At 41.7% G+C, this 53,744-nt stretch carries 48 protein-coding genes; 23 read left to right on the top strand and 25 right to left on the bottom strand.

Annotated features, from left to right (window positions below):
* Positions 1-313 precede the first annotated feature (313 nt).
* Entirely contained in the window at positions 314-1,546 is a 1,233-nt protein-coding gene (gene tyrS, locus PJ15_RS17375) for a tyrosine--tRNA ligase (protein WP_009506246.1), read from the bottom strand.
* Positions 1,547-1,607: 61 nt separating this feature from the next.
* Between tyrS and PJ15_RS17370 the strand changes: the two genes are divergently transcribed.
* Positions 1,608-2,741 (top strand): anhydro-N-acetylmuramic acid kinase, encoded by a 1,134-nt coding sequence (locus PJ15_RS17370; RefSeq protein WP_004776518.1) that lies wholly within the window; start codon positions 1,608-1,610, stop codon positions 2,739-2,741.
* A 52-nt stretch (positions 2,742-2,793) separates the two neighbouring features.
* Here the strand turns inward: PJ15_RS17370 and erpA are convergent, their stop codons facing one another.
* The 5 genes from erpA to PJ15_RS17345 all read right to left on the bottom strand — a co-directional run bounded on the left by erpA (position 2,794) and on the right by PJ15_RS17345 (position 7,978).
* A complete protein-coding gene (erpA, locus tag PJ15_RS17365; protein WP_004776517.1) occupies positions 2,794-3,129 on the bottom strand; it encodes an iron-sulfur cluster insertion protein ErpA in 336 nt (111 codons plus the stop codon).
* A 112-nt stretch (positions 3,130-3,241) separates the two neighbouring features.
* On the bottom strand, positions 3,242-4,246 hold the full coding sequence (locus PJ15_RS17360) for a putative solute-binding protein (protein WP_004776516.1): 1,005 nt from the start codon (positions 4,244-4,246) through the stop codon (positions 3,242-3,244).
* 287 nt (positions 4,247-4,533) lie between these two features.
* Positions 4,534-5,541: a putative solute-binding protein gene (locus PJ15_RS17355; protein ID WP_004776514.1), complete on the bottom strand. Its 1,008-nt coding sequence runs from the start codon at positions 5,539-5,541 to the stop codon at positions 4,534-4,536.
* 217 nt (positions 5,542-5,758) lie between these two features.
* Positions 5,759-6,760: a putative solute-binding protein gene (locus tag PJ15_RS17350; RefSeq protein ID WP_005260331.1), complete on the bottom strand. Its 1,002-nt coding sequence runs from the start codon at positions 6,758-6,760 to the stop codon at positions 5,759-5,761.
* A 210-nt stretch (positions 6,761-6,970) separates the two neighbouring features.
* Entirely contained in the window at positions 6,971-7,978 is a 1,008-nt protein-coding gene (locus PJ15_RS17345; protein WP_047432969.1) for a putative solute-binding protein, read from the bottom strand.
* A gap of 211 nt (positions 7,979-8,189) precedes the next feature.
* Between PJ15_RS17345 and PJ15_RS17340 the strand changes: the two genes are divergently transcribed.
* The 4 genes from PJ15_RS17340 to PJ15_RS18690 all read left to right on the top strand — a co-directional run bounded on the left by PJ15_RS17340 (position 8,190) and on the right by PJ15_RS18690 (position 12,541).
* Positions 8,190-10,118: an ATP-binding cassette domain-containing protein gene (locus PJ15_RS17340; RefSeq protein ID WP_047432966.1), complete on the top strand. Its 1,929-nt coding sequence runs from the start codon at positions 8,190-8,192 to the stop codon at positions 10,116-10,118.
* A 336-nt stretch (positions 10,119-10,454) separates the two neighbouring features.
* Entirely contained in the window at positions 10,455-11,012 is a 558-nt protein-coding gene (locus PJ15_RS17335) for a VTT domain-containing protein (protein WP_047432965.1), read from the top strand.
* Positions 11,013-11,223: 211 nt separating this feature from the next.
* Positions 11,224-12,381: a PepSY-associated TM helix domain-containing protein gene (locus PJ15_RS17330; protein WP_047432961.1), complete on the top strand. Its 1,158-nt coding sequence runs from the start codon at positions 11,224-11,226 to the stop codon at positions 12,379-12,381.
* Positions 12,365-12,541 (top strand): hypothetical protein, encoded by a 177-nt coding sequence (locus tag PJ15_RS18690; protein WP_171248625.1) that lies wholly within the window; start codon positions 12,365-12,367, stop codon positions 12,539-12,541. The genes PJ15_RS17330 and PJ15_RS18690 overlap by 17 nt, the downstream gene beginning before the upstream one ends.
* A 33-nt stretch (positions 12,542-12,574) precedes the next feature.
* Here PJ15_RS18690 and gyrB read toward each other — a convergent pair whose 3' ends face one another.
* From gyrB to dnaA, 4 genes are all read right to left on the bottom strand, one after another.
* Positions 12,575-15,043, bottom strand: coding sequence for a DNA topoisomerase (ATP-hydrolyzing) subunit B (gyrB, locus tag PJ15_RS17325; protein WP_047432959.1), 2,469 nt, complete (start codon positions 15,041-15,043; stop codon positions 12,575-12,577).
* Positions 15,044-15,092: 49 nt separating this feature from the next.
* On the bottom strand, positions 15,093-16,175 hold the full coding sequence (recF, locus tag PJ15_RS17320) for a DNA replication/repair protein RecF (protein ID WP_005260342.1): 1,083 nt from the start codon (positions 16,173-16,175) through the stop codon (positions 15,093-15,095).
* 28 nt (positions 16,176-16,203) lie between these two features.
* Positions 16,204-17,352, bottom strand: coding sequence for a DNA polymerase III subunit beta (gene dnaN / locus PJ15_RS17315; protein WP_047432957.1), 1,149 nt, complete (start codon positions 17,350-17,352; stop codon positions 16,204-16,206).
* Positions 17,353-17,464: 112 nt separating this feature from the next.
* Positions 17,465-18,868 carry a chromosomal replication initiator protein DnaA gene (gene dnaA, locus PJ15_RS17310; RefSeq protein ID WP_004776496.1) on the bottom strand — a complete coding sequence of 468 codons (1,404 nt, stop codon included), beginning with the start codon at positions 18,866-18,868 and terminating at the stop codon, positions 17,465-17,467.
* Positions 18,869-19,535: 667 nt separating this feature from the next.
* Between dnaA and rpmH the strand changes: the two genes are divergently transcribed.
* From rpmH to mnmE, 5 genes are all read left to right on the top strand, one after another.
* Positions 19,536-19,670, top strand: a complete 135-nt coding sequence (gene rpmH, locus PJ15_RS17305) for a 50S ribosomal protein L34 (RefSeq protein ID WP_000831329.1) — start codon at positions 19,536-19,538, stop codon at positions 19,668-19,670.
* 27 nt (positions 19,671-19,697) lie between these two features.
* Entirely contained in the window at positions 19,698-20,093 is a 396-nt protein-coding gene (rnpA, locus tag PJ15_RS17300; RefSeq protein WP_005260345.1) for a ribonuclease P protein component, read from the top strand.
* A gap of 9 nt (positions 20,094-20,102) precedes the next feature.
* Positions 20,103-20,423: a membrane protein insertion efficiency factor YidD gene (yidD, locus tag PJ15_RS17295; RefSeq protein WP_004660550.1), complete on the top strand. Its 321-nt coding sequence runs from the start codon at positions 20,103-20,105 to the stop codon at positions 20,421-20,423.
* 5 nt (positions 20,424-20,428) lie between these two features.
* The gene (yidC, locus tag PJ15_RS17290) at positions 20,429-22,186 is read left to right on the top strand and encodes a membrane protein insertase YidC (protein WP_004776493.1); all 1,758 of its coding nucleotides are present in this window, start codon (positions 20,429-20,431) and stop codon (positions 22,184-22,186) included.
* A 113-nt stretch (positions 22,187-22,299) separates the two neighbouring features.
* Positions 22,300-23,655, top strand: a complete 1,356-nt coding sequence (mnmE, locus tag PJ15_RS17285) for a tRNA uridine-5-carboxymethylaminomethyl(34) synthesis GTPase MnmE (protein ID WP_047432952.1) — start codon at positions 22,300-22,302, stop codon at positions 23,653-23,655.
* A gap of 53 nt (positions 23,656-23,708) precedes the next feature.
* On the opposite strand, the gene PJ15_RS17280 is transcribed toward mnmE, so the two are convergent.
* Positions 23,709-24,899, bottom strand: coding sequence for a PilT/PilU family type 4a pilus ATPase (locus tag PJ15_RS17280; RefSeq protein WP_047432948.1), 1,191 nt, complete (start codon positions 24,897-24,899; stop codon positions 23,709-23,711).
* Between the two features lie 430 nt (positions 24,900-25,329).
* Here PJ15_RS17280 and PJ15_RS17275 point away from each other — a divergent pair, with 430 nt between their 5' ends.
* On the top strand, positions 25,330-26,028 hold the full coding sequence (locus PJ15_RS17275) for a DsbC family protein (protein WP_047432945.1): 699 nt from the start codon (positions 25,330-25,332) through the stop codon (positions 26,026-26,028).
* Positions 26,029-26,084: 56 nt separating this feature from the next.
* Here the strand turns inward: PJ15_RS17275 and PJ15_RS17270 are convergent, their stop codons facing one another.
* The 5 genes from PJ15_RS17270 to PJ15_RS17250 all read right to left on the bottom strand — a co-directional run bounded on the left by PJ15_RS17270 (position 26,085) and on the right by PJ15_RS17250 (position 31,106).
* Positions 26,085-26,336: a GlsB/YeaQ/YmgE family stress response membrane protein gene (locus tag PJ15_RS17270; protein WP_004776487.1), complete on the bottom strand. Its 252-nt coding sequence runs from the start codon at positions 26,334-26,336 to the stop codon at positions 26,085-26,087.
* A 251-nt stretch (positions 26,337-26,587) separates the two neighbouring features.
* Positions 26,588-27,115: a hypoxanthine phosphoribosyltransferase gene (gene hpt / locus PJ15_RS17265; protein WP_004776485.1), complete on the bottom strand. Its 528-nt coding sequence runs from the start codon at positions 27,113-27,115 to the stop codon at positions 26,588-26,590.
* 225 nt (positions 27,116-27,340) lie between these two features.
* Positions 27,341-28,657 (bottom strand): guanine deaminase, encoded by a 1,317-nt coding sequence (gene guaD, locus PJ15_RS17260; RefSeq protein ID WP_047432942.1) that lies wholly within the window; start codon positions 28,655-28,657, stop codon positions 27,341-27,343.
* Positions 28,658-28,937: 280 nt separating this feature from the next.
* Complete coding sequence (locus PJ15_RS17255) at positions 28,938-29,894, bottom strand: TerC family protein (protein ID WP_004776481.1); 957 nt, start codon at positions 29,892-29,894, stop codon at positions 28,938-28,940.
* Between the two features lie 297 nt (positions 29,895-30,191).
* On the bottom strand, positions 30,192-31,106 hold the full coding sequence (locus PJ15_RS17250) for a LysR family transcriptional regulator (protein ID WP_047432931.1): 915 nt from the start codon (positions 31,104-31,106) through the stop codon (positions 30,192-30,194).
* 105 nt (positions 31,107-31,211) lie between these two features.
* Between PJ15_RS17250 and PJ15_RS17245 the strand changes: the two genes are divergently transcribed.
* The 4 genes from PJ15_RS17245 to PJ15_RS17230 are packed head-to-tail and all read left to right on the top strand — an operon-like array spanning position 31,212 to position 35,036.
* The gene (locus PJ15_RS17245; RefSeq protein WP_047432928.1) at positions 31,212-32,444 is read left to right on the top strand and encodes an acyl-CoA dehydrogenase family protein; all 1,233 of its coding nucleotides are present in this window, start codon (positions 31,212-31,214) and stop codon (positions 32,442-32,444) included.
* 12 nt (positions 32,445-32,456) lie between these two features.
* Positions 32,457-33,578: a phosphotransferase family protein gene (locus tag PJ15_RS17240; protein ID WP_047432926.1), complete on the top strand. Its 1,122-nt coding sequence runs from the start codon at positions 32,457-32,459 to the stop codon at positions 33,576-33,578.
* Positions 33,575-34,273 (top strand): histidine phosphatase family protein, encoded by a 699-nt coding sequence (locus PJ15_RS17235; RefSeq protein ID WP_047432924.1) that lies wholly within the window; start codon positions 33,575-33,577, stop codon positions 34,271-34,273. The genes PJ15_RS17240 and PJ15_RS17235 overlap by 4 nt, the downstream gene beginning before the upstream one ends.
* A 19-nt stretch (positions 34,274-34,292) precedes the next feature.
* Positions 34,293-35,036: an SDR family oxidoreductase gene (locus PJ15_RS17230; RefSeq protein WP_047432921.1), complete on the top strand. Its 744-nt coding sequence runs from the start codon at positions 34,293-34,295 to the stop codon at positions 35,034-35,036.
* Between the two features lie 515 nt (positions 35,037-35,551).
* On the opposite strand, the gene mpl is transcribed toward PJ15_RS17230, so the two are convergent.
* Positions 35,552-36,913 carry a UDP-N-acetylmuramate:L-alanyl-gamma-D-glutamyl-meso-diaminopimelate ligase gene (gene mpl, locus PJ15_RS17225; protein WP_047432917.1) on the bottom strand — a complete coding sequence of 454 codons (1,362 nt, stop codon included), beginning with the start codon at positions 36,911-36,913 and terminating at the stop codon, positions 35,552-35,554.
* 222 nt (positions 36,914-37,135) lie between these two features.
* On the opposite strand from mpl, the gene PJ15_RS17220 reads away from it, so the two are divergent.
* The 4 genes from PJ15_RS17220 to PJ15_RS17205 all read left to right on the top strand — a co-directional run bounded on the left by PJ15_RS17220 (position 37,136) and on the right by PJ15_RS17205 (position 41,268).
* On the top strand, positions 37,136-37,489 hold the full coding sequence (locus PJ15_RS17220) for a DMT family protein (RefSeq protein WP_047432915.1): 354 nt from the start codon (positions 37,136-37,138) through the stop codon (positions 37,487-37,489).
* Positions 37,490-37,624: 135 nt separating this feature from the next.
* A complete protein-coding gene (gene purE, locus PJ15_RS17215) occupies positions 37,625-38,137 on the top strand; it encodes a 5-(carboxyamino)imidazole ribonucleotide mutase (RefSeq protein WP_005260369.1) in 513 nt (170 codons plus the stop codon).
* A gap of 109 nt (positions 38,138-38,246) precedes the next feature.
* The gene (locus PJ15_RS17210; RefSeq protein WP_264673643.1) at positions 38,247-39,374 is read left to right on the top strand and encodes a 5-(carboxyamino)imidazole ribonucleotide synthase; all 1,128 of its coding nucleotides are present in this window, start codon (positions 38,247-38,249) and stop codon (positions 39,372-39,374) included.
* A 598-nt stretch (positions 39,375-39,972) separates the two neighbouring features.
* Entirely contained in the window at positions 39,973-41,268 is a 1,296-nt protein-coding gene (locus PJ15_RS17205; protein WP_047432910.1) for a lytic murein transglycosylase, read from the top strand.
* Between the two features lie 43 nt (positions 41,269-41,311).
* Here PJ15_RS17205 and PJ15_RS17200 read toward each other — a convergent pair whose 3' ends face one another.
* The 8 genes from PJ15_RS17200 to PJ15_RS17165 form a co-directional block, all read right to left on the bottom strand.
* Positions 41,312-41,695, bottom strand: coding sequence for a hypothetical protein (locus PJ15_RS17200; protein ID WP_171248626.1), 384 nt, complete (start codon positions 41,693-41,695; stop codon positions 41,312-41,314).
* 111 nt (positions 41,696-41,806) lie between these two features.
* Complete coding sequence (locus PJ15_RS17195) at positions 41,807-42,718, bottom strand: matrixin family metalloprotease (RefSeq protein ID WP_047432907.1); 912 nt, start codon at positions 42,716-42,718, stop codon at positions 41,807-41,809.
* A 381-nt stretch (positions 42,719-43,099) separates the two neighbouring features.
* A complete protein-coding gene (locus PJ15_RS17190; RefSeq protein WP_047432904.1) occupies positions 43,100-44,011 on the bottom strand; it encodes a matrixin family metalloprotease in 912 nt (303 codons plus the stop codon).
* Between the two features lie 392 nt (positions 44,012-44,403).
* Positions 44,404-45,312: a matrixin family metalloprotease gene (locus PJ15_RS17185; RefSeq protein ID WP_047432900.1), complete on the bottom strand. Its 909-nt coding sequence runs from the start codon at positions 45,310-45,312 to the stop codon at positions 44,404-44,406.
* Positions 45,309-45,725: a hypothetical protein gene (locus tag PJ15_RS17180; protein WP_047432897.1), complete on the bottom strand. Its 417-nt coding sequence runs from the start codon at positions 45,723-45,725 to the stop codon at positions 45,309-45,311. The genes PJ15_RS17185 and PJ15_RS17180 overlap by 4 nt, the downstream gene beginning before the upstream one ends.
* 214 nt (positions 45,726-45,939) lie before the next feature.
* Positions 45,940-47,886, bottom strand: coding sequence for a molecular chaperone DnaK (gene dnaK, locus PJ15_RS17175; protein WP_004656796.1), 1,947 nt, complete (start codon positions 47,884-47,886; stop codon positions 45,940-45,942).
* 152 nt (positions 47,887-48,038) lie between these two features.
* Positions 48,039-48,584 carry a nucleotide exchange factor GrpE gene (gene grpE, locus PJ15_RS17170; RefSeq protein ID WP_005228204.1) on the bottom strand — a complete coding sequence of 182 codons (546 nt, stop codon included), beginning with the start codon at positions 48,582-48,584 and terminating at the stop codon, positions 48,039-48,041.
* A gap of 159 nt (positions 48,585-48,743) precedes the next feature.
* A complete protein-coding gene (locus PJ15_RS17165; RefSeq protein ID WP_004776447.1) occupies positions 48,744-49,637 on the bottom strand; it encodes a LysR family transcriptional regulator in 894 nt (297 codons plus the stop codon).
* Positions 49,638-49,744: 107 nt separating this feature from the next.
* On the opposite strand from PJ15_RS17165, the gene PJ15_RS17160 reads away from it, so the two are divergent.
* From PJ15_RS17160 to PJ15_RS17145, 4 genes are all read left to right on the top strand, one after another.
* Positions 49,745-50,599: an MBL fold metallo-hydrolase gene (locus PJ15_RS17160; RefSeq protein ID WP_047432894.1), complete on the top strand. Its 855-nt coding sequence runs from the start codon at positions 49,745-49,747 to the stop codon at positions 50,597-50,599.
* 387 nt (positions 50,600-50,986) lie between these two features.
* The gene (locus PJ15_RS17155; RefSeq protein WP_005260387.1) at positions 50,987-51,223 is read left to right on the top strand and encodes a hypothetical protein; all 237 of its coding nucleotides are present in this window, start codon (positions 50,987-50,989) and stop codon (positions 51,221-51,223) included.
* A 358-nt stretch (positions 51,224-51,581) separates the two neighbouring features.
* Positions 51,582-52,652 carry an alpha/beta hydrolase gene (locus PJ15_RS17150; RefSeq protein ID WP_005281510.1) on the top strand — a complete coding sequence of 357 codons (1,071 nt, stop codon included), beginning with the start codon at positions 51,582-51,584 and terminating at the stop codon, positions 52,650-52,652.
* Between the two features lie 130 nt (positions 52,653-52,782).
* The gene (locus PJ15_RS17145) at positions 52,783-53,340 is read left to right on the top strand and encodes a peptidylprolyl isomerase (RefSeq protein WP_004776438.1); all 558 of its coding nucleotides are present in this window, start codon (positions 52,783-52,785) and stop codon (positions 53,338-53,340) included.
* The last annotated feature ends 404 nt before the right edge of the window (positions 53,341-53,744 follow it).

The following is a 53,744-nucleotide window of genomic DNA, read 5'->3' as shown; positions in this document are numbered from 1 at the left end:
ATCAAGCTAGGTCGGCTATATTACTCTAAATTTCTTCAAAGTCAACAGGTAATTTCGATATTTTTAAAACTTATCAATCAACCCAAGAATCCAACCTATTTAGCCAAATCCTTGTTTCTCAACAAGTTTTTATCTGCATCACCGCCGATGGATGTGCATTCTACAGCATTTCAGATCCGATGCAACCCTGTTTTTTATTATTTTCTTTTGCATGTTTCTTTTTTCTACAAAACTGATGTTTTCGTTGTTTTTATCATCTATTTACGTATAAAAAGCAGGCTCTGGGCCTGCTTTTTATTATTTTTATTTCGATTTAGTCGGTGAAAGTCACACGTGCAATCGCTTTTTTGCCTGACTGAATGATTAAAGTGACATTTTCTTTTACAGAGTAGCTCATATCAACCACATTCCAGTCGACTTTAACCGCACCGCGGCCCACGGCGTCTTTTGCAGCAGCGGCATTCGGATTTAAACCTGCAACGCGAAGAATGGTTGCAATAAACAGCTCGCCACCAAACTCACCACGAGAAATCGTTACTTCAGGTGTATCTTCTGGCACTTCACCTTCAGTTACGCGGTTACCTGCACTCTTATGTGCATTTTCTGCTGCTTCTGCATCATGGAAACGCTCAACCAGCTCAAGCGCCAAAATACGTTTGATCTCTTGTGGATTGCGACCCGCAGCCATCTCATCAAGTAGTACCTTGATTTCATCGAGTGACTTAAAGCTGAGTAGATCGAAGTAGCGCTCAATCAGGCTATCTGGCATCGACAGAATTTTTTGGTACATCGCACCTGGTGTATCAAATACGCCAATATAGTTGCCTAAAGATTTAGACATCTTATTGACGCCATCTAAACCTTCAAGAATTGGCACAGTGATACACACTTGTGATTCTTGACCATAACGACCTTGTAAGGTACGACCCATCAACAAGTTAAAGGTTTGGTCTGTTCCACCTAACTCGACATCTGCTTCAAGCGCAATTGAGTCATAGCCTTGTACCAATGGATAGAGGAACTCATGAATCGCAATCGGCTGATGGTTGTTATAGCGCTTGGTAAAGTCATCACGTTCTAACATACGCGATACAGTTTGCTGGCTTGCCAACTGAATTAAATCAGCAGCAGTTTTTTGGCTAAACCATTCTGAGTTAAAACGAACTTTAGTTTTATTTGGGTCTAGGATTTTAAAAACTTGTTCTTGGTAGGTTTTTGCATTGGCAATGACCTGCTCTTGTGACAACGGCGGACGCGTCGCGCTCTTACCTGTTGGGTCACCAATCATTGCAGTATAGTCACCAATCAGGAAAGTCACTTCATGTCCCAAATCCTGAAAGGTTTTTAATTTATTGATCAGAACAGTATGTCCCAAGTGTAAATCAGGAGCCGTAGGGTCAAAGCCTGCTTTTACACGGAGTGGACGATTTTCTTTGAGTTTTTTAAGTAAATCTTCTTCAGAGATAATCTCGTGCGTGCCTCGTTGAATGAGAGCAAGCTGTTCTTCGGCTGGCAAGAAATTTGACATCACAAAACCTAAACACATCAGTTATTCAATTTGTGCGATATACTAACATTTTTTCAGCATCTTGCAGGATAAGTTGTATATGAGCGCAATCTATATTGGTGTAATGACAGGCACGAGCATGGATGGTGTTGATATTGTTGCAACTTCATTCGACCCTTTAACGCTGCATGCCACGCTAACCGTGCCTTTTGAGCCAGAATTACGTGATGAGTTAATGGCGTTGACGCTGCCTGATGACAATGAAATTGACCGTATGGGTAAAGCCGATGTCGCTTTGGCACAAATGATTGGGCGCGGCATCAACGAATTGATCGAGAAAAATAATTTAGATCGTACGCAAATTAAAGCCATTGGTTCACATGGACAAACTATTCGCCATCGTCCTGAACATGGTTTTACCTTGCAAATTGGTGATCCGAATATCATCACTGAAATCACTCAACTCCCTGTAGTGTCTGATTTCCGTCGCCGCGATATGGCCGCAGGGGGGCAAGGTGCACCTTTAGTTCCTGCTTTCCATCAAGCCTTATTTCAGCATGACAGTATTCATCGTGTAATCCTGAATTTAGGTGGAATTGCCAATATCAGTATGCTGCCTGCTAACAATGCAGACGGCGTTTATGGCTTTGATACAGGCCCTGCCAATATCTTGATGGATGGTTGGTGTCATCGCCATACCGGTCATCCTTATGATGAAAATGGCGACTGGGCGGCCTATGGTAATCCGATTCGCTCATTGCTAGATCGTTTGCAAAGCCATGAGTTTTTTGCCAAAGAACCCCCTAAGAGTACGGGTCGTGAAGACTTTAATCTGGAATGGCTAGATGAACAGCTCAGTGACTGGCGTAATGACCTTGGCTATGACGAGCTGGAAGACACACCAGAAAATGTTCAGGCAACCTTAATGAAGCTAACCACACGCGCCATTAAGAAAGCCATTTATCGCAGTAAAGAGTCGATGCCGACAGGTGAAATCTATGTCTGTGGCGGTGGTGCGTATAATTCGCATTTACTTGAACAATTACGCTGGCGCTTGCGTAAACATAACTGGTCTGTACAAACCACAGATGCGCTGGGTTTAGCACCGACGTGGGTAGAAGCGACCGCGTTTGCATGGCTCGCGATGCGATTCGTAGAACAGCTGAGTGGAAACTTGCCTGCGGTCACGGGTGCATCAGGTGATCGTATTTTAGGGACTATCACCGCGGTATAAGCAATAAAAAAAGCTTCTCAACTGGAGAAGCTTTTTTTATGACAAGAATCTATTAAATCGAGAAAGATGAACCACAGCCACAAGTCGTGGTCGCATTCGGGTTTTGCACCACAAAACGTGAACCTTCCAGTCCTTCAAGATAATCAACTACTGAACCAACCAAATATTGATAGCTCAGTGAGTCCACAAGCATTTTAACATCGCCATTCATGAATTCAGCATCATCTTCATTCACGCTTTCAGCAAAGTTAAAGCCGTAAGAGAAACCTGAACATCCGCCACCCGTTACATACACGCGTAACATAAGGTCGTTATTCCCTTCACTTTCGCGTAGTTGGCGAACTTTGTTGGCAGCATTATCTGACAATTCTAGAGCTTGGGCGTTCATGATGGATATTCCTCAGACTTCAATACGTCTTTAATAAATAAAAGACCCGATATTCAGTATAGCATACTCAATATCGGGTCTGTATTTGAAGTTTTAAAGTGCATTTACAAGATTATTTATAGTTCTCGTCTTGTAAGCCACATTCAAAATTCTTGGCATCTTCACGACAACGGAATTGCCATAATAATTTCATCATACGTTTGTCATAAATCCCTTTTGCAGTCAGGTTGATACGTGCTTCACGCATCAGTTTTTGATAGCCAGGCTTATCCGCAGCAGGCACTTCCATCCAGTATTTTTGAGGAATATCTGCTTTCATTTTCCCTAGAATGCCAAAAGCACGTGGCAATTGCGCCTTCACCCACTCACGAGATTTCTGACCAAACCCTGTTGGGAATTTATCAGGATGAATAATCAGGTTACCTGTCACTTGCAAGATTGGATAATTCACAATCGCACCTTTGGTTCCTAAGCCTTTATAGAGCTCCAACGGTTTAAATGCAGCCGCTGGTGCACCAATGATATCGACCTGTCCATTATTAAATTTGGCGCCGAAGTTGGTAATATCTGAACTGACCGCTTGTGCGCCGACTTGTGAAGCCATGATTTTTTGTGCTTCATCATAATCCAATACGGCGATTTTCTTGCCTGCTGCTTTGGCAACAGTATTGATATTACGGTCATTTACCAATAAATAGGCATCGCCGACAGGAATCACCCCAACCACTTCATATTTACCATTTACCATCGCTTTAGCAAAGGTTGGACTTGCCAAGCCCTGCATCACTTTCACAGCGAGTTTAAGGTCTGTAATCGCTCCGATTGCATCCAATGAACCTGTAAACTGGTTAAACTGACGTCCCCGCATGCCTGTGATACTGACACCATCACACTTACCTGCTTTAAAGTCTTCAGCAATGACCGCCTCATTGGTGCCCACTTTAAGCTCAATATCTGCGCCCCAGTTTTTTGCAGCCAATTGATAGTCTTTCATTAAGGCATAGACATCACCGCTTTTCCCGACGATGTCGAATACACAAATCGTTTGTTTTGCTTGAGTCCCGGCAGATACCGCAGCGATACCTGTTGCAAGTATTAATGTTTTAAACCACTGCATTTTATTCTTCCTTTGCATCTATGCTGATTGTTGTTGCACCACACCCAAAATTTAAAATCACGCTACACCCTGATTCAGGTTTTCAAATGAATCTATGTTTTTATTCAGTCATGCTTAATCGTCCTGATTAAAACATATTTTCAATTTCTCAAGATTCCATTTGGTTTTTTATATCTTTCTATCATTACGATCTTTCAATCTAAACACAATGACTCAAATGACAGTGATAAAAAAACAAAAAGCCTAGAATAATCTAGGCTTTAAGTACACTTTATGGCAATTAAGGATTATTCACCCGGTAATGCACATTCAAAGTTTGCTTTATCTACTGAACAACGTGCTTTCTTCAATACAGACATCATACCTGCATCGTAAATACCACGTTTGGTTAAGTCCATACGACCGTCACGTAACAGTTTTTGGTATTTTAAGTTGTCTTCAGCACTTAAGTTCATTTTGTATTTTGCTGGAATCTCTGACTCGTAACGCTTGATCATGGCAAATGCTTTTGGCAATTGTTTCACGAAGTAGTCACGAGATTTTTGACCAAAACCAGCAGGGAATTTTTCTGGACGAATTACAAGATCCGCAGTCACTTGTAGAACTGGGAAGTTAAACATTGCACCATTCGCGCCCAAACCTTTGCTTAACTCTAATGGTTTGTAAGCATAAGCAGGCGCACCAACCATATCGACCTGACCATTGTTGAATTTCGCAGCAAAGTTAGAAATATCAGAAAGGACCGCTTGCGCACCTACGCGTTGTACCATAATTTTTTGTGCGTCGTCATAACCCAATACCGCGAATTTTTTACCCGCTGCTTTTTCAATTGAGTTAATGCTCTTGTCACGTACGAAAATGTAAGCAGCACCGAGCGGAGAGATACCCGCGACTTCGTATTTGTTACCACCTAAATTGGTTGTCATTTTTGCAGCATTACGTGCATCAAGAACATAGGTAATTGCACGTTGTGCAACTGCATTGCTTGGTGCACCACCGAGCGAGTCAACAGAACCCGCAAATTTGTTATATGGACGAGCACGCATTGCTGTCATTGCTACAGCAGCACATTTACCCGCTTTAAAGTTATTATCCGCAACCTGTTCATCCGTGATCGCGAGAAGGTTTACATCTGCACCCCAGCCTTTCGCTGCGAGCGCCCAATCTTGCATCATTTTGTATGATTCGCCTGACTTTCCTAGTAAGTCAAATACACATACGTCAATTGCTGCTTGAGTAGAAGCAGATACACCTAGGATCGAAGTTGCTGCAAGAGCAAGTGCCATTTTTTTCATAGTTTTCATCCTTTCACAAACTTTATGTTTGTCTCCTTGTTCGAAGCAAATATTAATCATGTTTTTTGAAAAAAAATAGAGCTTCTACTCTATTTTTATACCCGTATTGTTTAGTTTTTGTCCTATTTTATCCATTTTGCTTATTTTCATAGACAAATTTATTATATCTACTGATCATTATTTGTCTATTTATGTTTTTGTGTTGCTGCACTCCTTATTATTCACCACTCAAAGTACACTCAAAGTTAGTCCGCTCAACGGTACAGCGGGCACGTTTGAGTACATTCATCATACTCGCGTCATATACGCCTTGCTTGGTTAAATTCATACGCCCATCCCGCAGCATTTTTTGATAACGGGTTTTATCTTCATTGGTCAACGTAATTTTTTTCGCATTCATGCCGGCCTCTAAACGTTGCACCATGGCAAAGTTACTCGGCAATTTATTGACGAACCATTTTCGGGATTGAGGACCAAAGCCTGCTGGGAATTTTTCTGGGCGAATAATCAGGTCACCAGTAATATTGACCACCGGAAAATTAAATAGCGCGCCATTGACCAGTCCCTTACTGATTTCCAAAGGTTTATAGGCATAGGCAGGTGCAGCAATGACATCGACTTGCCCACTATTAAACTTTTTCACAAAGTCTGAAATATCTGAGGGCACAGCGACCAAGTCGATACTTTCAACAATCGCTTTTTGCGCCTGATCATAATGTAAATAAGCGAATTTCTTGCCTTTGGCTTTTTCAATGGTGTCGATCTTTTTATCACGAACAAAAATGTAGGCCAGACCGACCTGAATAATGCCAGCAACTTCGAATTTTTCCCCATCCATTGTCGCAGTCAAACGATGCTGATTACGTTTATCCAGCACATAACTAATTGCTTTCTGTGCAATGGCATTACTGGTGACTGCCCCAACGGCGTCAACAGAACCTGCAAATTTATTATATTTACGGGCCCGCATGGAGGTCATATAAACGCCATCACATTTGCCCGCATCAAAATCTTTTTCCGCTTTTTCTTCATCTTGATAAGGGATTAATTCAATGTCACCTTGCCACGTTTTGGCAGCAAGCTTCCATTCTTCGACCAGCTTATAAGATTCCCCAGCCTTACCCAATAAATCAAATACGCAAATGTCCTGTTTGGCCTGTGCAGGCGTCGCCATGACAAATAGAGCCGTAGCACCCAATGCCCAAAGTCCTTTTTTCATCTTGTTTTCCCTTTCTACGCGATATTGCACAATTTTCCATCAGTGCCTGATCAATATAGTCAGCTTTCGGCTAAAAGCATAGTGCTTTTATATACATACGTCGGGTTTTCATCACTTTTAACACTATTGATCACAGTTTGACAATTTAAGCCAAATCCTTCTAAAGGGGCTATTAAACCCCTTCGTTCATCACAAGATGATGGATTCTGGTTATTCTCCGCCTAAGGTACATTCAAAATTAGTACGATCGACTGTACAGCGTGCCCGTTTGAGTACGTTCATCATGGTGGCGTCATAAATTCCACGTTTAGTCAGATCGATCCGTGCTTCACGCAAAATTTGCTGATAACGTGTTTTATCTTCCTGACTCAGATTGATTTTGTATTTGGCTGGTAATTCCGCTTCGATTCGCTGGATTAAAGCAAAATTGGTGTTAAGACGATTGAGAAACCACTGTCGTGAGTTTTGCCCAAAATTGGTCGTGAACTTTTCAGGCCGAATAATCAGATCCATGGTCATGTTAACCGCAGGAAAAGTAATGATTGCACCGTCATTACCTAAACCTTTATAGATTTCCAGCGGTTTATACGCATAGGCTGGCGCTGCCATAATATCGGCCTGCCCTTGATTAAATTTCTTGGCAATATCCGAAATATCAGAAAGTACAGCTTGTCCACCAAGACTCCTCACCACAATTTTTTGGGCTTCGTCATAGCCCAAGACTGCAAATTTCTTGCCCCTGATTTGTTCAATGGTGTTCATTCTTTTGTCTTTGACAAAGATATAGGCCAGACCAATTTGCGAGATACCCGCCACTTCATAGCTTTGATTTGCGACCCGACTGATTAAACGGCGCTGATTACGCTTATCCAAAGCAAAACTAATCGCTTTCTGTGCTATGGCATAGCTTGGCACAGCGCCAATCGCATCTACCGAGCCTGCAAACTTGTTATAGGCACGTGCACGCATTGAGGTCATATACACACCCTCGCAGCGACCTTGTTCAAAATCATGTTCAGCCATCGCCTCATTTTGATAACTGACCAGATTGATTTCGCCGTGCCATGCTCTCGCGGCTAAGGCCCATTCTTCCATGGCCTTGTACGCTTCGCCTGATTTCCCCATCAAATCAAAAACACAAATTTTAGTTGCAGCACTGGCCTGTGTATTTACAGCCAGTATCAGCATTGCCCCCAATGCCAGAATTCCCTTCTTCATTGCCCCGTCCTAGTTGATTCTTTTTCATGTGATGTGTTGTTTTTCCTAGATTTTAAATCATAATCTGATTTTCATCATAAAAATAGAGTATTTACTCTACTTTGTGATAAGCGGGTGAAATGATGAAGTCTGGCCTAATCTTCAATATAAAATTTGCATTCATGGGTGATCACCTTAAAATGCAGCTATCTATTCGCTATTTTGCATGCTCATGATCCAATTTGACCAAGTTTCATTACGCCGTGGTGGGCGCGTTCTGTTCCAAAAAGCCTCAATGCAGCTTCATCCTGGCTGGAAAATTGGTCTGACTGGTGTCAATGGAGCAGGTAAATCAACTTTATTTGCAGCATTTTTAGGTGAATTGGGCGCAGATGAAGGCAATTTAAGTCGTCCAGCAGTGTGGACAGTGGCACACATGGCGCAAGAAATTAAAGCGCTGGACATGCCTGCCATTGATTTTGTCCTCTCGGGAGATGAGGAATATTGGGATATTCAAGAAAAGCTCGCCCATCCTGATCAACTCAGCAATGATGAGTTAGCGCGTCTTCATGGCCGTTTTGATGAAATCCACGGCTATGCAGCCCCAGCCAAAGCGGCACAATTGATGGCTGGCTTAGGCTTTCTGGATCATCAAATCCGTTTAAACGTTGCCAGTTTCTCTGGTGGCTGGCGTATGCGCTTAAATCTGGCACGTACTTTGATGAGTCGTTCAGACTTGTTATTACTGGACGAACCGACCAACCACTTGGATTTAGATGCGATATTGTGGTTAGAAGACTGGCTAAAAGCGTATGAAGGTACACTGGTTCTGATTTCGCATGACCGTGATTTCCTTGATGCAATTACCGATCATATTCTGCATATCGAAAATCAGGAACTGACGCTATATACGGGCAACTATTCAACCTTTGAAACCACCCGTAGCGAACGTTTAGCGCAACAACAACAAGCATTTGAGAAACAGCAAGAAACGCGTGCCCATCTACAAAAGTTTATTGATCGCTTTAAGGCCAAAGCGACCAAAGCCCGTCAGGCACAGAGCCGTATCAAGCAACTTGAACGCATGCAACAGCTTGCTCCTGCGCATGTCGATACACCATTTACCTTTAGTTTCCGTGAACCCACCAAAATGAGTTCACCGTTGCTTAGTTTAGATGCTGCGACCATTGGTTACGGCGATAAAATGATTGCCGAAAAGATTCGCCTGCAAATCACCCCAAGCTCTCGTATTGGTTTGCTGGGAATGAACGGCGCTGGTAAATCAACACTGATCAAAACTTTGGTCGGGGATTTGCCTCTACTCGCTGGTGAACGTAAAGCTTCAGAACTACTCAATATTGGTTATTTTGCCCAGCACCAAATGGACGCATTGGATGCCAATGCCAGCCCAATGCTGCAATTGGCCCGTATTGCGGACAAAAAAATCAGTGAAGCTGCGTTACGCGCCTTTCTAGGTGGATTTGGCTTTAGCGGTGAACGTATGGACACCCCATGTGAAAGCTTCTCTGGTGGCGAACGCGCGCGTCTCGCATTGGCCTTAATCGTATGGCAGCGTCCAAACGTGCTGATTCTGGATGAACCGACCAACCATTTAGATCTGGATATGCGTCATGCCTTGACCATGGCACTACAAGATTTTGAAGGTGCTGTGGTACTGGTATCGCATGAACGTCAGTTAATTGCCAGTGTCTGTGATGATCTACTGCTCGTGCATGCAGGTAAATGCACCGAGTTTGAAGGTGATCTGCAAGACTATGCCAAATGGTTACGTGAAGCACGTCAGCAACAGATCAATGCACAAAGTGCTGGGCAACAACAAAACGTGTCCACTCAAGCTCCAGCTGTGAAGATCGACAAAGAAGCTCAACGTAAAGAAGCCGCACGCCGCCGTGAAATGACGCGCCCTATTCGTAAAAATATTGAAAAAGTTGAAGCTCAAATCGAAAAGCTGCAACCTCGTCTGGCAGAAATCGAACAGACGCTGGCAGATAGCGCATTGTATGAAGCAAGCCGCAAAGATGACTTGATGAAGCTCATGAATGAACAAAATGAGCTAAAAGCGAAACTGGAACAATTTGAAGAGCAGCTTTTAGAGCTGATGATGGAGCTGGAAGAACTCGAAAGCTCATTTGCTGAATAACATGAGTGATCCATATCTGTAGAAACAGGTATGGATCTCATCTTTTAAGGCCACTTCTCTCAATATAAAAAACGATTTTTATTAAACGTAAAAATATTGATCAGATACCTAAAAACACTATGAATATCATGAAAAATGTCATGAATCTGTCGATAATTTAAGATAAGGTAAAACTGGAATTTTCGTAGAAAATTGAGCTTTGGGTTCAGGCTCGATATACTCAGCTCCCATTGTTGTAATGTTATAACTGACGAATGAATCCTGAGGGTTAAATTCATTTCACATTTTTTTGTACTTTAATTTGGTGAGTACTCTATTTTGGATCATACAAACTGAATGAATTCTTTAGATTTTATTTTTAATTTTGAACATATTCTGCCCATTTTGGTTCAAGAATATGGTTTATGGATCTATTTTATCCTCTTCTTAATTATTTTTTCAGAAACAGCCTTTGTTTTCATGTTCTTCTTACCCGGTGATAGCTTATTGCTGACGGTAGGTGCATTGTGTTCTGTCGTTGAAATGATGCATCTTGGCTATATGATCAGCCTGCTGTTCTTTGCTGCAGCATTGGGCTATATGGTGAACTATCATATTGGCCGTCATTTTGGTGACCGCATTTTTAATGTGAAATCACGCTTCATCAAGCAGGAATATCTACAAAAAACCAATGTGTTTTTCCTAAAACATGGTGGAAAAACCATTTTATTGGCGCGTTTTATTCCTTTTGCACGATCTTTCGCACCATTGGCAGCAGGTTCGAGCAATATGAATTACACGCATTTTGTTGTGTATAACATTCTAGGGGCTTTACTCTGGATCAGCGTACTGGTGACAGCAGGTTACCTGTTTGGCCATGCCTTAATTCAGGTCAGTGATTTTGTAGAAAGTTAATTCCCTTTCAGTACCATATTGTATGATCTAGCAGGAAAGTTCGTCTTTCCTGCTTTTTTTTAATCCATTTATTCTATGTCAGGTTTCACGTGGAACGTAAAAAACAATAGTAAATAATAATGAAAATAATTATCAATAAAAATAGAATCGGCTTGTAAAAATATAAATTATTCGGGGAAGCCATGATCCATTCAGCATGGAATAATCAGTTATGAGCCAAACAATCACTTCAGCGAAGAAAACCAATTCACGCTGGTTCCGCATCAATTTATGGATTCACCGCTGGATCAGCTTAGTGATTGTCCTTCCCTTTACGATTTTATCAATCACGGGAATCATTCTGATCTTTCATGAAGAAATCGATCATGCGTTTGGTATGGAACCGACGGCGCTTCACTCCTCTTTACAACAACAGCGCCCACTCGCAGATTCATTAGCCACAGCACAAAATGCCTATCCTGATGAACACATTATCAGTACAGGCTACGATCCTGAGCATCATCCGGGTGTACTGCTGATCGGAATGGCAAAACCAGAACAGAGTTTTGAGCAAGTGCGTTGGCTATTTGCAGATATTGGTTCTGCTACGCTGATTCAGCAACCAAGTGAACGGGATACTTTAACGGGTTTCTTACTGGAACTGCATGCCAACTGGTTTTTAGGTTTTATTGGACAATTGATAGGTGCCTTGATTGCCTTTCTAGTGTTCTTATCACTGATTTCAGGGCTGGTGGTTTACACCCCTTATGTGAAAAAATTCTTTTTTGGGATTATTCGAACAGGCAAAGGTCAGCGTTTATTACAACTCGATTTACATAACTTAATCGGTTCAGCGATACTCGGTTGGGCGTTGGTGGTGACCTTAACAGGCTTTTTACTCGGTTTTGGTACGGTTGCCATTGGTCTCTGGCAAATGACTGAACTGAAAGCTCTTCAAGACAAATATCATCATGTCAGCCCAATTAACCCGACACTAAGCATAGATGATATCTATGCTGCTGCACAAAAAGGTGAAGTCGGCTGGCACCCTACCACTGTGTTCTATCCTAAAACTGAATATTCGACTCAAGGGCATTACATGGTATTGCTGCAAGGTGATGAAGGTCTAAACGAAAAAATGCTGAAGGTTGCCTTGGTCAATGCAGCCACAGGACAAGTCGATACTGTTGAAGAACTCCCTACCTATCTGAAAGCCATCTTGCTCTCTCAGCCTCTACATTTTGGTAATTACGGCGGTATGCCATTAAAGATCCTGTGGAGCTTATGTACGCTTTTAAGCTTATTTATTACCCTGAATGGTGCTGGGCTATGGTGGGCAAAACGTCAGCAAAAAAGTTTAAAAGGAGCCAACAATGCAACTATGGAATAAGTCAGGTTTCTTATGGCTAATGGCTTTATGCAGTATTTTAGGGATTATTGGAATGCTGCTGATGGAGGGTATTGCAGATATTATTTTTCTAATGATCACCCTGCTTCCAGTTTTAGTCGCAGGATGGAGAGCTTATCTTTTACAGCAACGCAAAAGATAAGCTCTTTTTACATGCTATTGATGCCTAAATTAATTAAGCATCAATATCTGCATTTAATGCATTTTCTTCAATGAAGGCACGACGTGGTTCTACATCATCGCCCATCAAGCATGAGAACATACGATCTGCTTCGATCGCATCATCAATGGTCACCTGTAACATATTACGGTTTTCAGGGTCCATCGTGGTTTCCCAAAGCTGCTCAGCGTTCATCTCACCCAAACCTTTATAGCGTTGGATCATCATACCGCGGCGCGAGTCTTGTAAAATGTGCTGCCACACTTGGTGGAAGCTGTTAACCTGAATACGGCGATCACCTTTTTGCAGATAAGCCCCATCTTCAAGCAAGCTGAACCAGCTCTTCGAGTTTTTCAGCAAACGTGCATATTCAGCAGAATTTAACAGACCAGCATCGAGTAAATAAGAATGCGGTAAGTTATGCACATAGACCGTTACACGTGGCCAATAATGCGCTGATTTCTCACCTTGCGCATTTTCACGCTCAAACGCTTCCAAGCTAATTTCAGGACGCAAGCTCGGTTGTAACTTTTCAATTGCAACACGTAATTGCTCAGCCCATGATTCAACATAGTCGCGTTCATGGTTGTGATCTGCTTTAAATGCATCCAGCTCAAGTAAGCCATCCAGTAAACTTGCTGGATAACGTTGCGTTAAGCGCTGTAAACTCTTTTGTGATACCTGATAATCAGCAATCACACTTGCCAATGCAGAACCATTAATCGCAGGCGCTTCAGGGCTCACATGTAATGCAAGTTCATCAATCGCGTTTGAGATCAGGTAAGTTTCAAGTGCATCATTATCTTTGATGTACTGCTCTTGCTTGCCTTTCTTCAACTTATACAATGGTGGCTGTGCAATATAAATATATCCACGCTCAACCAATTCTGGCATTTGACGGAAGAAGAAGGTCAATAACAAAGTACGAATATGTGAACCATCCACGTCCGCATCGGTCATGATAATGATTTTGTGATAACGTAATTTGTCTGGGTTGTATTCTTCACGTCCGATACCACAGCCCAAAGCGGTAATTAAAGTTCCCACTTCCTGACTGGAAATCATCTTGTCAAAGCGCGCACGTTCAACGTTCAGGATCTTACCTTTCAACGGTAAAATCGCCTGCATCTTACGGTTACGACCTTGTTTCGCACTACCGCCCGCAGAGTCACCCTCGACCAGATAAAGTTCAGACAATGCTGGATCTTTTTCCTGACAGTCTGCCAATTTACCTGGTAAACCAGCGATGTCTAAAGCGCTCTTACGACGTGTCATTTCACGTGCTTTACGAGCAGCATCACGCGCACGTGCTGCATCAATAATCTTACCAGCGATCGATTTCGCCGCTTGCGGGTTTTCAAGCAAATAAGCCGAGAACTCTTTGTTCATCGCCTGCTCGACCGCAGGTTTCACTTCACTCGACACCAGTTTTTCTTTGGTTTGTGAAGAGAATTTTGGATCAGGCACTTTCACTGAAATGATGGCAGTTAAGCCTTCACGCGCATCATCACCAGTCACAGCAACTTTTTCTTTTTTTAGTAAGCTTTCATTTTCCATGTAGCTGTTTAAGCCACGGGTCAATGCTGCACGGAAACCTGCAAGGTGAGTACCGCCATCTTTTTGCGGAATATTGTTGGTAAAGCAACGAACATTCTCTTGATAGCTGTCATTCCACTGCAATGCCACTTCAACCCCAATACCGTTGTCTGCATCTGTGGTGAAATGGAAAATATCGTTGAGATGGGTTTTACCTTCGTTAATATATTTAACGAACTCGGATAAACCACCTTCATAATCGTAAACGTGCTCAAGATTAACGCGCTCATCACGCAATACGATACGTACACCCGCATTCAGAAATGAAAGTTCTCTTAAACGACGTGCCAAGATATCAACACTGAAAATGGTTTGGCTAAAGGTCAATTCACTTGGCCAGAAACGAACTGTTGTACCTGATTGGTCAGTTTCGCCCACAACTTTCAATGGATATTGAGGATCACCATGTGCATATTCCTGCTCATGGATTTTACCTGCACGTTGAATGGTCAAATGCAATTTCTTAGAAAGCGCATTTACAACCGAAACACCTACACCGTGTAAACCGCCCGATACTTTATAGCTGTTGTCATCGAACTTACCGCCCGCGTGCAGAATGGTCAGAATAACTTCTGCCGCAGACACCCCTTCTTCAGGGTGAATATCGGTTGGAATACCACGACCATTATCAGACACACTGACTGACTCATCTTCATGAATCGTCACTAAGATCTCGTCACAATGACCTGCTAAAGCTTCATCGATGGCATTATCCACCACCTCAAACACCATATGGTGCAAACCTGTACCGTCATCGGTGTCACCGATATACATGCCAGGACGTTTACGAACCGCGTCTAATCCACGTAATACTTTAATACTAGAGGAATCATAAGCCTTTTCATTTGTTTGTTCTGTTTGAGAGACTGATTGAGACTCTGAACTCATGGTTACTCCCTAGTAAATATCTAATCTATCCAAAGATGAGGAAATAAAATTATGGCGCAGCAAGACTGACTTGGCCTTGGACAACGTGAAACAATTGAAAGGAAATCGACAAATCATGTAAGTGTTTTAATACCGACGTATGGTCTAAGGTCGTCATAAAAACCTGACTTCCTAACTGACTCAATCGCTCAATTAAACGTTGTTGTGCAGCTAAATCTAACTCTGCTGTCAGATCATCTAATAATACCACAGTTTCCTTGTTACTCGCATGCAGCATTGCAATTTGTGACAGTTTTAATGCCATGATTAACAACTTTTTTTGCCCACGCGATAATACGTCATCTGCGTTGCCATACGGGGTTTTCAAGCGCAAATCTGCACGATGTGGGCCATACTCGGTATAACGCCGTTCCTGGTCTCTTTGGTGCTGTTGAATCAGGTCTTGCAACAGACCTTGTTCGGTATGAAAACCGGCATGATATTCCAGTTCAATTTCAAGATTTGGCAAAAGCTGCTGCAAATCTTCCTGAAAAAACTGGTTCCATTGCTCCACGATACCGACCCGTTGCGAGTGCAAAATTTCGCCATAATCGCTCAGCATTTTGTTCCACGGCTCTAAATCCGCCAGACTCAGGTTACGCCGTGTCTTTAACAAGCTATTGCGCTGTTTTAAGGCACGAGAATAGTACTGCCAAGCAAAATAGAACTCAGGTTCCACGTGGAACATCAACCAGTCCAGCAATTGCCGTCTTGGTTTGGCGCCATGATCAATAATATCGGTACTTTGCGGATCAATATGCTGCAAGGGCAAAAGTTTTGCCAGTTGTCCTTGAGTGGCAATGGTATCACCATTGACCTTGATCAGTTGCTCACCCGAAGCCAGCTTTTGCATACCAATCCGTTCACTCGCCGACTGTGCGAATACAATCGCATCATCCGCCTCATACTGGATGTAATGTTTTGGAATATGGGTGCGAAATGAGCGACCAGTGGCCAATAAATGAATGGATTCCAGAATCGATGTCTTTCCAGAACCATTAGACCCGTAAAAAATATTAAACGGTTGCAACTCATTGAGTGCAACCGCCTTTAGATTACGTACACGTTCGATATTTAAACGCGTGATTTGCATGCTTAAAAACTCAAATCATCAATGCCAATTACACACGCATCGGCATAACAACGTAAGTCTGGTCTGGATGCGCTGGATCTTGAACAAGTACCGACTGGTTTGCTTCAGTCATGCTCATTCTCACATCATCACCATCCAGCACACTCAATACATCAAGGATATATTGCGCATTGAATGACATTTCTAGTGGGGCATCCTGATATTGAATTGCAATATCTTCAACCGCTTCATCTTGCTCTGGGTTATTAGCACGGAGTTGCAACGAATCCTGATTAAAATTCAGGAACACACCACGTAATTTCTCATTACTTAAAATCGCAACACGTTGTAAAGACTGCTTAAATACATCATGCGCAATAAAGACATGCTTATCACCACCTTTCGGAATAACACGGCGATAATCAGGGAATTTACCGTCAATCAATTTGGTGGTGAAACGAACAGTAATATCACCCTGCTCTTTATCACGGCTTGGCGTATTAATCGTGACATTCAACAATTCACGACCAATTAACAAGGTAAGTTGCTCATCTTCAATGCTCAACAAACGCTGCAATTCACCCACTGCTTTACGAGGCACAATTGCCTGAATCGATGCAGAAGCAGTTGATGACGCCAATACTTCACATAATGCTAAACGGTGACCGTCTGTTGTTACGGTGCGTAATTGATTTTGATCAATTTCCAGCAATGTACCTGTCAAATAGAAACGTACATCCTGTACCGCCATTGCAAAGGCCGTTTTTTCAAATAAACGTTTTAATTCGCGCTGAGTCACCTGAACTTGTGTGCCCTGACTATTTTCAGTGGTGAGTAAAGGATAATCATCAGCTGGAAGCGTACCCAACACAAAGCGGCTGTTACCCGATTTTAAAATACAACGCTGATCTTCTGTAATTTGTAAGTCAATCAAGGCTGCTGTAGGAAGAGATTTACAAATTTCGACTAATTTACGTGCAGGAACAGTGGTCTCCCCTGCTTCCAGACAAGCACCTTCAGCTAACGTTGTGCTTGCAACCAGTTCAACTTCTAAATCAGAACCTGTAATGGTTAAGGCCTGTTGAGTGGTTTGAATTTTAACATTTGAAAGAATATTCAAAGTATGACGACGCTCTACAGCCCCGACTACATGTGATAAAACATTGAGTAAACTTTCTTTAGCGATTTTCAAACGCACGATTTTATTCCTCTTACAACAGAAGCCGATATGAATGTTAGCAGTGTACTATGCTGCACTTAAAAGCAGTTTGCAACCATGAAAATTGAGTCAGCCGAGATTATGCTCAGGCCTAACTTTGTAATAAACGAAGTAAGTTTTTATAATCTTCATTAAAAATCGGATCTTCTTCACGCAAGCTGACCACTTTTTCGCAGGCATGCATCACGGTACTGTGATCTCGCCCACCAAAGGCCATTCCGATTTCGGGAAAACTATCTCCCGTTAATTCACGCGCCAATCCCATCGCCAATTGACGTGGTCTTGCATAAATACGGGTACGTTTTGGCCCAATCAGTTCTTTTAACGGAATTCGGAAGTATTCGCTCACCACACGCTGGATATTTTCCACGCTAATGGTACGGGCACGGATCGCCAGAACGTCTTTTAATGACTCTCTCACCACATCCAGATCGATGGCGGTACCTTTAAATCGTGAAATTGCCACAACTTTGTTCAATGCACCTTCAAGTTCACGAACGTTTGCGACCACTTGTTGCGCAATAAACAAAGCACAGTTGCGAGGTAAATCTACACCACTATTTTCAGCTTTTTTCAGCAAAATTTCGATACGGGTTTCAATATCAGGCGGCTCAACACCAACTGAAAGTCCCCAAGAGAATCGAGAAACCAGACGTGGATCTAGTTCGGTGAGTTCTTTTGGATAACGGTCTGACGTTAAAATAATTTGCTTTGATTCATCTAGTAAAGCATTGAAAGTATAGAAGAATTCAACAAGACTGGCTTCTTTACCAGCAAGTAAATGAATATCATCGACCAAGAGTAAATCTAAAGAACGACAATTTTTCTTAAACTCTTCAACCTTACCTTTCTGTAATGAACTGACAAAGTCTTGCACAAAACTTTCCGAGGTCATGTACATCACACGTGCATTGGGTTTGGCTTGTAACAGCGCATTCCCTACCGCTTGCATCAAGTGTGTTTTACCCAAGCCTGTTGGGCCATACAGAAATAAAGGATTGTGCTGAGATGCACCTAATTGGGTTAACACCTTACGACAAGTCTCAGCAGCCATCTGGTTAGAACGGCCTTCAACAAACAAAGAGAATGTAAATAACGGATTGAGTTGTCTTTTCTTCGGTATTTTAGTGACATTTTGACTGGGTTGAACCAAATCAGATTCTTTTTTGGCTTTAACAGGCACGGCGGTCACTGTCGGCGCACTACTTAAAGCTGCAGTTGTGGTTGCTGGTTGTTCATTAGAAGACAAAATTGTACCTGGACGAGAGTCGACCAAAATCTCAACCTGACGTACGCGACCTTCAGACAGTTGTTCAGCAAGAATTGAAATCAATTCTAAATGGTTATCTTGAATATAACGTGTCCAATAAGGGTTCGGTGCGTATAAACGCATCACACCATCAACCTCTTCGGCAACTAAAGGACGAATCCACATCGCAAAGACGTTATCAGATAGCTCTTGTCGCAAGCGAGTTAAGCAGTCTGTCCAGAGCATGTGCATCCCCTATATATCCATTTTTAAATTCAAAAAATAAAAATCACCAGCCCCATCTTTCGAAGGGGTCGCCATTCTAACTAAGTTATCCACATCTGTCAGGCCAATTTATGGGACTTTTGCTGAAAAAGAAAGCAGTCGTTTATAAATTTAAATTCAAAACCACTTGTGTATAACTTTTCGCACAAGCTGTGGATAATTTTAACCATCAAGTTATCCACAATCTATAAAATTGATAAAAACATGGTTATCCACAAAGTAACTATTTGTTTATTTATAGAAAAACGTCACTTTCCACAGAATAAATCCACCCTAATAAGAATAAATTTAAATTTTAAAATTTGAATTTACTTATAGGGTTCGACCAAATTGTGGATAAACGAGCATATCGAAATTTAAATTCAAAATCCAAGAATTAAATTTAAATTAGAAATAGAATTGTTGATAACTGTGGTATTAAGCTGTGAATATAGCTGAATGTTGATATAATATAAAGAGATAGCTTGTGTATATTTTTTGTTTTCAATAAAAGTACTTCTCTACGCGTAGGCGTATTGCTTCAAAACAGAACAAACAAAATGTAAAGTTTTTGATTTTTCATTGACAGCGTAAACATTGCACAATAAAATCGCGGACCTTTATAGAAAGATCATTTTGGAGTTTCGAAATGAAACGTACTTTCCAACCATCTGAATTAAAGCGTAAACGCGTTCATGGTTTCCGCGCTCGTATGGCTACTAAAGCAGGTCGTCAAGTTTTAGCTCGTCGTCGTGCAAAAGGTCGTCATAGCTTAACTGTTTAATACTGTTAAGCTGACCAGACTTGGGTGATGACACTTTACAGTTTCAGTACTGAATCTCGTATTCGTTGTGCTGCTGATTATAAAAGTGTATTTGATGGTGCGCTTTTTAAAGTGCATCAGCCCCATTTCCTTTTTTTAGCAAAATTAACCGAACAGCCTAACAGCCGTTTGGGTATTGTCGTTGCTAAAAAAAAGGTACGTCGTGCTCATGAACGAAATCGAATAAAACGTCTTGCTCGGGAGAGCTTCCGTTTACATCAAGCGCAATTTAATGCTGATATCGATATTGTGGTGATGCCTAAAATAGGTATAGAAGCAATCTCAAATGAAGAATTACATCAACAATTAGATTTTGCTTGGCAAAAATTACAACGCTTAGCAAAGAAGCATTCCAAAGTCGTTGTGACATCCCTCCAAAATTAGAGATCTCCAATGGTACGTTTACTTCATTGGTTGATAAGATGTTACCAAATTGCAATTAGTCCATTATTGGGTCCTCGTTGTCGCTATATTCCCACTTGCTCGCAATATGCAATTGAAGCTTTACAAACGCATGGGGCGGTCAAAGGTGTATGGCTATCGACTAAGCGAATTTGCCGTTGTCATCCTTGGGGTGGTTCAGGCTATGATCCAGTCCCCCGCAAAGCACTTCGTTTTATTTCGTTTCATCAAATAGATTCTCAAATGCATCACGTTGCTGTACCCTTTCGTGATCGTTTATTCAAGCAAAATCTCTCTAATCATTTGGGATAATAGATATGCAACAATGGGCCAGATTTGCAATTCTTGGAGCCATGTTTGTTACCGCATATTTGCTTATTTTGGCTTGGCAAAAAGACTATGGTCATGCTGCACCAGCACCGCAACAACAAGCGGCGGTTGTCACTGCACATGATGTATCTGCAGATTTGCCAAATGCTCAAAATGCAACAGCGGCTTCAGACTTGCCACAAGCAAATGTGACTGCATCACAAACCACAGAAACACCATCTGTGAGTCAGCAACTGATTTCAGTACAAACTGATCTTTATCATCTTTGGATCAATCCTAAAGGTGGTGATATCGTTCGTATTGAATTGTTAAGCCATGATGAAAGCAAAGACAGCGATAAGCCGTTTGTCATGCTGGAAAGTGATGCGAAACGTACTTACGTCGCTCAATCTGGTTTAATTGGTTTAAATGGACCAGATAGCAGCCGTAGCGGACGCCCGATGTATGATGTTGAAAAAACAGCATATACGTTGGCAGATGCGAAGAGCGTTGCAGCAAAAGATGGTAAGACACATCAAGTGTTGACTGTGCCATTGGTATTTAAAACACCTGAAGGTGTGGAAGTGATCAAGTCGTTCACCTTCACGCAAGGTGATTACCCAATTACAGTGAAACATCAGGTTGTTAACCGCAGCCAGCAAAACTGGCAAGGCCAAATGTTTGGTCAGTTAAAGCGTGACAATTCTGATGATCCAGGTAAATCTTCTCAAGGTATCTTTACCCTTGGAACTTATCTGGGTGGCGCATGGGGTACGCCAGACGCGCATTATAACAAGTTGAAATTCAGCAATTTTAATGATGAAAAATTGAATGTTGAAGCCAAAGGCGGCTGGGTTGCCATGGTTCAGCATTATTTCGTTAGTGCCTGGATTCCTGGGAATTTAAAACTTACCCAAGCTGATGGTCAACCGTATGTAGCTAAACTGGAATCGCGCCAGTCTGCTGATCACATGAATATCATGGGCTTCACCTCTCCAGTGATCAATGTACCTGCTGGTACGTCAATGGAAGTGGATGCACAACTTTATTCTGGCCCAAAAATTCAGTCTGAACTCAAAGACTTAGCTGCTGGTTTAAACCAAACTGTAGATTATGGTTGGTTATGGCCAATTGCGAAATTATTGTTCTTGGGCTTACAGTTCTTCCATAACATCATTGGTAACTGGGGTTGGTCAATTATCTTGTTGACGATCTTGGTGAAATTGATTTTATGGCCACTTTCTTCAAAAAGTTATCGCTCAATGGCGAAAATGCGTGTGATTGCACCAGAAATGCAACGTATGAAAGAAGAATTTGGTGAAGACCGTATGCGTTTCTCTCAAGAAATGATGGCGTTATACAAGCGTGAACAAGTCAATCCATTGTCTGGTTGCTTGCCGTTATTGTTACAAATGCCGATTTTCTTGGCCTTGTACTGGGTATTGATGGAATCGGTTGAACTTCGTCATGCACCATGGTTAGGCTGGATTCAAGACTTATCAGCAATGGATCCATGGTTTATCTTGCCGTTGATCATGGGTGTGACCATGTTCGTTCAACAAATGTTGAATCCACAACCTACTGATCCTATGCAGGCAAAAGTTTTCCGTATCATGCCAATCATGTTTACGGTATTCATGTTGTTCTTCCCTGCTGGTTTGGTTCTTTACTGGATCGTCAACAACAGTATTACCATTTTGCAACAATGGTTTATTAACAAAGGTGTCGAAAAAGACCGTCTCAACAAGGTTGAATCGAGTTCTTAAGTTCGAACTTTTACTGAATAAATCCGCTTAAGATGGTAATCTTAAGCGGATTTTTCTTTGTCTGTATTTAGGGTTCCTGTTTCATAACCCTCGTGTTTTTAGGTGAATTTAAGATGCAACATCAAACCACAATTGCTGCGATTGCTACCCCATTAGGTCGTGGTGGTGTGGGCGTGATTCGACTTTCTGGCCCTAAAGCTTATGCCATTGCTGAACAGTTGACCCAGAAAAGTCTTCCTGCTGCCCGCATGGCAGGCTTCCGTCAGTTCTATGACGCGGATGGTTCCGTGATGGATGAAGGCATTGTGCTGTGTTTTCCAAATCCTCATTCGTTTACAGGTGAGGATGTGGTGGAATTACAGGGGCATGGTGGTCCAGTCATTCAGAATGCGTTATTAGCCCGTTTACTTGATCTGGGTGCGACAGCTGCAAAGGCGGGTGAATTTTCCATGCGTGCCTTTGAAAATGGCAAGATGGATCTGGTGCAAGCCGAAGCGATCGCCGATTTGATTGATGCCACCTCACAGGCCGCAGCGCGTTCAGCGGTTCGTTCATTACAGGGTGCCTTTTCAACCAAAATTAATACCGTTTTAGAAAAGCTGATTCACTTGCGTTTGCATGTTGAAGCTGCAATTGATTTTCCAGAAGAAGAAATTGATTTCCTTGCCGATGGCAAGATTTTAGCTTTGCTGGATGATGTACAGGATTCGGTTAAGGCCGTACAGCAATCTGCACGCCAAGGACAGCTCTTACGTGAAGGTTTGCAGGTGGTGATCGCAGGTAAGCCCAACGCGGGCAAATCCAGCCTGTTAAACGCGCTGGCGGGCCACGAACGTGCCATTGTGACCGATATTGCGGGAACGACCCGCGATGTATTGCATGAAAAGATCAGTTTGAATGGTTTGCCGATTACCTTAACCGATACTGCTGGTTTACGTGAAACAGGCGATATCGTCGAGCAGGAAGGGATTCGTCGTGCGATTAAAGAAATTGAACAGGCCGATTTATTACTGCTGGTCTACGATTTAAACCAAGGCGATGAACCGTTACAGCTGGCGCGTGAATATTTTGCCGATCATCTTGAACCGAAACGTTTACTGTTAATTGGCAATAAATGCGATTTAACTGGACAACAGGCGGAAATGACTGATTATCAGGGCTTCCGTCATATTAGTGTATCTGCCAAACAGGATATGGGCGTTCAGGCGCTCATAGATGCGATTACAGCCCATGCAGGCTTCCAGCCTGAGGAAGACACCTTTATTGCCAGAACACGCCATTTAGACGCAATGAAGCGCACTCAGCGCTATCTTGCAGAGGCACGTGAGCAACTTGTTGTGTTTAACGCAGGTGAACTGGTGGCAGAATCATTGCGTCTGGCACAAAATGCATTGGGTGAAATCACAGGTGATTTTAGTGCCGATGATTTGCTCGGCAAGATTTTTGGTTCGTTTTGTATTGGTAAATAATCAATTAAATCAAATACTAGCGGCTTGAATTGTAGTGCAATTCAAGCCATTTTTTATTCATTCTCTTCAGCGGTTTGCTCTTCCTCAGCTTTTGGTTCTGCTACGACGTTTAATGCAGTCATCATGGCAACCGGTGCGCCTTCCTGACGTGTAGCTTTGAGCTTGATCTGTAAACGTAATTCATTGACTGAATCGGCGTTACGTAAAGCCTCGTCATAGCTGATAGCACCTTCGTTATAGAGATCGAATAAAGCCTGATCGAAGGTTTGCATCCCCAGCTCTCGCGATTTGCTCATAATCTCTTTGAGTGCGTGGAACTGGCCTTTTAAAATATTATCTGAAATCAATGGTGTATTGAGCAGAATTTCAATCGCCGCCCGGCGACCTTTGCCATCCTGTGTTCGTACCAAACGTTGAGAAATAATGCCTTTCATATTGGATGAAAGATCCATGAGTAACTGGTTACGCCGTTCTTCTGGAAAGAAGTTGATAATCCGGTCGAGTGCCTGATTGGCATTGTTGGCATGTAAGGTCCCTAGACAAAGATGTCCTGTTTCCGCAAAAGCAATCGCATGTTCCATGGTCTCCGTATCACGGATCTCCCCAATCAGAATCACATCGGGCGCCTGACGTAAGGTATTTTTCAAGGCATGCTGCCATGAATGACAATCAACACCGACTTCACGATGGGTAATCATGGATTTTTTGTGTTTATGCACGTACTCAACCGGATCTTCAACGGTAATAATATGCCCCGCTGAGTTTTCATTACGGTGATCAATCATGGCCGCCAAAGAGGTTGATTTACCTGAGCCTGTACCACCGACAACCAGAACCAGGCCTCGTTTTTCCATAATCACATGTTTAAGCGATTCAGGCAGCTTTAGCTTCTGAAAGGTTGGAATTTCCGAGGTAATGGTACGAATAACCATGCCAATCTGTAGCTGTTGTTTAAATACATTGACACGAAAACGTGAAACATTGGGAACATTGATGGCAAAATTACATTCCCATTCATTTTCAAAATCTTGGCGCTGTTTTTCATTCATTAAGCTATACGCGAAGAGTTTGGTTTTATCGGCAGTGAGTTCCTGTTGCCCGAGTGGACGCATAAGTCCTTGTAATTTAATGCTGGGTGGAAAATCTGCGGTGATAAATAAATCTGAACCGCCGTATTCCACTACTTTGGTCAGCATATGAAACATAAATGTTTTGGCTTCTTCGAGTAATTCTGCGCTATACATCAATCTACCTGAATCTGAATAATAAGATGGTTTGTTGCGATTTGATTTAAAAAATTCAATTAAAAGAATGGTCTATGTGGTTTTTTAAATATAAGCCAAGACCATTAAGCCTAAAAAACACCCCAAATGTTTGCTCAATAATTTCCACATTTCATCTCTTGCTGAGGAATTATTTCAAACATGACTCGATTGATCTAGCAGGTTTTTAATTTAATGCTGCCATTTCAAGTTGATGTGAAAAAAATTGTCAATTTTTTACTAAAAATGCAGCTGGTGAGCCGTGTAAATCTAGTTTTGCTCATATCAGGTATGTTCCACGTGAAACATCGCGCGTATCGGTTGAATTTTGGTTGTTGCTGAGTAAGCTGAGCTGTTTGCTGCTGCATTAGTCATTACAATAGCCGCTGATTTTTGTATTCGAGTGTTGGACATGTTAAAAAAAATTGGGATTTTCTCATTATTCAGTTGTGTTTCTGCCATGAGCTTTGCCAATGTAGAGACCTTAAAAAGCAATTTGAGTCAACAATATCCCAATATTCAGGTCACCAACATTCAACCGACTGCAATGAATGGTTTATACAGTGCAAGTCTGGATAATCAGATCATATATCTGGATGAAAGTGCCCAACACATGTTTATCGGGTCAATGGTTCGCTTAAAAGATCAGAAAAATTTGACCAAGGATCTCGTGATCCAGCAAAACACGGTAGATTGGAAACAGTTGCCTTTCAAAGATGCCATTAAATCCGTCAAAGGCAATGGTAAGCGTCAATTGGCAGTATTCTCAGATCCAAACTGTTCTTATTGCAAGAAGTTAGAAGCAGAGATGGATAAGCTGAATGATGTAACGATTTATACCTTCATTTATCCGCTAAAAGCGCAATCGGTTGCTGTATCTAAATCAGTCTGGTGTGACGCCAATCAAGCTTATGCATGGAAAAACCTGATCCAGAAGAATGTCCAGCCGCAAGCAAAAACCTGTGCGAATCCGATTGAGCGTAATTTGCAGCTTGGTCGAAAATTAGGTGTAGATGGAACCCCGACCCTGATTTTTGGAAATGGATTTAAAATGGTCGGTGCAAGAAGCGCTGAAGAAATTCAAATGATCTGGAAAGAACTCGGTCTATAAATAAAAACGCCCAATTCATTGTGATGAATGAATTGGGCGCTTTAATTGAATACGTTTTAGCTTTTTTTGGTGACCAGATTGTAGATAAATAAAATAATGATGGCACCAACCACAGAGGCAATGAAACCAGCCGCCGAATTTTCACCATATAAGCCGAGTAAGCGACCACCATAGGTTGCCAATAATGAACCCGCAATACCCAATAAAGTCGTTACGATGAAGCCTGCTTTATCTTCACCAGGATGTAAAGCACGTGCGATTAAACCAGCAAAAAAACCAACGACGATTGCCACAATTAGAGACCACATTGTCTTTCTCCTTGTTTTAAAAGTGATATTTCTTTCTATCCTGCTTGATTCGAGCAGACTTTGTCTGTAGTGGATTACTGAGTTATGTCGTATTTTTGTGCAAGCTTTGGGAGGATTTGATTAAAGTATCAATAAAAAAGCTGCTTTTCACACTCGAGCCAAGATAAAGCAAATGAATACTTTATCCGAGCGCAAGATAAACATGGATCTATGCTATTCACCTGTTTTGAGGTGTGAATAGCAAGATTTGATTAGATACCGATTTCACCAATGAATGGTAAGTGACGATATTTTTGATCAAAGTCGAGGCCATAGCCCACAATAAAGCGGTCTTCGACTTCAAAGCCCAGAAATTTTACATCTAAAGGAATTTCACGGCGTGAAGGCTTGCTCACTAAAGTACATAATTCAATTGAGTTTGGATTACGGGTTTTAAGCATTTCAACCACTTTGCTTAGCGTATTACCTGAGTCGATAATATCTTCGACCACAAGTACATCTTTACCGTGAATTTCGCCATCAAGGTCTTTTAAAATTTTGACATCACGAGAGGAAACGGTTCCACCACCATAACTAGACACGGTCATAAAATCGAGTTCATGTGGTTTGTCGATTGCACGGCATAAATCTGCCATAAAAATGACTGAACCACGTAATAAGCCGATCAGTACCAGTTCTTTATCACTTTGAGCATAGTGTGCATTGATTTTGTCGCCAAGTTCTTTAACTTTGGCTTGAATCTCTTCACTTGAAATCATAATGCGCATTGCAATGGTCATCGGTAGATTCCTAAAAACTTAAAAACGGGAAAATAAAAAAGGTGTTGACCTGCAACACCTCGAAATCTTGAGCTAATCTGGCAATTTTAAAACAAAATCACTTTTCATGCACCTTTTGATGACGAAGAAAGTGTTTCATTTTGAGCAGATGAGCTGTCACGTTTAAGTAGAACAGCACATGCAATCGCGATACATAGCCACCCAAGTCTTTGTTTGTTTAAAAATTTAGTTTTGGCTATAGGCTTTTTGTCCATAGATGTAAGTCGCCTCAATATTTCGGTCATCGCCCATGGTGAATAAAGCAAATAAGCTATCTTCAACCGATTTTGAACGTGACTGACGCAGTTGTTGTAATGCGGTTGGCTGGGTATTCAAGACCACGAAATCCGCTTCTTTACCGATGTTAAAGTTACCGAGTTTCTCATCCAGATCCAGTGCTTTCGCACCACCAAGTGTCGCGTGATACAGTGATTCAAAAGCAGAAAGTTTATCGCCTTGTAACTGTTGGACTTTGTACGCTTCATTCACGGTTTGCAACAGGCTAAATGAAGTCCCTGCCCCAACGTCAGTGCCTAAACCGACTTTTACTTGCTGTTCCCATGTCTTTTTCAACGGGAATAAACCACTGCCCAAGAACAGGTTTGAAGTCGGACAGAAGGCGATCGCAGAGTTGGTTTCATGCATACATTTCCATTCTGCATCTTCTAGATGCACGCAATGCGCAAATACAGAACGTTGACCGGTTAAGCCATAATGATGATAAACATCCAGATAACCGTCCTGCTCAGGGTATAGATCTTTTACCCATGCGATTTCATCTTTGTTTTCACTTAAATGTGTATGCACATAAACATCAGGATATTGAGCTTTGAGTTGTCCTGCTTTTTCCAGTTGTTCTGGTGTAGACGTTGGCGCAAAACGTGGGGTAATTGCGTATAAAGCACGCCCTTGACCATGCCATTTCTCAATCAGGGCTTTAGAATCATCATAGGCACTCTCTGCGGTATCACACAGCGCTTCTGGTGCATGACGATCCATCATCACCTTACCTGCGATTAAACGCATCTGGTGCTGTGCTGCGGCTTCAAATAAAGCATCCACAGATTCAGGATGTACCGTACAGAACACCAATGCAGTGGTGGTACCGTTTTTAAGCAATTCATTGACAAAAAACTTGGCTATGTCTTGGGCATAAGCTTTGTCTTTAAACTGAATTTCAGTCGGGAACGTATAGGTATTGAGCCAGCTTAATAATTGTTCGCCGTAGGCACCGACCATTTCCGTTTGTGGGAAATGGATATGTGTATCGATCATGCCTGGGATGATCAATTGTTCTGGATAATGCTGAATTTCAACGTTTGCAGGAAGATGGGCTTGAGCGTCGTTCCACGTGCCAAACCAGCGAATTTTACCTTGTTCAGTGATCATTACGCCGTCTTCGATATAACGGACTTGATCGGCAATTTCAGTGGCTTGAGAAACGGTCTTTTGAATATCTAAGAAGCGACCACGAATTACCGTGGTTGGAGTAGCCAAAGTCATAACAACCTACAATTTTACTTTTTTCGGTTGATTGTACCTGATTTTGCCAAATTTACTGGATTATTCGGCTAATTAACGTGCTTAAAAGGTATATAAATGTGACTTATACACCGAACGTTCTCATTTTGGCGGGTGGGTCATGGCATAGCTGAAGTGTAAAAAAATAAGAGATTGGAACCGTGATTAAACAGGACAATCAATGACTCTCCTTGCTTGCGCGATTGATTTATTTCCCTAATAAAAAAAGCCTGCAATGCAGGCTCTTTTTATATTAGATGTGTTATTGCGCTTGACGCTTATTATGACGTAACGATAGATAAGCGGTAATGCTTAATACCAGAACAATAAAGCCTAACGAGATCCAGATTGGCATGTGGAACACATCGAGCAATAACATTTTTGCACCAATGAACAATAAGATGATGCCCAAGCCATACGGTAAGTAATGCATTTTCGATGCAGCACCTGCCAATAAGAAGAACATCGCACGTAAACCCAAAATCGCCATCAAGTTTGCGGTTAAAACAATGAACGGGTCACTGGTCACGGCGAAAATTGCAGGAATGGAATCCACAGCGAAGATCACGTCAGATGCTTCAACCAAAATCAAAACTAAAAATAAAGGCGTTGCCCATAACACACCATTCTGGCGAACGAAGAAATTGTTGCCTTCAAGCTGTGGCGTGATACGCATATGTTTGCGTAACCATTTCAGTAACTTGATATCTTCAATATTGGTATCTTCTTCATCCTGACCTTTCAGGAATTTAAAGCCTGTGTAGACTAGGAATGCACCGAAGATATATAGCACCCAAGAGAATTCTTGCACAAACCACGCACCAATAAAGATAAAAATGGTTCTAAGCACGATTGCGCCGAGTACGCCGTAAAGCAGGATTTTACGTTGATATGCAGGTGGAATCGCAAAAGCTGCGAAAATCATCAACCAAACGAAAACGTTATCGATCGCTAATGATTTTTCCAGTAGATAACCTGCGAAGTATTCCATGGTTTTCTGGTTTGCAATGGTTGCACCTACGGTTTGCTGTAGATAAAACCATAATCCACCACCAAAAATCACTGCAACACTGACCCAAGCAATACTCCAGTAGGCTGCCTGTCTGATCGGCACGTCCTGATTTTGTTTTTGTTTAAAGCCTAAAAAGTCGACCAGTAGCATTACGGTGACGAGACCGAAGAATGCGACATAGAGCCATAAATTACCGATAGTTTCCATCACAACTCCCTATCTGGCAAATGGACATAAAAAAACCTCGACCAGTTGCCAGATGAATTAATACATCTGTTTCAACATGATCAAGGTCTTGCCTACACCACGATGGATTGTGATGCTCAGAGTCCGACTTTTTGCAAAGTGTAATGACGAAGCTCTGACACCTAAGGCATTCAGCGCTTAGGTCTGGAGGAGGCTACTCCCCTTGTCAACATATTCTGTATGGATATTCATATCCAAATATGCGCATAGAATTACATACTTTTAAATAATGTGCAAATATTCATCAGCAACGCTGGTCTAAAAAATTTTCAGGATTTCCGTCCGTAAAAATTGATGGCGTGGGTTATGTTTCACATTTTCATGCCAATACATACCCATATTGATTTGAGGCAGCTCGATTGGCAAAGGATGGATGTGTAAAGCTTTGGAATAATGCAAATGCTTGAGGATACTTTGCGGAATGGTCAGAATGGCGTTGGGATAATGATTCAGTATCTGTAATGCCGTTGCATAGTGCTGGCAGCGTAGGAAAATCTGGCGGGATAATTGCTGCCGATTAAGATAAATATCCTCGAGCAGAATCCCAGTACGCCGTGAAGACACCCCAATATGCGGTGAAGACAAATACAGCGATAAATCCATATTGGCCTGCTGGGTGCACACCACAAAATGGTCTTCAATCAGATTTTCAAACTGTAAGCTGGCCTGATACGGTTGTACCAGATCAATGACAAAATCAATCTGTTGGGCAGAAAGATCAGCCAACATGTTTTTACGATCCAGTTTGGAGCTCAGGAACTGGATGTCCAGATTCAGTTGCGCAAAATGATGCACCAACTGCGGAAAAATAATCGGCTCAATTTCGTCATGAATGGCGATTTTCAAGCTGTGCAACATCTCAGGCACAAAGTCCTGTTGCGGCACGGCAATACTTTGAATGGTTAATAATGCGGTTTGAATCGGCTGGTAAATTTGCTCCGCATACGGTGTAGGCAGCATTTTTTGACCGCTGCGCACGAATAACTCATCACCAAGCTGGCTACGCAAGCGTTGCAAGGCATGACTCACGGCAGATTGGCTGATACAGAGCAATTGTGCCGCTTTAGAAATGCTCTTCTGTTCAAAAATCGCAATAAAAAGCGGATATAAATTAATATCAATACGATGAAAATGTCCCACTTCCAGCGGGTTGCTATTATGAATCTGATTCATAGTTTTGAATAAAATAAAATCATTTCATTCATAATAAATTTTCGCTTATGGTGATGTAAAGCAGCGAATCAGCTTTCGCCAAATTTTATATTGAGGGAGAAAAGGATGTTTGCATTATCAGCACGTGCGCAGGATTTTATTGCACGAACGCAAGCGTTTATCCAACAAGAAATTGAACCTATTGAAAAAGCATTCTGGGATGAGGTACATCGCCTCAATGTCGATGGTGACTGGACCAAATGGCAATGGACTGAACAATTACAACAATTGAAAGATAAGGCAAAAGCAGCGGGCTTATGGAACATGTTCTTACCTGATGCCGAGCTCGGCGCGGGTTTATCGGTTCAGGAATATGCACACATTGCTGAACTGACTGGACGTAGCCTGCTTGCTCCAACGGTATTTAACTGTAATGCGCCCGATAGCGGCAATATGGAAGTGTTGTGGCGCTATGGTAGCGATGCGCAAAAACAGCAATGGCTACAACCTCTACTCAACGGTGAGATTCGTTCAGTTTTCTGTATGACCGAGCCTGCGGTAGCATCCAGTGATGCGACCAATATGCAGGCGACTGCGGTGGTAGAGGGTGATGAAATTGTCTTGAATGGACGTAAATGGTGGTCATCAGGTTTAGGTGATCCAAATGCCAAAATCATTATTTTTATGGCTTATACGCCTGACCCAAGCAAAGACCGTCATCACCAGCATTCTATGGTGCTGGTACCGGTCAATACCGCTGGCGTAACCATTGAACGTATGCTGCCAGTGTTTGGCGATTACGATGCACCACATGGGCATGGACAGGTCAGTTTTGACAATGTTCGCGTGCCTGTCAGCAACTTCATTGGTGGTGCAGGACAAGGTTTTGAAATTGCTCAAGGCCGCTTAGGCCCTGGGCGTATTCATCATTGTATGCGCTGTGTTGGCGCGGCAGAGAAAGCGTTGGAACTGATGATTGACCGTGGCATGTCGCGCAAGGCATTTGGCAAAGAACTGCTCAAGCTGGGCGGGAATCTGGAACGCGTTGCCGATGCGCGTGTGCAGATCGATCAGGCGCGTTTATTGACCTTATACGCTGCCTATAAGATGGATACGCAAGGCAATATGGCGGCATTAACTGAAATTTCAGCCATTAAAGTGGTTGCGCCAACCGTCTTGCAAAATGTGGTGGATATGGCGATTCAGATCCACGGCGGCGAAGGGGTTTCCCGTGATACACCGTTAACGGCTTTCTTTACTCAGGCGCGAAGTTTACGTTTGGCCGATGGACCGGATGAGGTTCATAAAGGCATGATTGCTAAATTAGAACTCAAAAAACGTGGCTATGGTCGTGGATAAGGATAAAAGCAAATGGCAGTAATTGATATTGGTGGTCAGGTTCGTCACGGTGAGGAACTGGACATTGCAGCGGTTGAAACATGGTTAAAAAATCAGGGTGTGAATTCGCAAGGACAGGCAAAAGTCACCCAATATTCAGGTGGCGCATCCAACTGGACTTACCGTTTAGCGTATGACAATGCTGACCTGATCCTACGCCGTCCACCGAAAGGCACCAAGGCCAAATCAGCGCACGATATGGCACGTGAATACAATGTGCAGAAGTATCTGGCACCTTTCTATCCTGTCCTGCCTGAAATGATCGCGCTGTGCCAAGATGACAGCGTGATTGGTTGTGATTTCTATGTGATGAAGCGGATTGAGGGCATTATTCCACGTGCGAATCTACCCAAGGAATTACAGCTGGATGAGCAGCAAGTACAGCAACTTTGCCTGAATGTCTTAGATAAATTGATTGAGCTGCATCAAGTGCCTTATCAAGGCACAGAGTTAGAAAAACTAGGCAAAGGTGAAGGGTATTGCCGCCGTCAGGTCGAAGGTTGGGATGCCCGTTATAGCAAGGCTTTGACACCGAATGTACCTGATTTCGCGTTTGTGCGTGAATGGTTGCAACAACATATTCCTGCGGATTCAAAAACCTGTGTGATTCATAATGACTGGCGTTTTGATAATGTCATTTTAGATCCACAGCAACCCACTCAAGTGATTGGGGTACTGGACTGGGAAATGGCAACGCTCGGTGATCCATTAATGGATCTGGGCAGCGCCCTCGCCTACTGGATTCAGGACGATGATAATGCATTGATGAAATCCAGCCGCCGTCAACCGACCAATCTAAAAGGCATGCTGACACGTCAGCAAGTGGTGGATTACTATCTGGAAAAAACAGGTTTAAAGCCTGATAACTGGGCATTTTATGAAGTGTTTGGCCTGTTCCGCCTAGCCGTGATTGCACAGCAAATCTATTACCGTTATTACCATCAGCAAACCGATAATCCAGCCTTTAAAGACTTTTGGATATTGATTCATGCCCTGCATATTCGTGCCTTAAAATTGATTGCACAAGGAGATACACAAGCCCAGCAATTAATTCCTGAATATGGCGCAAAACTGAAGGAAATTTTAAAAGGATGAGCACAATTTATCTGGTGCGGCATGGGCAGGCCTCCTTTGGAGCAGCTAGCTATGACCTGCTCTCTGCAAAAGGCGAGCAACAGGCACAAGCAGCGGGTGAGTTTCTTAATAAAACTTTGAAATCTTCACCCTTGGTGGTGGCGGGTTCAATGCAGCGTCATCAACAAACGGCGCAACTCGCTTTAGCGCAAGGTTTTGCAGATGTATCGATTCAAACTGAATCCAGCTGGAATGAGTTTGATCATCAACATGTGTTTGCTCAATACGAACCACGCTTTAATCAGCCTGACTTACTCAAGCAGGATGTCGCACAAGTTGCAAACCCACGTGCCTATCTGGCAAAAATCTTTGATGGGGCGATTGAGCGCTGGATTGGAGAGCAATATGACCATGAATATCATGAAACATGGTTAGGCTTCCAAAGTCGTGTAGAAAGCGCTTTGCACGGCCTATGTCAGCAGCTTGATGCGACACAACAGCGTCAGGCGGTTGTATTCAGCTCAGGTGGTGTCATTTCGGTGGCAGTTGGCAAGGTCTTGGGTTTAGATGCGAAACAGATCTTTGCGCTGAACTGGTCGATTGCTAATGCCAGTATTAGCACGCTGCGTTGGGTGGATGGACGTTTGCAATTACTGAGTTTTAATGAACATCATTATTTAAAAACACATGATGCAGAACTTCTCACATGGATTTAAACAAGAATAGGTGGCGGAAATGGCAAGAACAATTTTAATTACAGGTGCAAGTTCGGGTTTAGGCGCAGGTATGGCGCGTGAATTCGCAGCCAAAGGCTACAATCTGGCGCTTTGCGCACGACGTTTAGAACGTCTGGAAGCGTTACAACAGGATTTGCAAAGCCAATTTTCAGTTCAGGTCAAAATCAAGACTCTTGATGTGACCCATTACGATGACGTGTTTACCGTATTTAAAGCTTTTCAGCAAGAATTTGGCAGCATTGACCGTATTATTGTCAATGCAGGTGTCGGTGATGGTCGCCGTATTGGTAAAGGGCATTTTGAAGTGAATCGGGCTACGGCGGAAACCAATTTTATTTCGGCATTGGCGCAATGCGAAGCGGCAGTTGAAATTTTTCGAGCGCAAAACAAAGGGCATTTGGTGGTGATTTCCTCTATGAGTGCGATGCGTGGTTTACCGAAGCATTTGTCGACTTATGCAGCCAGTAAAGCGGCGGTGGCGCATCTAGCTGAAGGCATCCGTGCTGAATTGCTGGGTACACCAATTAAAGTCTCGACGATTTTCCCTGGTTATATTCGTACTGAATTGAATGAGGGTGCTAAGAAACTGCCGTTTGAAGTGGATGAGAAAACAGGAAGTCGAGCCTTGGTCAAAGCAATTGAGAAAGAGCCTGTGAAAGCCTATGTGCCGCAGTGGCCGTGGTTGCCAATGGGCATAGCAATGAAGATTTTGCCATTAAAATTGGTGAATAAACTGAGTTGATTGCCATTAAAATGAATCGGAGATATCTCTATTTGGCAAGTTTTCACAGCCTCATATAGGCTGAATAGTCGAGTTGTTTGGGTATAGGCGTTTCCTTACTTTTCAAAGATGAAAAGTAACAAAAATCTTTTGTTGGACTGATGGTATATCCCTATACCACAGTCCAACGGGCGGCATCCATGCCGCCGTCACAATAGTAAATATCAGCAAGAAATTAATTTAATCTGAGTTCGACAAGAAAGACGATACGCGTAAACGTCATCCACAACCTGAGCTAACTAAAGCGTTTAAAGCTTTGAGTTAGCGCAAGACAAACAAAGTGCGTGGTTTGTTGCTCAAGCATAGCTTTCACCTTACGGTACGGCAAAAATTATTAATCTTTGCTATTCGTCCCTCAGGTTTTGCCTACTTTTCCCGAAAGAAAAGTAGGGCGAGCCGCAGGCTGATCCAGAAATTAGATAAGAACTTGCAAGACTCCGTTAAGACAATAGTTTTTCAGAAAGTGTTGACTTTAATTACGACAAAGCTGTAATCAACTTTTGGTGTAAACCACCAAAACCACCATTCGACATGATCACCACAGCATCCCCCTCACCTGCTTCATTCACCACACGGGCAATGATGTCATCCAGCGAACGGCTGACTTCTGCCTTGTTTGATGACGCTGCAATGATGGGTTGTAAATCCCAATCCAGACCTTCAGGTTGATACCAGATCACTTCATCCGCTAAACGGGCTGAATGTGCCAACCCATCTTTATGGCTACCCATACGCATGGTATTTGAACGTGGCTCAATGATCGCCCAAAGCTTACGTTCACCTAAACGTTTGCGTGCGCCATCCAGTGTGGTTTCAATTGCAGTTGGATGATGGGCAAAGTCATCATAAACTTCGATGCCACGAACCGTACCTAACAGCTCCATACGGCGTTTTACCCCACCGAAGTTAGAGAGTGCTTCACACGCCTGTTCAACGCTAACACCCACGTGTTGTGCAGCAGCAATGGTCGCTAAGGCATTGGCAACGCTGTGCTGCCCTGTCATGTTCCATTTCACTTCACCGACCACATTGCCCTGTTCAAGCACTTTAAAGTGGCTACCATCCGCACTGATCAATTCGGCAGATAACGCGGCTTGCGCATTTGGTTCTAGACTGGTCCGAATCACTGGCGTCCAGCAGCCCTGCTCCAAGACTTCATCAATATTGGTTTCAGTAATGGGCGCAATAATACGACCTTCACTTGGAATAGTGCGTACTAAATGGTGGAACTGTTTTTGAATCGCAGCAAGATCATCGAAAATGTCAGCGTGATCAAATTCAAGGTTATTTAAAATTGCGGTTTTAGGATGATAATGAACGAACTTAGAACGCTTATCGAAGAATGCCGAATCATATTCATCTGCTTCGACACAGAAATATTGACCACCACCTAAACGTGCGCTTTCGCTAAAACCAAGTGGTACGCCACCGATCAAGAAACCTGGATTTAAACCTGCCTGATCCAGCACCCAAGCCAACATGGTGGTGGTGGTGGTTTTACCATGTGTACCTGCAACCCCCAATACATGTTTGCCTTGAAGGACATGGTCTGCCAGAAATTGTGGGCCAGAAATATAAGGGAGACCTTCATTCAGCATGTATTCAATCGCATCAATGCCACGTTTCATGGCGTTGCCGACGATTACAAGATCAGGATGCGGCTGTAAATGGCTACGGTCGTAGCCCTGCATAAGCTCAATACCCGCATTTTCGAGTTGAGTTGACATAGGTGGATAAACATTGGCATCTGAACCTGTGACTTTATGTCCTAAATCTCGTGCTAATAGAGCCAAAGACCCCATAAATGTGCCACAAATACCCAAAATATGCAGATGCATAACGCGCCTTCTCCACTGCTTTTCATACAGCACTGATATCGTATGTATGATTGTCGTTATCAATAAAAATCAAACGCAACGATATCAAGGCTTGCATGGAAAAGATAGTCAAAATTCGTTGTTGTTGTTTAGTTCTAATTGCACAGATGAATGCTAAAATTTCAGGGTTTTTGCAAGCATATCTTCTCTGCGATTCACCCTTGATTTGGATATAAGCACATTATGTTGAGCCCTACTCTTTTAGCGTTATGTTTGTTGATTATTTCCAACTGTTTTATGACATTGGCATGGTATGGGCATCTGAAAATCCTGCATGATGCGCCGATCTGGCAGGCGATCCTGTTTAGCTGGTGTATTGCCCTGCTGGAATACAGTTTTATGATTCCTGCTACCAAGTTGCTCAACCAGCATGGCTGGAGTCTGGGTGAAATGAAAATTACTCAGGAAGTTGTGACATTAATGGTGTTTGTGCCCTTTATGATTTTTGTGTTTAAACAACCTTTTAAGCTGGACTATATCTGGGCAATGCTCTGTTTAATGGGTTGTGTCTATTTTGTATTTCGAAATCAGAACTAATTTTTCGTGAATTAGTTCACGCGTTCTTTTGTTGGGGATGCTTGAAAAAACCGCTATAATATTTGCCAATTTATTCCTTCGTGCTTGGCGTAAGTCGAGATACTTCTCTATTTTTATCATGTTTTGGAAAAGCCAATGAATGCGGTCGCAACAGATAGCCAACCTTTAGTCGGAATTATCATGGGTTCTCAATCGGATTGGGCAACACTTGAACATACCGCTAACATGCTCAAACAATTGGGTGTTCCTTTTGAAGCTGAAGTGGTTTCTGCGCATCGTACCCCAGATCGTCTGTTTGAATATGCTGAAACAGCACGTGATCGTGGTATTCAGGTGATTATTGCGGGTGCTGGTGGTGCTGCACATTTACCGGGGATGTGTGCGGCTAAAACTGATTTACCAGTATTGGGTGTACCGGTTAAATCATCGATTTTAAATGGTGTAGATTCATTGCTTTCAATCGTGCAAATGCCAGCAGGTATTGCGGTAGGTACTTTGGCGATTGGTCAGGCTGGCGCAACCAATGCTGCGATTATGGCAGCACAGATTTTAGGTTTAACCCGTCCAGACATCGCTAAAAATGTGGCGGACTTCCGTACTGCACAAACAGAAAAAGTATCGAGCAATAACATTCCTGGTCATGAATGAGGATAAGCAAAGCAACGCTTTGCCCGAATGCAAGACAAGGACTTTGTCCGAGTAAGAGGATAAGCAAACTTAAAGCATTGCTTTAAGGCTTTGCCCGAGCAAAAGAGTTATAGATATGAATAAAACCATTGGCATTTTTGGTGGTGGACAGCTTGGCCGCATGATGGCGCAAGCGGCGTTGCCACTTAATATTCAATGCACCTTCTTTGAAGCGGAAACGGATTGCCCTGCTGCGATTCTGGGCCCTGTTTTTTCGAGTCAGGCTGCACAGGGTTTACAGGATTTTATTGCCAGCGCAGATGTATTTAGTCTTGAATTCGAAAATACGCCTGTTGCGGATGTGGATGTTTTAACTCAAAGCAAAACCCTGTACCCTCCTCGCCTTGCATTAGCAACTGCACAAAACCGCTTGGCTGAGAAAAGTTTGTTTGATGAGTTAAACATTCCTGTTGCGCCGTATCGTGCTGTGGATAGTTTAGAGAGCTTAAAACAGGCTGTTGCTGACCTTGGTTTACCTATTGTCTTAAAAACCATGACAGGTGGCTATGATGGCAAAGGTCAGTTCGTATTACGTACTGAAGATCAAATTGACACGGCTTGGGCTGAACTTGGCCCTGCAAAAAGCCTGATTGCTGAAAGCTTTGTTAAATTTAGCCGTGAAGTCTCGATTATCGCGGTACGTGGACAAAACGGCGATGTGAAAACTTGGGCGCTGGCAGAAAATCATCATCATAACGGCATCTTGTCACATTCAATTGTGCCTGCACCGAATAGCGTTGATTTACAGCCTGTCGCACAAGACTATATTACCCGTTTGTTGAACCACTTAAATTATGTGGGTGTGCTCACGCTTGAACTGTTTGTGACTGAACAAGGCCTCTATGCCAATGAAATGGCATGTCGTGTGCATAATTCAGGTCACTGGTCGATTGAAGGTGCGATTTGCTCGCAATTTGAAAACCATATTCGTGCTGTTGCTGGTTTACCTTTGGGCTCAACTGACGTTATTCGTCCAACGGTGATGATCAATATTATTGGCCAGCATCCAAAATCTGAAGAGGTTCTGGCGCTGAACGGTGCACATTTACATCTCTATAATAAGTCTGAGCGTACAGGTCGTAAGCTGGGACATATTACCTTGATGCCGAATAATTCGGATGATTTAACCTGTTTATGCCGTCAATTGGCTCAAATTTTACCTGTACCACTGGCATTAACCGTAGATATGAAGCTCTAAACTTATCCACAATAGCTAAAAAAAGCGATCTTCGGATCGCTTTTTTCATTCTATGCCACTTTTAAATTTAAAAAATAAACATGAGGGTGCTGTGGATAAATTGTTTTCGGTATTTTGAATTTAAAATTGCGTCGTTTATTTGAATTTAAATAAAAGTGGATAAGTTATTTTACGTTTTAAATTCAAAATCGAGATCTTATTTTAAATTTAAAAACTAAGGCTATACTGGCTTTTTAAATTTAAATAATGGGCTGTGGATATCTATTTTTCCTGTAATAATGATATAAAAAATAAAGGTTTATCACTTTTTTGGTGTTTTATTTGTATCACTCATCGTTTAACTCGAAGAAATGAATTTAAAAGTGGATAAGTTTTTTAAATTTAAATGATCAAGTTATCCAGTATCGTGTTTTTGAATTTAAATTGGGCTTGTTGATAACTTTTAAATTTAAAATAAAGCCTGAATTATGAATTTAAAAGCAGTGTTTTAAATTTAAAAACCGAGAAATGAATTCAAAGTTACGTTTCCAAACTATACATCTTCATATAGCGTGTTATGGTGGAGAGGAAATTTAAATTCAAAAGTTTTGGTTCAGTCATGAAACGTCATTTTTCTTTTTTTCTAGGCACTGCCTTATTTACTATTTTCAATCAGGCGCATGCTGAGCTGGTCATTAATGGTGCAACCGTTTCTACACCAGCCACTACAGCACCTGTTGCCAGTAATTATACGCCAAATTCTAATTTTCAGGGCTGTATTGCCAATTTGCGTTCGCAAGCAATTGCATCGGGTGTTTCTGGCGCGACTTATGATCGCTATACGCAAAATTTAACGCCTGATTATTCTGTGATTGATAAATTAAATTATCAGCCTGAATTTTCGACACCGATCTGGGATTATTTGTCTGGCCTTGTGGATAACGAGCGTGTTCAGGCAGGACAACAAAAATTAAACCAACATCGTGCTGTATTGAACCGTGTTGAGCAGGCGTATGGTGTACCTGCTGAAACGGTTGTGGCCGTGTGGGGCGTCGAAAGTAATTATGGCGATATTTCGGGTAAATATCCTTTATTACAAGCTCTAGGGACTTTAAGTTGTGAAGGTCGCCGTCAAAGTTATTTCCGTGGTGAGTTTTTTGCCACCATGCGTATTTTACAGCGTGGTGATTTAACCCAAGATCAACTTTATGGCTCATGGGCAGGTGCTTTTGGTCATACCCAGTTTATGCCGTCGACTTATGAACGTTTAGCGGTCGATTTTGATGGTGATGGTCGCCGTGATCTGGTCTCTAGTACCACAGATGCCTTGGCTTCAACAGCAAATTTCTTAAAACGGGCAGGGTGGCAAACAGGCATGCCGTGGGGCTTTGAGGTAAAAATTCCGCAAGGTATGTCGATTTCTGGTGAAAGCCGCCGTAATAAAAAGCCATTGAATAGCTGGATTGCACAAGGGGTCACCCGAGCAGATGGTACAGCACTGATTCAAGGTAATTTATCGGGTAGTACGCCAGCAGGACTGATTTCGCCAGCGGGTGCAAATGGTCCAGTGTTCTTGGTCTTTAAAAACTTTGATGCAATTTATAGCTATAACGCGGCTGAAAGCTATGGTTTAGCGATTGCACATTTATCAGATCGTTTACGTGGTGGTACACCATTTTTAACTTCATGGCCAACGGATGATCCTGGTACATCACGTGCGGAACGTCGTGAAATTCAACAGTTTTTAGTGCAACGTGGCTATGATATTGGTGCAGTTGACGGATTGATTGGTGATAAAAGTCGTCAGGCCATTCGTCAGGAGCAAACCCGTTTAGGCTTAAATCCAACAGGACGTGCGGGGCAGCAGATTTTACGTGCTTTCCGTCAGGAACAAGCCAAACAAATGATGCAATAAATGATTCATTAAAAAGGTCTGCCTCGTGCAGACCTTTTTTATTTTAAGGTGCTGGATCTAATTTAACAGCTTCTAAAATATCAAAAATGACCGCAGTCACATCCTGACTTAAATCACGGTCATTAAAAATCTCATAAGCGGTAATGGTGACATCAGTGTCACTTGGAAGTTGCTTTTGTTCTTCTTCAATCAGATGTTCGATGGGTAACAAGGTCTGTTTGACTTCCAGATGTAAAATCTCATCATACGAGACATTTTCATCTTCCAATTCAACTTCTTGCTCGTTGAAATAAGGAATTAAAATAGAATGGAGAAAGGGGCTAATATCTTCAATATTCAAGAATTCGATATCACGAGTCTGCTCAATCGTACTGATGTGGTCGTTCACTTCAATTAAGATATGATAATAACTCATGCCGATCTCCATTAAGATAAATATGATGTTTTCATCCACAATAACATGAATAAATCCAAAGAATCGACCCATTCTTGTTACTAAGAAAGTGATAATCGATAAAACACCTATATTTTATAAGGATTAAGGCTCCCGAGAAAAACCTAATAATTCCAGATCTGTATCCGTCAGCTGAAAATCTTTTGCGTTCTGCTCTTTGATGCGCGGATACATCAAGGATTTTGGATCTTGAGTATGCTTTAGGCCTAAGGCATGTCCAAACTCATGCGCCAGCGTTAAACGTAAATCATCCATTGATGAAAATTCATAAATAAAAATCTGTTGGCCGTGAAACTGGCCTTTATGAAGGACTTGAGGCTTAAATGTCTGGTTAAATGCAGCCACGGATTCAGCCAATTGTTGATGCAACTGTTTAGACTGCTCTGTTTGTCGGTTGAATTGTTGAACCAGTTGATTGTGTTCAGCAATTTTTGCCTCTAAATCTACAGATTGCTGTTGCAGTGTGTGTTGTTGCTGCTCGAGTCGTGCGATTTGCTTTTGATTTTTAGTTGAGGCTTTTAGATTTTGCACGGCCTGCTGATATTTTTGCTGATTATTTTGGTAATCAATCTTTTGTAATTCAAGTTGATTCTCTGAGCGGGCAACGCTTTGTTTTAAATGCTGTAATTGCTGATTTTGGTCTAACCAATGCTGTTGTTCCTGCTCGAGCTGGTTCAGATTTTCTGAGCGCTTCATGCTGCGCACTTGGCGTTGATCAAACATCAAATGAATGACAAAGCTTGCTTCAGGATCATAGACAAAATAATTTTGTCCCGTATCTTTTGCCCAGATTGCAGCAGCTTGTTGACTTAACTCAATCATTTGCTGTTGTGTGATATTGAGACGTGGATCAAGATCGGCAATCCGGTAGCGTAGAGGGTGTTCAGTGCTATAACGGATTTGTGTTTGGGACGTGTTTGAGGAAATTTGAGCAAAAGCTGACGCTGGGGCCAGCATGAAAAAGCATGCAGCCAACAGGAGAGAAAACGAACGCATAAAGGGAGATAAAGCTTGAAAAAGGTCGCATTTTAATCAATTTAAGCATGTAGTCAAATTGATGAGCTGAGTGATGTTTGGTGGTTTAAAGAAATATTTCTAGAAAATGAATAAAAATACAAATGTAGAAAAAATCAAGAAAAATAGGGGTAAATATAGTGAGTTTGCAGCTAAAAACAATAAAATATAAAATCAGAACAACTGTTTATTTTTTATTCTTATCTCCTTTATTTAAATTCAGCTACGTATCCAAAAGCATCTGAACATAAAATAATGCACCAAAATTTATTATATTATTCACATAAAAATAAGAATTTAACTGTTTAAAAAATAGACTTTAAGTCTAGTCGATCTGAAGGATCAATCACATTGGGTTCAAACTTAATACATCGCTTTAACCAGATCCTTGTCTGAATCGGTTAATGCAAACTTTTGTAGGTTCTGTTGTTGAATAATTGGGTACATCAAAGAGCTTGGATCATCGGTATGCGCTAAGCCTAAAGCATGTCCAAACTCATGCGCCAGTGTTAAGCGCAGATCATTGGTGGAGGAAAACTCATAAATCATGATGTGCTTGCCATTAAAATGCCCTTTGTGGAATAGGCGTGGCTGAAAGATCTGATTAAACCGATTGGCCGATGCAACCAGTTGTTGATTGTTCTGATGAAGTGACTGGATATCCTGATTGAGCTGTCGGGTTCGTTGGTTATGTTGCTGTATTTCCTGTTGCAGAGCTAAAGATTGTTGCTGTAAGGCGGCTTGTCGTTGTGCGAATTGATCAGCTAGAGCTTTTGAAGAAGAACGTTGCTGATTAAAACGCTGTACATCCTGATTATATTGCTGAAATTGCGAATTGAGTTGGGCTTGTTTATGGGCAATCAGAGCCGAGGTTTGCTGAATTTCAGCCTTCATGTGCTGTAATTGTTGATTCTGATCTTTCCATTGTTGCTGGTCTTGTTGCAGTTGTTGCAGGCTCTGCACACGATCCGTGCTTCGTTGTTGGCGTTCATCAAAAACCAGATTGATACTAAATTCGGCCTCTGGATCGTAAATAAAATTTTGCTGGCCCGTTTCATGTTCCCAGATTTTGGCTGCTTGCTGGGTCAGTTCGAGCACTTGTTGCTGACTTAAATGAAAGCGTGGATCGATATCGGCAATACGATAATGCAGCGTTTTTTTGAGTGTTTGATGCTGATGTGGATCAAGCTGATTGGTATTGTTCTGGGCATGGGTGAGGTGAGGGGATGCCATACATAAGCATGCAGCAATCATTGCAAAACCAAGATAATGCATCAGCCAAATTCCCCCTAAATAAGGCTTATTTTGAGCAGTATTTGATTCAGGTCAAAACGCTATCTATTTAATAAACAAAACTAAAAAGTGTGATTTTTTTCTAATAAATAAAAAAATGAATCGAATAATTTGCAGAATCATAAATGCAGTCTTTTGCGTGTTTTTTATTCATAATAATAAGTGAATCAAGCGATTAAATTTATTGAGCTAAAAACTTCTCATTAAGCAGCAATAAAAGTCCCTATTGTTAACTTTTGTAAAATGTCGATAAATTGGTAATTTTTTTGAATTTTTTATAAAAAATTGCTGCTTTGTGACACTTAATGTCTGGGGGATTTTTGAGCAAAATGTGAATTATTACTCATTCTATATGCGTATTATTTTTTCTCTGTTTATCGGGTGTTTAACAGATTTCGATCTGCCTCGGTTAAACGGAAATGCGCTCTATCTTGATCTTTCATAATGGGATGCATAAGCGCCTGTGGATCATCAGCATGTTGTAACCCTAAGGCGTGACCAAATTCATGCGCCAGCGTTAAACGCAGATCATCTTCGGATTCAAATTCATAGATCAGAATCTGTTTGCCATTAAATAGACCTTTATGGAATAAATGTGGCTTAAACCGCTGTTTATATTGGTCGACAGAAGCATTAAGTTGTTGGTCTAGTGAATTAAGCTCATCTACTTGCTGATTCAGCTGCTGAATCTTTTGGTTGTATTGGTTAATTTCCTGCTTAAGAGACTGTGCATTTTGCTGCAAAGCTTGTTGTCGCTGCTGAAAATAATCAGGATTGGCGAATGCCGCTGGGTTTTGTCGAGCCTGTTGCTGTTCTTGATTGTAAGCTTGGATTTGCTGATTCAATTGTTGCTGTTTTAAGCCTAGAAATTGCCGGTTCTGAAGAATCTCCTGTTCAATCTGATCTAAGGATTTCTTTTTCTCTTGCCAGCGTTGCTGGTTTGATTCAAGTTGGCTCAAATGTTCCCGACGTTGTTCACTTTCGATTTGACGCTCATCATAGATAAGATGAATCGCCAGTTGGGCGTTTGGATCATAAACAAAGTAATCTTGTCCTGTGCCATCTTTCCAGATCTGCACAGCTTGCTCACTGATCGTTTTCACTTGCTCTAGGCTGAGCTTAAAACGTGGATCAACCTCTGCAATGCGGTAGCGAAGCCGTGTATCAAAGGGCTTGCTGATTCGATCGGTCAGTGAGTTAAATTTAAGTTGTGGGTGTTGGTAGGTTTGATAACCTGACCAGAACAGAAACATTACCAATGCGGTAAGAAGGATATTCTTCATTCGCTATTCGTTGAGAATAAGGGTTGATACAGGCTAGGGAGCAGTAATATCCCCCAGATCAGTGTCGCGAAAATATTTCCCATTTCATAAAAAATAGCGCCTAGGCCAGATATGAATGTCCAGGAAAAACTGGGTAATAGATAAAGCAGTAAAAGCGGGAAATAGCTATAGAGATATAACGTTCTTGCCCAAGCTTTAAAGAAAAATAAACCAGCTAACATGATCACAGCAATGATTGATGCCAGTCCGGTCAGAAGGATTTCCCAGTTTTTTGGTTCGGTTGCCAGTAATTCGCTGACAGCTATAGATCGTTCATCATAGACATCCAAGATTGCACCTACACAAATACAAAGCAATGAAGCAATTAATAACAGTCTAAATTTGGATTTGGTCAGGACGGGATCTTTTTTCATTTTTTAACAATAATGGATTTTCTAATTGTCTGAATTATACATAAAAAGGATTCAGTTTCTTAAATGGTTCTATCCGTTTGAGAAAGGCCCGAGCATCTACGATTCAGTAAATAATAGAATACACGGAATTAGGCACTGGTTATTTTGAGCACCTCAGAGCATTTAAAGTATAAAAAAACCGCGCTTACGCGCGGTCTTTTTTTAAAGAGACAAATTATTTTTTGTCATCTTTTACTTCTGTGAACTCAGCATCTACAACGCCATCGTCCGCTTTTTGTTGTTGACCCGCATCGCCACCTTGGAATGCATTTGGATCAAAACCTTCTGCGCCGCCAGCTGCACCTTGTGCTTGTTCATAAGCACGTTGTGTAATTGGCATCAAGATGTTTTGTAAAGCTTCAGTTTTCGCTTTGATATCTTCAACATCATTTTCTTTAGTTGCTGCTTCAAGCTCAGAAACCGCAGTTGTGATCGCAGTTTTTTCATCTTCAGTCACTTTGTCACCAAGATCTTTTACTGCTTTTGTTGAGCTAGAAACAAGCGCATCTGCTTCGTTACGCGCTTTCGCTAACTCTTCAAACTTACGGTCTTCTTCAGCATTCGCTTCAGCATCTTTGATCATTGCTTCGATTTCAGCATCAGACAAACCTGAGTTTGCTTTAATCTGGATAGATTGCTCTTTACCAGTGCTCTTATCTTTAGCCGATACTTTCAAGATACCGTCAGCGTTGATGTCGAACGATACTTCAATTTGCGGTACGCCACGTGGAGCAGGTGGGATATCGCCTAACTGGAAGTTACCCAACAATTTGTTTTGTTGAGCCATTTTACGTTCACCTTGGTAAACCGAAATGTCTACTGCAGGCTGGTTGTCAGCAGCTGTAGAGAACACTTGTGATTTCTTCGCAGGAATCGTGGTGTTTTTCTCAATGATCGGAGTTAATACGCCGCCCATTGTTTCGATACCTAAAGTTAATGGTGTTACGTCTAATAAAAGTACATCAGTTTTGTCACCAGACAATACTGCACCTTGAATCGCAGCACCAATCGCAACCGCTTCGTCAGGGTTCACGTCTTTACGTGGCTCTTTACCGAAGAATTCTTGTACTTTTTGTTGTACAAGTGGCATACGAGACTGACCACCAACCAAGATCACGTCAGAGATGTCAGAAGTCGAAAGACCAGCATCTTTAAGCGCGATACGGCAAGGCTCAATGGTACGAGCAACTAAATCAGCAACCAAACCTTCAAGTTTTGCACGCGTTACATTGATCACTAAGTGTTTAGGACCAGTTGCATCGGCAGTGATATACGGAAGGTTGATTTCAGTTGCATTCGATGAAGAAAGCTCGATTTTTGCTTTTTCAGCAGCTTCTTTCAAACGTTGTAACGCAAGTGGATCATTTTTCAGATTCACACTTTGTTCTTTCTTGAATTCTTCAACCAAGAATTCAATTAACGCGTTATCAAAGTCTTCACCACCAAGGAAAGTATCACCATTTGTTGATAACACTTCGATTTGCTGGTCGCCATCAAGGTCTGCGATTTCAATGATTGATACGTCAAAAGTACCACCACCTAAGTCGTAAACTGCAACTTTACGGTCGCCTTCTTTTTTGTCCATACCGAACGCAAGTGCCGCAGCAGTTGGTTCGTTAATGATACGTTTAACGTCTAAACCAGCGATTTTACCCGCATCTTTAGTTGCTTGACGTTGCGCATCGTTAAAGTAAGCAGGAACAGTAATCACTGCTTCAGTAACTGTTTCACCTAAATAGTCTTCTGCAGTTTTCTTCATCTTTTTCAAGATTTCAGCAGAGATCTGTTGAGGTGCTAATTTTTTGTCGTTTACTTCAACCCAAGCATCGCCATTGTCAGCTTTGATGATTTTGTAAGGTACAAGACCGATGTCTTTTTGTACCGCTTGATCTTCATAACGACGACCGATTAAACGCTTGATCGCGAATAATGTATTTTTCGGGTTTGTTACCGCTTGACGTTTCGCGCTTTGACCAACAAGGATCTCGCCATCTTTATATGCAATGATCGATGGAGTTGTACGTGCGCCTTCAGCGTTTTCGATTACTTTTACTTTATCGCCTTCAAGTACAGCAACACATGAGTTGGTAGTACCTAAGTCAATACCAATAATTTTTGCCATTGATTGTGTTCCTCTAAAATTTTGTTGCAATGTTTTTGCTTGTTATTCGATATGAGAGTCAATCGGTTTTTTTCAAGCATTTTTATGAAAAAAAATCAAAAAACTCTCAAATTTCTACATTTTTGAGCAAATAAATGCTCTGCTGATCGGGATTATTGACCCACCATCACCATTGCTGGGCGGAGTAGGCGACCATTTAAGGTATAGCCTTTCTGTAAAACAGTACCGATCTGATTCGCTTGCGCATTTGGATCGATGCCTACGGCCTGATGTAGATCGGCATTGAAACCATTTTGAGTATCTGCTTCGACTACGCCAAACTTCTCAAGCGTGGTGAGTAGTGATTTCAAAGTCAGCTTAACGCCTTCAAGGACAGGCGTTTCTTCTTCGCCAGCAGCCTGAATCGCACGTTCGAGATTATCGACAGAATCGAGTAATTCTTTGGCAAACTTTTCAAGCACCGTATCTTTGTGCTTTTCAGATTCGCGTTGGATACGTTCTACACTTTTCTGCGCTTCATAAACCGCATTGGCAGTACGTGCTTTTTCTAATTTCAGGCTTTCTTCAAGCTTGGTGATTTGCGCTTGTAAATCTTCAACGCTAAGCTCGTTTGCTTGCTCTACACCTTCAGCTTGAGTTTGTTCAGTCTGCTGCTCATTTTGAATGTCTTGAGCTTGCTCATTGTGCTCATTAGCCATTGATGATCTCCGTTGAAAAAAGTTCTTAAACATGTACAGTCCTTTTGGCGTGAATGCTCTTAGGGTTAAACCCGAACTGCCACATCTTGGTCATTCATTGATAGGGATGAAGTATGGGCTAGCCGACAAAATTCAAGCGTTCAGGTCAATTTAAATCTTTTAATTTTGCTGATTTAAGTAAAAATTTAGGTTTTCAATCACAAAAGCAATAAATTCTTGGGTAATTTTCGGTAAATGTTGCCTTGAAGCATAGACTAACGACAAGGTCAGATCAGGTGCAGAAAAATCTGTAAATACCTGTTGCAAACGCTGCTCAGCGATGTCTTTACGTACCAGTAAAGTGGGCAGCATCGCAATGCCTTCAGCTTTTAGACACATCTGATAAAGCGCAATCACATCATTGCTTTTAAACGTAACATTTAATGGATAGTTCTGAGGTTGCTGATCTGTATCAAACAAGGTCCAGTACTGGTTGTGGGTGTGGTGTGCAATACATTCATGTTGAATCAACTGACTGGGATGCGACAGGAGAGTGTGATCCTGTAAATAGTGGGGATGCGCGCAAAAGGTCGATTCAATTTGGCAGACAGGCCGTGCAATCAATCCATCCGCAACTTTCTGGGTAATGCGTAATGCAAGATCAACCTGAGCATCGATCAGATCTACGGTATTTTCAGTTAAATACACATCAAAATGAATTTGTGGATAGCGCTTTTTAAATTGCTTGATACATTCATTCACGCCTAGCTGAAATAAAAATAGACCACAAGTAAAACGGATTGTCCCGTTATGTTGTTCGGGTGCGGCCAAACCTTCTAACAGCTGTTGCTGCTGTAAAATATTTTCACAATAAACCAGCGCTTTCTCACCTGCTGGAGTGAGCGATACTTTACGAGTATTGCGTTGAAATAATCGGGTCGAAAATGTCTGCTCAAGATGCTCTAAATAGCGAGACACCATTGCTTTGGAATAATCCAGATGTTCTGCTGCTTTGCTCAGATTGCCTTGATGGGCAATACAAACAAAGACTTGAATGGCTTTTAAGGTATCCATGTTTATTATCATTGTTGCAAGATATGCAACATTTTATCTTAGTTTAGTGTGTTTCTTCAGCAAGAATTGCAATTTAAAGTAGTTGTTATCAAATTGGAGACGATAACATGAATACCAAAGCTTATGTCCTTGCTTTATCTGCCTTCGCAGCAAGTTCTGTTGCATTTGCACAAGACTTAAAAATCCAGAATTTTTTGGCTCAGCCTGACCATTTTGGTGTGACTTCAACTTTAATTGAAGGGGATAAAGAAGTCTTATTGGTCAATGCACAATTTTCTAAATCAGAAGCATTACGTATTGCTGCCGACATCTTGGATAGCGGTAAGACCTTAAAAACTATTTTTGTCAGCTATGGCGATCCAGATTTCTATTTTGGTTTAGATGTATTTAAACACTACTTCCCGAATGTTCAGATCATTGCGACACCAGAAACGGTCAAACATATTCAGGATACACAGGCCTTGAAAGTTGCGTATTGGGGACCAAAAATGGGCGCCAATGCACCAAGTCAAATTATTGTGCCGCAAGCTTATACCGCAAAAACTTTAAAACTCGAAAATGAAAATATCGAAATTAAAGGTAAAAAAGAACTGACTTATTTATGGATTCCAAGTGCTAAAGCAGTTGTCGGCGGTATTCCGGTATCTTCGGGTATTCATTTGTGGACAGCAGATACCCCAACAGTCAAAGATCGTGCTGAAGTTGTACAAACCTTAGAAAGTATTAAAGCACTTAATCCTAAAGTGGTTGTACCTGCACATATGAAAGCCGGGGCGGCTGAAGGTCTGGATGCGGTGAATTTCTCGATTGACTATTTAAAGCAATATGAGAAAGCGGTGAAAAGCACAAAGAACTCAGCTGAACTGGTGAAAATGATGCAAAAGCAATATCCAGCATTGGGTGAGTCGAGTAGTCTTGAACTTGGTGCCAAAGTTGTAAAAGGCGAGATGAAATGGCCTTAATTATGGGCTAATCCATGAAAACCGTGCTGAAAATGCACGGTTTTTTTATGTCTGCTACATTTATTTTTAATCAAAAATACCTAATTGTAATCTTTTAGGACGGTTGTGCTGTGTTTCTATGAATTATAAAAAAATAAGATAATTGCTTTTTTAATTTTCTAAGTCGATAAAACGCGATGAAAATGCTGTGTTGATAAATGCTTAGCGTTTTATTCGGGATTGGGGAATATGTGAATTAAGCAAATAGATGATTTAAGAAAAATTGCAAAACAATGCGGCTTCCATAACAAACTGCAACTAATCCTCATCACGTCCGTGGAAAAAATTGTGAATTATAGGCATCGCAAAGACAACTTTGCTTTTTGTCATAATGAAAGGAAATACCAAATGAAAAAGTTAGCATTGATTTCTGCAGTTGTAGCTGGTGTTGCATTAACGGCAGTAGGTTGCTCGTCTCAAGGTGGTTTAGAAGCTTCTGGTTCGGCTCAAACAAGCGCAAGCCCAGCTGGTGTACAAGGTGGCGTTGGTGTAGACGCAGGTTCATCAGTTGATGTTCAACCAGGTGGTGCTTCAGCTGACGTTTCAGGTTCTGTATCAGGTTCAGCAGGCGCTGGCGCTCAATAATTTTTATTGTTAAGTTGGCTTCGCATAAGATTGATCAACAGATGCCGCATTTAATCTTATCTATGTACTGCTATACATAACGCGAAGTTGACTTATTCATAAAAATGACACTTTTAAAGTGATATAAAACTAGAACTAACCGGTTAGTTCTAGTTTTATAGTTTTGAAGATAAACAGTTAAAACAGCGTTTAATTGACATAAAAAGTAGCTGTGAATAAGCACTATGGTTAATGACTTTTTAGCAATAGCCCTTTAGCGTACGACTTATTTCAAATCTTGAACTTGATCTAAGACTTTATAAAAGCATATAGTCGAAGACAACAAGAATTATGGACAGAGCGAGAGAAGGGGACAAAAGTGACAGCATTACCTCCAAAAATACAAACACTTTTAGACAAAGGACAAGGTCCTGCTGCACGAGCGCTCGATAAGCTGCCCAAAATTGTACAAGAATCTCTGGCCAAGCTTTTAGGCTATCCTCATCAATATCCAGATCTGGATGCATTTACCAAATGTTTGATGGCTGTTCAGATCAAGCAAGGTCGTATAGGTTTTATCGGTGATGATCCCATTGATTCCCGTCGTCAGTTTGATGCACAAATGTTGGCGATTCTGAATAAACCGACTTCGATCGAATCTGTTGAAGATATCCGTTTACCGTTACAAAGTGGAACGGTGTTCGCCAGACATTATCATCCAGCGCCAAATAAAAAATTGCCTATGCTGGTGTTTTACCACGGTGGTGGATTTGTGGTGGGTGGCCTGGATACGCATGATGAAGCATGTCGACTAATTGCCAAGCATGCCAAAGTACAGGTTTTAAGTATTGACTATCCACTGGCACCGGAAGCTTCACCTCAGTTACTGATTAAATCGTGTGAAGATGCATTGGCATGGGTTTATCAAAACCGCCGTCAATTGAAAATCTATAAAAACCGTATAGCGGTTGGTGGAGACAGTGCGGGCGGAAATATCAGTACGGTAGTCGCTCAACACGCCGTTGGGAAATCTTATGCACCACAAGCACAGTTACTGATTTATCCTGTGGTCGACTTTAAAAGCAGACATCCATCATTCTATGCCTATGGCGAGGGATTGGTGTTAACCAGTAAAGATGTGGACTATGTGACAGATTATTATGCGACCCAGCAAAATGTGGCTTTAGACGATCCATTAATTTCACCGACCTATGGCAGTCTCAAAAAGCTGGCACCTGCATATGTGATTACGGCTGGTCATGATCTACTTCATGATGAAGGTGCGATCTATAGTCATAAGCTCAGACAAAATGGCGTCAAAGTGCAATACGTCGATTATCCAGACCAAACGCATGGTTTTATCAATATAACGCCCGTCTCAAGCAAAGCAAAACGCAATACCATTGAAGTGGCGAAGAACTTCAGAAAGTTCTGGGATAAACATAGTTAATGATAAAGAACCGATGTTTCACGTGAAACATCGGTTCTTTGTTTCAGGTAACAAATAGAAATAGCAAAAACAGATTTGCAAAATTAAGATGAAGATCCACAACACGTCTATTTCCAAGCTGAGAAAAGCAATGATGAAAAAGTTGTTCATTACAACAAGTTTAATTTTGGCAAGCGGTCATTTATTTGCAAATACGATGGTTGATATGAAAACCAGTATGGGGAATATTGAAATTGAGCTGTTTGATGATAAAGCACCAGTTTCAGCAAAGAACTTTGAAAGCTACGTAAAAAGTAACTTCTATACAGGCACGATCTTTCATCGCGTGATTCCTGGTTTCATGGTGCAAGGTGGCGGCCTAGAAGCAAACATGATTGAGAAAAGCACGAAAGCGCCAATTGTGAATGAAGCAAGTAATGGTTTAAAGAATACCCGTGGTACTTTGGCAATGGCACGTACCAGTGATCCAAACTCGGCAAGCAGTCAATTCTTTATTAATGTGGCGGATAATAACTTTTTAAACAAATCACCGATGGATGCGGGCTACGCCGTTTTTGGTAAGGTCACAAAGGGCATGGATATCGTTGACAAGATTGTGAGTGTTCCTACAGGTAACTATGGAATGCATCAAAATGTCCCTAAACAGCCAGTTAAAATACTTAGTGTTCAGATAAAGAACAAGAAGTAAAAAGCAAAGCAGAAATATGAATAAAATATTTCTGCTTTAAATTTATGTGGTTACGTCATATTTGTTTAAATAGCACACATATTTGTGTGTAAAAAAAGAACACTCAATAAAACAAGGGCTTAAAAAAGCTTGCACACTAAAAAAAATCTCCTATAATGCACAAATCCCGACGCAATGAAGCAAAAATAACTTAGCTTTAACGGTTAAGTTGTTAAATATTTATTGCGTTTTATTTATCGCTGACGAGGCGATAAAGAGATCATTAAGAGAATAGAAGAACAACTTGTGTGGATTTTTACTGGTTAATCAATCGAAAATATTTCATTGATTGAATGGTAGAAATTTCTCGAAGTTTATTTGAGCGAATTTTTAGTCAGAAAATTGATGAGCCAAGATTTGTAGCC

The organism is Acinetobacter sp. neg1 (assembly GCF_000788125.1).
GTDB lineage: Bacteria > Pseudomonadota > Gammaproteobacteria > Pseudomonadales > Moraxellaceae > Acinetobacter > Acinetobacter vivianii.
This window is presented reverse-complemented; position numbering and strand designations above follow the sequence as displayed.

What these genes read in the sequence shown, in the direction of transcription:
- PJ15_RS17160 (WP_047432894.1), top strand. Translation starts at nt 49,745, where the DNA reads ATGAATACCAAAGCTTATGTCCTTGCTTTATCTGCCTTCGCAGCAAGT.
- PJ15_RS17220 (WP_047432915.1), top strand. Translation starts at nt 37,136, where the DNA reads ATGTTGAGCCCTACTCTTTTAGCGTTATGTTTGTTGATTATTTCCAAC.
- dnaA (WP_004776496.1), bottom strand. Translation starts at nt 18,868, where the DNA reads ATGCTCTGGACAGACTGCTTAACTCGCTTGCGACAAGAGCTATCTGAT.
- PJ15_RS17255 (WP_004776481.1), bottom strand. Translation starts at nt 29,894, where the DNA reads ATGGAAACTATCGGTAATTTATGGCTCTATGTCGCATTCTTCGGTCTC.
- PJ15_RS17250 (WP_047432931.1), bottom strand. Translation starts at nt 31,106, where the DNA reads ATGAATCAGATTCATAATAGCAACCCGCTGGAAGTGGGACATTTTCAT.
- grpE (WP_005228204.1), bottom strand. Translation starts at nt 48,584, where the DNA reads ATGGCTAATGAGCACAATGAGCAAGCTCAAGACATTCAAAATGAGCAG.
- PJ15_RS17200 (WP_171248626.1), bottom strand. Translation starts at nt 41,695, where the DNA reads ATGGAGATCGGCATGAGTTATTATCATATCTTAATTGAAGTGAACGAC.
- PJ15_RS17180 (WP_047432897.1), bottom strand. Translation starts at nt 45,725, where the DNA reads ATGAAAAAAGATCCCGTCCTGACCAAATCCAAATTTAGACTGTTATTA.
- PJ15_RS17240 (WP_047432926.1), top strand. Translation starts at nt 32,457, where the DNA reads ATGGCAGTAATTGATATTGGTGGTCAGGTTCGTCACGGTGAGGAACTG.
- PJ15_RS17370 (WP_004776518.1), top strand. Translation starts at nt 1,608, where the DNA reads ATGAGCGCAATCTATATTGGTGTAATGACAGGCACGAGCATGGATGGT.
- PJ15_RS17245 (WP_047432928.1), top strand. Translation starts at nt 31,212, where the DNA reads ATGTTTGCATTATCAGCACGTGCGCAGGATTTTATTGCACGAACGCAA.
- yidD (WP_004660550.1), top strand. Translation starts at nt 20,103, where the DNA reads ATGGTACGTTTACTTCATTGGTTGATAAGATGTTACCAAATTGCAATT.
- PJ15_RS17280 (WP_047432948.1), bottom strand. Translation starts at nt 24,899, where the DNA reads ATGTATAGCGCAGAATTACTCGAAGAAGCCAAAACATTTATGTTTCAT.
- PJ15_RS17195 (WP_047432907.1), bottom strand. Translation starts at nt 42,718, where the DNA reads ATGCGTTCGTTTTCTCTCCTGTTGGCTGCATGCTTTTTCATGCTGGCC.
- purE (WP_005260369.1), top strand. Translation starts at nt 37,625, where the DNA reads ATGAATGCGGTCGCAACAGATAGCCAACCTTTAGTCGGAATTATCATG.
- mpl (WP_047432917.1), bottom strand. Translation starts at nt 36,913, where the DNA reads ATGCATCTGCATATTTTGGGTATTTGTGGCACATTTATGGGGTCTTTG.
- PJ15_RS17340 (WP_047432966.1), top strand. Translation starts at nt 8,190, where the DNA reads ATGATCCAATTTGACCAAGTTTCATTACGCCGTGGTGGGCGCGTTCTG.
- PJ15_RS17270 (WP_004776487.1), bottom strand. Translation starts at nt 26,336, where the DNA reads ATGTGGTCTCTAATTGTGGCAATCGTCGTTGGTTTTTTTGCTGGTTTA.
- PJ15_RS17355 (WP_004776514.1), bottom strand. Translation starts at nt 5,541, where the DNA reads ATGAAAAAAATGGCACTTGCTCTTGCAGCAACTTCGATCCTAGGTGTA.
- yidC (WP_004776493.1), top strand. Translation starts at nt 20,429, where the DNA reads ATGCAACAATGGGCCAGATTTGCAATTCTTGGAGCCATGTTTGTTACC.
- PJ15_RS17205 (WP_047432910.1), top strand. Translation starts at nt 39,973, where the DNA reads ATGAAACGTCATTTTTCTTTTTTTCTAGGCACTGCCTTATTTACTATT.
- gyrB (WP_047432959.1), bottom strand. Translation starts at nt 15,043, where the DNA reads ATGAGTTCAGAGTCTCAATCAGTCTCTCAAACAGAACAAACAAATGAA.
- PJ15_RS17350 (WP_005260331.1), bottom strand. Translation starts at nt 6,760, where the DNA reads ATGAAAAAAGGACTTTGGGCATTGGGTGCTACGGCTCTATTTGTCATG.
- PJ15_RS17330 (WP_047432961.1), top strand. Translation starts at nt 11,224, where the DNA reads ATGAGCCAAACAATCACTTCAGCGAAGAAAACCAATTCACGCTGGTTC.
- PJ15_RS17235 (WP_047432924.1), top strand. Translation starts at nt 33,575, where the DNA reads ATGAGCACAATTTATCTGGTGCGGCATGGGCAGGCCTCCTTTGGAGCA.
- PJ15_RS17185 (WP_047432900.1), bottom strand. Translation starts at nt 45,312, where the DNA reads ATGAAGAATATCCTTCTTACCGCATTGGTAATGTTTCTGTTCTGGTCA.
- guaD (WP_047432942.1), bottom strand. Translation starts at nt 28,657, where the DNA reads ATGACTTTGGCTACTCCAACCACGGTAATTCGTGGTCGCTTCTTAGAT.
- dnaK (WP_004656796.1), bottom strand. Translation starts at nt 47,886, where the DNA reads ATGGCAAAAATTATTGGTATTGACTTAGGTACTACCAACTCATGTGTT.
- PJ15_RS17145 (WP_004776438.1), top strand. Translation starts at nt 52,783, where the DNA reads ATGATGAAAAAGTTGTTCATTACAACAAGTTTAATTTTGGCAAGCGGT.
- hpt (WP_004776485.1), bottom strand. Translation starts at nt 27,115, where the DNA reads ATGACCATTGCAATGCGCATTATGATTTCAAGTGAAGAGATTCAAGCC.
- PJ15_RS17190 (WP_047432904.1), bottom strand. Translation starts at nt 44,011, where the DNA reads ATGCATTATCTTGGTTTTGCAATGATTGCTGCATGCTTATGTATGGCA.
- PJ15_RS17345 (WP_047432969.1), bottom strand. Translation starts at nt 7,978, where the DNA reads ATGAAGAAGGGAATTCTGGCATTGGGGGCAATGCTGATACTGGCTGTA.
- rnpA (WP_005260345.1), top strand. Translation starts at nt 19,698, where the DNA reads ATGACACTTTACAGTTTCAGTACTGAATCTCGTATTCGTTGTGCTGCT.
- tyrS (WP_009506246.1), bottom strand. Translation starts at nt 1,546, where the DNA reads ATGTGTTTAGGTTTTGTGATGTCAAATTTCTTGCCAGCCGAAGAACAG.
- PJ15_RS17230 (WP_047432921.1), top strand. Translation starts at nt 34,293, where the DNA reads ATGGCAAGAACAATTTTAATTACAGGTGCAAGTTCGGGTTTAGGCGCA.
- erpA (WP_004776517.1), bottom strand. Translation starts at nt 3,129, where the DNA reads ATGAACGCCCAAGCTCTAGAATTGTCAGATAATGCTGCCAACAAAGTT.
- recF (WP_005260342.1), bottom strand. Translation starts at nt 16,175, where the DNA reads ATGCAAATCACGCGTTTAAATATCGAACGTGTACGTAATCTAAAGGCG.
- PJ15_RS18690 (WP_171248625.1), top strand. Translation starts at nt 12,365, where the DNA reads ATGCAACTATGGAATAAGTCAGGTTTCTTATGGCTAATGGCTTTATGC.
- PJ15_RS17155 (WP_005260387.1), top strand. Translation starts at nt 50,987, where the DNA reads ATGAAAAAGTTAGCATTGATTTCTGCAGTTGTAGCTGGTGTTGCATTA.
- PJ15_RS17275 (WP_047432945.1), top strand. Translation starts at nt 25,330, where the DNA reads ATGTTAAAAAAAATTGGGATTTTCTCATTATTCAGTTGTGTTTCTGCC.
- mnmE (WP_047432952.1), top strand. Translation starts at nt 22,300, where the DNA reads ATGCAACATCAAACCACAATTGCTGCGATTGCTACCCCATTAGGTCGT.
- PJ15_RS17335 (WP_047432965.1), top strand. Translation starts at nt 10,455, where the DNA reads ATGAATTCTTTAGATTTTATTTTTAATTTTGAACATATTCTGCCCATT.
- PJ15_RS17360 (WP_004776516.1), bottom strand. Translation starts at nt 4,246, where the DNA reads ATGCAGTGGTTTAAAACATTAATACTTGCAACAGGTATCGCTGCGGTA.
- rpmH (WP_000831329.1), top strand. Translation starts at nt 19,536, where the DNA reads ATGAAACGTACTTTCCAACCATCTGAATTAAAGCGTAAACGCGTTCAT.
- PJ15_RS17165 (WP_004776447.1), bottom strand. Translation starts at nt 49,637, where the DNA reads ATGGATACCTTAAAAGCCATTCAAGTCTTTGTTTGTATTGCCCATCAA.